At 70.7% G+C, this 55529-nt stretch carries 58 protein-coding genes and 4 tRNA genes (1 of these 62 running past the window's edge); 35 read left to right on the top strand and 27 right to left on the bottom strand.

Going from position 1 to position 55529, the window contains the following annotated elements; translation table 11 throughout:
- Both ACFVGS_RS21660 and ACFVGS_RS21655 read right to left on the bottom strand, forming a co-directional pair.
- Positions 1–596 carry the 5' portion of a sensor histidine kinase gene (locus ACFVGS_RS21660; RefSeq protein WP_385693375.1) on the bottom strand. The gene continues 691 nt to the left of window position 1, outside the view, so only the first 596 of its 1287 coding nucleotides appear in the window; its start codon is at positions 594–596; its stop codon lies beyond the left edge, outside the window.
- A gap of 249 nt (positions 597–845) precedes the next feature.
- Entirely contained in the window at positions 846–2015 is a 1170-nt protein-coding gene (locus ACFVGS_RS21655) for a sensor histidine kinase (RefSeq protein ID WP_385693374.1), read from the bottom strand.
- Between the two features lie 213 nt (positions 2016–2228).
- On the opposite strand from ACFVGS_RS21655, the gene ACFVGS_RS21650 reads away from it, so the two are divergent.
- From ACFVGS_RS21650 to ACFVGS_RS21590, 13 genes are all read left to right on the top strand, one after another.
- Entirely contained in the window at positions 2229–2645 is a 417-nt protein-coding gene (locus ACFVGS_RS21650) for an NADH-quinone oxidoreductase subunit A (protein WP_384412041.1), read from the top strand.
- Positions 2636–3214: an NADH-quinone oxidoreductase subunit B gene (locus tag ACFVGS_RS21645; RefSeq protein ID WP_384412039.1), complete on the top strand. Its 579-nt coding sequence runs from the start codon at positions 2636–2638 to the stop codon at positions 3212–3214. Before ACFVGS_RS21650 ends, ACFVGS_RS21645 begins: the two co-directional genes overlap by 10 nt.
- Positions 3211–4710: an NADH-quinone oxidoreductase subunit C gene (locus ACFVGS_RS21640; RefSeq protein ID WP_385693373.1), complete on the top strand. Its 1500-nt coding sequence runs from the start codon at positions 3211–3213 to the stop codon at positions 4708–4710. Before ACFVGS_RS21645 ends, ACFVGS_RS21640 begins: the two co-directional genes overlap by 4 nt.
- Positions 4707–5675, top strand: a complete 969-nt coding sequence (locus ACFVGS_RS21635) for an NADH-quinone oxidoreductase subunit H (RefSeq protein ID WP_384412035.1) — start codon at positions 4707–4709, stop codon at positions 5673–5675. The genes ACFVGS_RS21640 and ACFVGS_RS21635 overlap by 4 nt, the downstream gene beginning before the upstream one ends.
- Positions 5675–6328: a NuoI/complex I 23 kDa subunit family protein gene (locus tag ACFVGS_RS21630; protein WP_385693372.1), complete on the top strand. Its 654-nt coding sequence runs from the start codon at positions 5675–5677 to the stop codon at positions 6326–6328. The genes ACFVGS_RS21635 and ACFVGS_RS21630 overlap by 1 nt, the downstream gene beginning before the upstream one ends.
- Positions 6325–6876, top strand: coding sequence for an NADH-quinone oxidoreductase subunit J (locus ACFVGS_RS21625; protein WP_384412032.1), 552 nt, complete (start codon positions 6325–6327; stop codon positions 6874–6876). The genes ACFVGS_RS21630 and ACFVGS_RS21625 overlap by 4 nt, the downstream gene beginning before the upstream one ends.
- Positions 6876–7235 (top strand): NADH-quinone oxidoreductase subunit NuoK, encoded by a 360-nt coding sequence (gene nuoK, locus ACFVGS_RS21620; protein WP_384412030.1) that lies wholly within the window; start codon positions 6876–6878, stop codon positions 7233–7235. Before ACFVGS_RS21625 ends, nuoK begins: the two co-directional genes overlap by 1 nt.
- Positions 7232–9256, top strand: coding sequence for an NADH-quinone oxidoreductase subunit L (locus tag ACFVGS_RS21615; RefSeq protein ID WP_385693371.1), 2025 nt, complete (start codon positions 7232–7234; stop codon positions 9254–9256). Before nuoK ends, ACFVGS_RS21615 begins: the two co-directional genes overlap by 4 nt.
- Positions 9257–9283: 27 nt before the next feature.
- On the top strand, positions 9284–10837 hold the full coding sequence (locus ACFVGS_RS21610) for a NuoM family protein (protein WP_385693410.1): 1554 nt from the start codon (positions 9284–9286) through the stop codon (positions 10835–10837).
- On the top strand, positions 10834–12351 hold the full coding sequence (locus tag ACFVGS_RS21605) for an NADH-quinone oxidoreductase subunit N (RefSeq protein WP_384412028.1): 1518 nt from the start codon (positions 10834–10836) through the stop codon (positions 12349–12351). The genes ACFVGS_RS21610 and ACFVGS_RS21605 overlap by 4 nt, the downstream gene beginning before the upstream one ends.
- A gap of 60 nt (positions 12352–12411) precedes the next feature.
- The gene (gene mscL, locus ACFVGS_RS21600; protein ID WP_384412026.1) at positions 12412–12882 is read left to right on the top strand and encodes a large conductance mechanosensitive channel protein MscL; all 471 of its coding nucleotides are present in this window, start codon (positions 12412–12414) and stop codon (positions 12880–12882) included.
- A gap of 173 nt (positions 12883–13055) precedes the next feature.
- On the top strand, positions 13056–13919 hold the full coding sequence (gene htpX / locus ACFVGS_RS21595) for a zinc metalloprotease HtpX (RefSeq protein ID WP_384412024.1): 864 nt from the start codon (positions 13056–13058) through the stop codon (positions 13917–13919).
- Complete coding sequence (locus tag ACFVGS_RS21590) at positions 13916–14323, top strand: YccF domain-containing protein (RefSeq protein WP_384412022.1); 408 nt, start codon at positions 13916–13918, stop codon at positions 14321–14323. Before htpX ends, ACFVGS_RS21590 begins: the two co-directional genes overlap by 4 nt.
- 66 nt (positions 14324–14389) lie before the next feature.
- Here ACFVGS_RS21590 and ACFVGS_RS21585 read toward each other — a convergent pair whose 3' ends face one another.
- Positions 14390–15622, bottom strand: a complete 1233-nt coding sequence (locus ACFVGS_RS21585; protein ID WP_384412020.1) for an APC family permease — start codon at positions 15620–15622, stop codon at positions 14390–14392.
- A 57-nt stretch (positions 15623–15679) separates the two neighbouring features.
- Here ACFVGS_RS21585 and ACFVGS_RS21580 point away from each other — a divergent pair, with 57 nt between their 5' ends.
- Positions 15680–15949, top strand: a complete 270-nt coding sequence (locus tag ACFVGS_RS21580; RefSeq protein ID WP_384412019.1) for a GlsB/YeaQ/YmgE family stress response membrane protein — start codon at positions 15680–15682, stop codon at positions 15947–15949.
- 36 nt (positions 15950–15985) lie between these two features.
- Here ACFVGS_RS21580 and ACFVGS_RS21575 read toward each other — a convergent pair whose 3' ends face one another.
- The 3 genes from ACFVGS_RS21575 to ACFVGS_RS21565 all read right to left on the bottom strand — a co-directional run bounded on the left by ACFVGS_RS21575 (position 15986) and on the right by ACFVGS_RS21565 (position 17720).
- Complete coding sequence (locus ACFVGS_RS21575; RefSeq protein WP_385693370.1) at positions 15986–16666, bottom strand: alpha-ketoglutarate-dependent dioxygenase AlkB family protein; 681 nt, start codon at positions 16664–16666, stop codon at positions 15986–15988.
- Positions 16659–17162 carry a methylated-DNA--[protein]-cysteine S-methyltransferase gene (locus ACFVGS_RS21570; RefSeq protein WP_384412015.1) on the bottom strand — a complete coding sequence of 168 codons (504 nt, stop codon included), beginning with the start codon at positions 17160–17162 and terminating at the stop codon, positions 16659–16661. The genes ACFVGS_RS21575 and ACFVGS_RS21570 overlap by 8 nt, the downstream gene beginning before the upstream one ends.
- 66 nt (positions 17163–17228) lie before the next feature.
- Positions 17229–17720 (bottom strand): YajQ family cyclic di-GMP-binding protein, encoded by a 492-nt coding sequence (locus ACFVGS_RS21565; RefSeq protein WP_384412013.1) that lies wholly within the window; start codon positions 17718–17720, stop codon positions 17229–17231.
- Positions 17721–17889: 169 nt separating this feature from the next.
- Between ACFVGS_RS21565 and ACFVGS_RS21560 the strand changes: the two genes are divergently transcribed.
- The 3 genes from ACFVGS_RS21560 (at position 17890) to ACFVGS_RS21550 (ending at position 19425) form a co-directional block, all read left to right on the top strand.
- Positions 17890–17971 (top strand) — tRNA-Tyr (locus tag ACFVGS_RS21560).
- Positions 17972–18364: 393 nt separating this feature from the next.
- Positions 18365–18538 (top strand): hypothetical protein, encoded by a 174-nt coding sequence (locus ACFVGS_RS21555; RefSeq protein WP_385693369.1) that lies wholly within the window; start codon positions 18365–18367, stop codon positions 18536–18538.
- Between the two features lie 179 nt (positions 18539–18717).
- A complete protein-coding gene (locus ACFVGS_RS21550) occupies positions 18718–19425 on the top strand; it encodes a hypothetical protein (protein WP_384412009.1) in 708 nt (235 codons plus the stop codon).
- A gap of 9 nt (positions 19426–19434) precedes the next feature.
- On the opposite strand, the gene ACFVGS_RS21545 is transcribed toward ACFVGS_RS21550, so the two are convergent.
- Both ACFVGS_RS21545 and ACFVGS_RS21540 read right to left on the bottom strand, forming a co-directional pair.
- Positions 19435–20091, bottom strand: a complete 657-nt coding sequence (locus ACFVGS_RS21545) for an NAD(P)H-binding protein (protein WP_385693368.1) — start codon at positions 20089–20091, stop codon at positions 19435–19437.
- Positions 20092–20093: 2 nt separating this feature from the next.
- On the bottom strand, positions 20094–21374 hold the full coding sequence (locus ACFVGS_RS21540) for an amidohydrolase family protein (protein WP_384412005.1): 1281 nt from the start codon (positions 21372–21374) through the stop codon (positions 20094–20096).
- 196 nt (positions 21375–21570) lie between these two features.
- On the opposite strand from ACFVGS_RS21540, the gene ACFVGS_RS21535 reads away from it, so the two are divergent.
- The 6 genes from ACFVGS_RS21535 (at position 21571) to ACFVGS_RS21510 (ending at position 24135) form a co-directional block, all read left to right on the top strand.
- Positions 21571–21643, top strand: a tRNA-Thr gene (locus ACFVGS_RS21535).
- A gap of 43 nt (positions 21644–21686) precedes the next feature.
- Positions 21687–21759 (top strand) — tRNA-Met (locus ACFVGS_RS21530).
- Positions 21760–21848: 89 nt separating this feature from the next.
- The gene (gene rpmG, locus ACFVGS_RS21525; RefSeq protein ID WP_003956487.1) at positions 21849–22013 is read left to right on the top strand and encodes a 50S ribosomal protein L33; all 165 of its coding nucleotides are present in this window, start codon (positions 21849–21851) and stop codon (positions 22011–22013) included.
- A gap of 117 nt (positions 22014–22130) precedes the next feature.
- Entirely contained in the window at positions 22131–22583 is a 453-nt protein-coding gene (locus ACFVGS_RS21520; RefSeq protein ID WP_128980841.1) for a MaoC family dehydratase N-terminal domain-containing protein, read from the top strand.
- Between the two features lie 2 nt (positions 22584–22585).
- The gene (locus ACFVGS_RS21515; protein WP_384412001.1) at positions 22586–23014 is read left to right on the top strand and encodes a MaoC family dehydratase; all 429 of its coding nucleotides are present in this window, start codon (positions 22586–22588) and stop codon (positions 23012–23014) included.
- Between the two features lie 65 nt (positions 23015–23079).
- Entirely contained in the window at positions 23080–24135 is a 1056-nt protein-coding gene (locus tag ACFVGS_RS21510; RefSeq protein ID WP_385693367.1) for a UDP-N-acetylmuramate dehydrogenase, read from the top strand.
- A gap of 41 nt (positions 24136–24176) precedes the next feature.
- Here ACFVGS_RS21510 and ACFVGS_RS21505 read toward each other — a convergent pair whose 3' ends face one another.
- The gene (locus ACFVGS_RS21505; RefSeq protein WP_384411997.1) at positions 24177–24809 is read right to left on the bottom strand and encodes an NAD(P)-dependent oxidoreductase; all 633 of its coding nucleotides are present in this window, start codon (positions 24807–24809) and stop codon (positions 24177–24179) included.
- 91 nt (positions 24810–24900) lie between these two features.
- On the opposite strand from ACFVGS_RS21505, the gene ACFVGS_RS21500 reads away from it, so the two are divergent.
- Positions 24901–25542 carry a TetR/AcrR family transcriptional regulator gene (locus ACFVGS_RS21500; protein ID WP_384411995.1) on the top strand — a complete coding sequence of 214 codons (642 nt, stop codon included), beginning with the start codon at positions 24901–24903 and terminating at the stop codon, positions 25540–25542.
- Positions 25543–25573: 31 nt separating this feature from the next.
- Here ACFVGS_RS21500 and ACFVGS_RS21495 read toward each other — a convergent pair whose 3' ends face one another.
- Both ACFVGS_RS21495 and ACFVGS_RS21490 read right to left on the bottom strand, forming a co-directional pair.
- On the bottom strand, positions 25574–26608 hold the full coding sequence (locus ACFVGS_RS21495) for an adenosine deaminase (protein WP_384411993.1): 1035 nt from the start codon (positions 26606–26608) through the stop codon (positions 25574–25576).
- 133 nt (positions 26609–26741) lie between these two features.
- Positions 26742–27968, bottom strand: a complete 1227-nt coding sequence (locus tag ACFVGS_RS21490) for a pyridoxal phosphate-dependent aminotransferase (protein ID WP_384411991.1) — start codon at positions 27966–27968, stop codon at positions 26742–26744.
- Between the two features lie 238 nt (positions 27969–28206).
- Here ACFVGS_RS21490 and ACFVGS_RS21485 point away from each other — a divergent pair.
- The 10 genes from ACFVGS_RS21485 to ACFVGS_RS21440 all read left to right on the top strand — a co-directional run bounded on the left by ACFVGS_RS21485 (position 28207) and on the right by ACFVGS_RS21440 (position 41421).
- Positions 28207–28279: transfer RNA gene (locus tag ACFVGS_RS21485), tRNA-Trp, on the top strand.
- A gap of 105 nt (positions 28280–28384) precedes the next feature.
- Positions 28385–28672 carry a preprotein translocase subunit SecE gene (secE, locus tag ACFVGS_RS21480; RefSeq protein WP_382532579.1) on the top strand — a complete coding sequence of 96 codons (288 nt, stop codon included), beginning with the start codon at positions 28385–28387 and terminating at the stop codon, positions 28670–28672.
- 44 nt (positions 28673–28716) lie between these two features.
- Positions 28717–29604: a transcription termination/antitermination protein NusG gene (nusG, locus tag ACFVGS_RS21475; protein ID WP_385693366.1), complete on the top strand. Its 888-nt coding sequence runs from the start codon at positions 28717–28719 to the stop codon at positions 29602–29604.
- Between the two features lie 159 nt (positions 29605–29763).
- The gene (rplK, locus tag ACFVGS_RS21470; RefSeq protein WP_128980827.1) at positions 29764–30198 is read left to right on the top strand and encodes a 50S ribosomal protein L11; all 435 of its coding nucleotides are present in this window, start codon (positions 29764–29766) and stop codon (positions 30196–30198) included.
- 81 nt (positions 30199–30279) lie between these two features.
- The gene (gene rplA / locus ACFVGS_RS21465; protein ID WP_384411987.1) at positions 30280–31008 is read left to right on the top strand and encodes a 50S ribosomal protein L1; all 729 of its coding nucleotides are present in this window, start codon (positions 30280–30282) and stop codon (positions 31006–31008) included.
- Between the two features lie 167 nt (positions 31009–31175).
- On the top strand, positions 31176–32102 hold the full coding sequence (locus ACFVGS_RS21460; RefSeq protein WP_385693365.1) for a hypothetical protein: 927 nt from the start codon (positions 31176–31178) through the stop codon (positions 32100–32102).
- A 257-nt stretch (positions 32103–32359) separates the two neighbouring features.
- Positions 32360–32890: a 50S ribosomal protein L10 gene (gene rplJ, locus ACFVGS_RS21455; protein ID WP_384411984.1), complete on the top strand. Its 531-nt coding sequence runs from the start codon at positions 32360–32362 to the stop codon at positions 32888–32890.
- Positions 32891–33009: 119 nt separating this feature from the next.
- Positions 33010–33396, top strand: a complete 387-nt coding sequence (gene rplL, locus ACFVGS_RS21450) for a 50S ribosomal protein L7/L12 (protein ID WP_385693364.1) — start codon at positions 33010–33012, stop codon at positions 33394–33396.
- A 542-nt stretch (positions 33397–33938) separates the two neighbouring features.
- Positions 33939–37421, top strand: coding sequence for a DNA-directed RNA polymerase subunit beta (rpoB, locus tag ACFVGS_RS21445; protein ID WP_384411979.1), 3483 nt, complete (start codon positions 33939–33941; stop codon positions 37419–37421).
- Positions 37422–37521: 100 nt separating this feature from the next.
- Positions 37522–41421 (top strand): DNA-directed RNA polymerase subunit beta', encoded by a 3900-nt coding sequence (locus ACFVGS_RS21440; RefSeq protein WP_384411977.1) that lies wholly within the window; start codon positions 37522–37524, stop codon positions 41419–41421.
- 57 nt (positions 41422–41478) lie between these two features.
- Here ACFVGS_RS21440 and ACFVGS_RS21435 read toward each other — a convergent pair whose 3' ends face one another.
- From ACFVGS_RS21435 to ACFVGS_RS21370, 14 genes are all read right to left on the bottom strand, one after another.
- On the bottom strand, positions 41479–41742 hold the full coding sequence (locus ACFVGS_RS21435) for a hypothetical protein (RefSeq protein ID WP_384411975.1): 264 nt from the start codon (positions 41740–41742) through the stop codon (positions 41479–41481).
- The gene (locus ACFVGS_RS21430; protein ID WP_384411973.1) at positions 41729–41962 is read right to left on the bottom strand and encodes a hypothetical protein; all 234 of its coding nucleotides are present in this window, start codon (positions 41960–41962) and stop codon (positions 41729–41731) included. The genes ACFVGS_RS21435 and ACFVGS_RS21430 overlap by 14 nt, the downstream gene beginning before the upstream one ends.
- 68 nt (positions 41963–42030) lie before the next feature.
- Complete coding sequence (locus tag ACFVGS_RS21425; RefSeq protein WP_384411971.1) at positions 42031–42942, bottom strand: peptidoglycan-binding protein; 912 nt, start codon at positions 42940–42942, stop codon at positions 42031–42033.
- An 87-nt stretch (positions 42943–43029) separates the two neighbouring features.
- Entirely contained in the window at positions 43030–43425 is a 396-nt protein-coding gene (locus ACFVGS_RS21420) for an ATP-binding protein (protein ID WP_384411969.1), read from the bottom strand.
- Between the two features lie 11 nt (positions 43426–43436).
- Positions 43437–44009 carry a hypothetical protein gene (locus tag ACFVGS_RS21415; RefSeq protein WP_384411967.1) on the bottom strand — a complete coding sequence of 191 codons (573 nt, stop codon included), beginning with the start codon at positions 44007–44009 and terminating at the stop codon, positions 43437–43439.
- Positions 44009–45139: a hypothetical protein gene (locus ACFVGS_RS21410; RefSeq protein WP_384411965.1), complete on the bottom strand. Its 1131-nt coding sequence runs from the start codon at positions 45137–45139 to the stop codon at positions 44009–44011. The genes ACFVGS_RS21415 and ACFVGS_RS21410 overlap by 1 nt, the downstream gene beginning before the upstream one ends.
- A gap of 12 nt (positions 45140–45151) precedes the next feature.
- A complete protein-coding gene (locus tag ACFVGS_RS21405) occupies positions 45152–46288 on the bottom strand; it encodes a hypothetical protein (protein WP_385693363.1) in 1137 nt (378 codons plus the stop codon).
- Positions 46289–46319: 31 nt separating this feature from the next.
- Positions 46320–47504 (bottom strand): hypothetical protein, encoded by a 1185-nt coding sequence (locus ACFVGS_RS21400; protein WP_384411961.1) that lies wholly within the window; start codon positions 47502–47504, stop codon positions 46320–46322.
- Between the two features lie 43 nt (positions 47505–47547).
- Positions 47548–48750 (bottom strand): hypothetical protein, encoded by a 1203-nt coding sequence (locus ACFVGS_RS21395; protein WP_384411959.1) that lies wholly within the window; start codon positions 48748–48750, stop codon positions 47548–47550.
- 47 nt (positions 48751–48797) lie between these two features.
- A complete protein-coding gene (locus tag ACFVGS_RS21390) occupies positions 48798–49724 on the bottom strand; it encodes a phage distal tail protein (protein ID WP_384411957.1) in 927 nt (308 codons plus the stop codon).
- Positions 49725–49800: 76 nt separating this feature from the next.
- Positions 49801–51057: a tape-measure protein gene (locus ACFVGS_RS21385; protein ID WP_384411955.1), complete on the bottom strand. Its 1257-nt coding sequence runs from the start codon at positions 51055–51057 to the stop codon at positions 49801–49803.
- Positions 51054–52256 (bottom strand): phage tail protein, encoded by a 1203-nt coding sequence (locus tag ACFVGS_RS21380; RefSeq protein ID WP_385693362.1) that lies wholly within the window; start codon positions 52254–52256, stop codon positions 51054–51056. Before ACFVGS_RS21380 ends, ACFVGS_RS21385 begins: the two co-directional genes overlap by 4 nt.
- Before the next feature lie 28 nt (positions 52257–52284).
- Entirely contained in the window at positions 52285–53148 is an 864-nt protein-coding gene (locus ACFVGS_RS21375; protein WP_384411951.1) for a hypothetical protein, read from the bottom strand.
- A gap of 99 nt (positions 53149–53247) precedes the next feature.
- The gene (locus ACFVGS_RS21370) at positions 53248–53460 is read right to left on the bottom strand and encodes a hypothetical protein (protein ID WP_384411949.1); all 213 of its coding nucleotides are present in this window, start codon (positions 53458–53460) and stop codon (positions 53248–53250) included.
- Between the two features lie 310 nt (positions 53461–53770).
- Between ACFVGS_RS21370 and ACFVGS_RS21365 the strand changes: the two genes are divergently transcribed.
- Entirely contained in the window at positions 53771–54580 is an 810-nt protein-coding gene (locus ACFVGS_RS21365; RefSeq protein ID WP_385693361.1) for a hypothetical protein, read from the top strand.
- Between the two features lie 50 nt (positions 54581–54630).
- On the opposite strand, the gene ACFVGS_RS21360 is transcribed toward ACFVGS_RS21365, so the two are convergent.
- Together ACFVGS_RS21360 and ACFVGS_RS21355 are read right to left on the bottom strand one after the other, a co-directional pair.
- Positions 54631–54936, bottom strand: coding sequence for a hypothetical protein (locus tag ACFVGS_RS21360; protein WP_385693360.1), 306 nt, complete (start codon positions 54934–54936; stop codon positions 54631–54633).
- Between the two features lie 113 nt (positions 54937–55049).
- Positions 55050–55340, bottom strand: a complete 291-nt coding sequence (locus ACFVGS_RS21355) for a hypothetical protein (RefSeq protein WP_384421317.1) — start codon at positions 55338–55340, stop codon at positions 55050–55052.
- Positions 55341–55529: the final 189 nt, after the last annotated feature.

Below are 55529 nucleotides of genomic sequence, written 5' to 3'. Positions count from 1 at the left end.
CCGCGCAGCACCCACGGCCCGAGGAGCACGAACAGCAGACCCACGCCGCAGGTCACCCCGATCTCGAAGGGCGAGTCCAGGTAGACGCTGTGCGTCTCGTCGCCGTAGACCTGCAGGCCGTCCTGGCCCGCGTACATCGGGAGCACCCACTGCCACAGCGGATACGTGAACAGGCCCCAGCCCCACGCCCACAGCACCACCGCCACGGAGAAGGAGAACACCGCCCACGGGAAGTGCAGCAGCGCGTAGAGCAGATGCCGCCACGACGCCCCGCTCTTCAGCGTCGCGCCCATCCACGACAGCGCCCCGCCCGTACGGCCCCGGGCCGGCTCCGGCGCCCGCACCTCCAGGCCCAGCATCCCGCGCGCCCTCGCCCGCTCCACGGCGCCGAAGCCCCGGCACACGGCGAGCGCCCCGGCGAGCACCGGGATCCCGAGGAACGTGACGAGCAGCCCGGCACCGGCCGAGACCAGGGTGACGGCGAGGCAGAAGGCGACGACGCTCAGCGGGAAGCCGGTCAGGACGTAGCCCAGCTCGCGCCAGGTGCGTCCCTCGAAGGGCGCGCGGAGGCCGGCGGGCAGGCGGTGGGAGGCCATCGGAGATCCGTTTCTCAGGCGGGGGTGGTCGTTCGGTCTGTCGCCTTCCACCCTTCCGGGAGGGAAGGGCCCGGCACCATGAGGCGGGTCGGCGTCTGCGGCCGGGGGTTTTCCCTACCGCCCGGCGCTGCGGGCCCCGTCGCGTCGCGCGCCAGGGCAGCTCGGCGGTGAGGGTGGCGGGCGGCCCGCCGGCCGGGTGGCCGTCGGGGGAGCGGCAGGCGGCCGGGCGGGGGAGCGGCCAGGTTTTCGCTAGCGCGCGGCGCCGCGGGACCCGTCGCGGTTCCGCCAGGGCAGTTCGGCGGTGACGGTGGTCGGGCCGCCGGCGGGGGAGTCGACGGCGAGGACGCCGTCGACGGCGCCGAGGCGTTCGGCCAGGCCCGCGAGGCCGCTGCCCGTCGCCGGGTCGGCGCCGCCCACGCCGTCGTCGCGGACCTGCAGCATCAGCCGCTCCTTCGCCCGCCAGACCTCCACCGAGGCCGACCGCCCCCGCGAGTGCTTGGAGACGTTCTGCAGCAGCTCCGAGACCGTGAAGTACGCGATGCCCTCGATCGCCTCCGCCGGCCGCTCCGTCAGGTCGACCGAGACCTTCACCGGCACCGTGCAGCGTGCGGCGACCGCCGACAGGGCGGCGTCCAGGCCCCGGTCGGTGAGGACCGCCGGGTGGATGCCGCGCGCCAGGTCGCGCAGCTCCTGGAGGGCCAGCTTCACCTCGCCGTGCGCCTCGTCGACCATCGCCGCCGCGGCCTCCGGGTCGTCGAGCAGCTTCTCCTTCGCGAGCCCGAGACCCATGGCGAGGGCCACGAGCCGGGCCTGGGCGCCGTCGTGCAGGTCGCGCTCGATGCGGCGCAGGTCGGCGGCGGCGGTGTCCACGACCACGCCCCGGTCCGACTCCAGCTCGGCGATCCGCCGCTCCAGCTCGTCCGAGGGCGACAGCAGCCCGCGCACCATGGCCCGGTCGGCGTTGGCGAGACCGCGTGCCACGAACGGCAGCACCGGCCACAGCACGATCAGCGACACCAGCGTCAGGGCGAAGGTGAGCACGCCCCACGGCAGCCGGACGAACCCGTACAGCTGGCTGCGCCACGCCACCGGGTCCTTCAGCTGCGCCCACAGCCAGGGCAGGAAGCCGTCCCGGTGCGGCAGCCGGCTCGGCGCGTCCACGTGCACCCCGAGCAGCGCCCGCGCCCGGGCCCGCTCCGAGCGGCCCATCCCGCGCGCCCCGGCCAGCCCGAGCGCGAGCAGCGGCAGACCGACGACGGTCACCGCCAGGCCCACCCCGAGCGCGATCGTCACCACCGCGTACACGAAACCGGCGAGCGCGCACGGCAGGTTCGCGAGGAGGTGCGCGACCTCCTTCCAGGTGTGCCGGCCGTAGGCGAGGCGTGCGGGCGGCGGCGGGCTGTCGGTGTGGCTGCTCATGGATCAAGGCTGCCGGTCGCGGGCCCCGACACGCCATGGGGGAGGTGGCCGGAGCGCAGGGGGGATAACCCCACCCGCGACTGCTTACGCCGCCTTTAGCAGGGCCTAGACTCGCGTCCGTACACAGGAATGAGACACCGAGACCGAGGGGCGGACGTGCGCGAACCGACCGTTGTCGCGGCGGGTCACGCGACCGGTCACGTGACTGATCACATGACTGATCACGTGGCTGATCACGCGAGCCGCATCGAGACGTACGCGGCGGACTACTTCGAGACGTATTCCGTCGTCGGACTGCTCGCCGTCCTCGGCGTGCTCTTCGTCGCCGTCGCCTTCGGCGCCGGCCGGCTGCTGCGGCCCGTGGTCCCGACGCCCGAGAAGCTCCTCACGTACGAGTGCGGTGTCGACCCGGTCGGAGAGGGCTGGGCGCACACGCAGGTCCGCTACTACGTGTACGCCTTCCTCTACGTGATCTTCGCCGTCGACTCGATCTTCCTCTTCCCCTGGGCGACGGTCTTCGCCGCGCCCGGATACGGGGCGACGACGCTGGTCGAGATGTTCGTGTTCCTCGGCTTCCTGGCCGTGGGACTGCTCTACGCGTACAAGAAGGGCGTCCTGGCATGGATGTGACACCCCTGCCCGCCCCCACGCTCGGCCCGCTGGCCCGGCTGGCACCCGAGCCGATGAAGGTGGTCCTGAACTGGGGCCGCCGCTACAGCCTGTGGGTCTTCAACTTCGGCCTCGCCTGCTGCGCGATCGAGTTCATCGCCGCGTCGATGGCCCGGCACGACTTCATCCGGCTCGGCGTGATCCCCTTCGCGCCGGGCCCGCGCCAGGCCGACCTCATGATCGTCTCCGGCACGGTGACGGACAAGATGGCGCCGGCGGTCAGGCGCCTGTACGAGCAGATGCCGGAACCCAAGTACGTCATCTCCTTCGGCGCCTGCTCGAACTGCGGCGGCCCGTACTGGGACTCGTACTCGGTGACGAAGGGCGTGGACCAGATCATCCCGGTCGACGTCTACGTGCCGGGCTGCCCGCCGCGCCCGGAAGCCCTGCTCCAGGGCATCCTCAAGCTCCAGGAGAAGATCGCCAAGGAGAGCCTCGGCGAGCGGTACGGCGCGGGCGCGCCGTCGGTCGCCCAGCTGACCAGCGGCCTCGTCGAGCCGCCGAAGCCGGCGGGAGGCGAGGCGCGGTGAACGAGTACGACACGAACGCGTACGACGCCCTGCCCGACTCCGTGACCGAGGTCTTCGGCGAGGAGGCGACGGCGGAGCGGGCGTACGACCTGCTGACGGTCGACGTCCCGACGGCGTCGTGGATCGCGGCGCTGGAGATCGCGCGGGACAAGCTGGGCCTGACGTACTTCGACTGGCTGAGCGCGGTCGACGAGCCCGGCACCGGCTTCCGCGTGTCCGCGCACGTCGCCTCGGTCGACCGGGGCAACGTCCGCCGCCTCCTCGTCCGCACGACCGTCCCGCACTCCGCCCCCTCCCTCCCCTCGGCGGTGGAGGTGTACGCGGGCGCGGCGTGGCACGAGCGCGAGACGTACGAGATGTTCGGCGTGACCTTCACGGACCACCCGCACCTGGTCCACCTCCTCCTCCCGGAGAACTTCGAGGGCCACCCGCTGCGCAAGGACTTCGTCCTCGCCGCACGCGTCGCCAAGGCGTGGCCCGGCGCCAAGGAGCCGGGCGAGTCGCACGACCCGAACGCCCCGAAGCGCCGCCAGATGCTTCCCCCCGGCGTCCCGGACCCCAACGACTGGGGCCCCCTCAAGGGCCAGCTCCCGCCCGCCCCGGCCCGGCCGGCCCGCGGCGCGGCCGCGGCCGGCGACCGCCCGGCCCGCCGCACCCGCACGGCCATCGAAGGCGCCCCGCCCCGCCGTACCCGCACGGCAGGCGAGGGCTCGGCCAGTCAGCAGCCCGAACCCGTCGAGACCGGCCCCGAGCCGACCCCGACGGTCCCGCGCCGCGCCCGGAGCGCGAGCGCGGGTTCGGCAAGCCAGCGCGCCGAGGCCGAGACCGCCGCCGCGCCCGTCGAGACCGGCCCCGAGCCGACCCCGACGGCCGCGCGCCGCGCCCGGAGCGCGAGCGCGGGTTCGGCAAGCCGGCGCGCCGAGGCCGAGGCCGAGACCGCCAGCACGCCCGAGCCTCCGGCGGCGCCCGCCGAGGACGGCGCCCAGCCGGGACCGGCCGCGGCCCCGGCAGGCCCGCGCCGCAGCCGCAGCGCGAGCGGCGGCTCCGCCAGCCAGCGCGCGGGCGCCGACGCGACTGCCGAGCGCCCCGCGCCGCCGCCCCGTACCCGCAGCTCCGACGCCCCCTGGCACCACGCCCGCCCAGCCTTCGACGAGGAGCGCCCCGCCGAGGACGAGGCCGCGCCCACCCCGGCCTCCGAGGCCGAGGTCCCGGCCAAGGCCCCGACGGCCGAGACCGGGGGCACGGCCCCCGGAACTCAGGCTGCCCCGGCCCCCGACGCCGAAGGCGCGCCTTCGGCGCCCGCCGCTCCTGCAGAGGGCGAAACCGACGCCGAGGCACGCCCCGCGCGGGGCGAAGCCCCCGCGAAGGCCCCGGCCGCCGGTGCCGCGCCCGCCGAGGGCGAAGCCGCTCCCGACGCCCCGCCCGCCAAGGGCGCATCCGCCACCGACCCCGACCCCACCCCCAACCCCGACCCCGACGGAGGCGAATCCGCGTGAACGACGTACTCGACGTCGCCCTCCGGCTGCTCGTCGTCTTCGGTGTGTTCCTCGTGCTCCCGCTCGTCGTCGGGCAGACCGAGCACAAGGTCATGGCCCACATGCAGGGCCGGCTCGGGCCCATGTACGCCGGTGGTTTCCACGGGTGGGCGCAGCTGGTCGCGGACGGGGTGAAGTTCGCGCAGAAGGAGGACGTCGTCCCGAAAGACGCCGACCGGCGGGTGTTCCAGCTCGCGCCGGCCGTCGCCCTCCTCCCGTACCTCCTCGTCCTGATCGCCATCCCCATCGGCCCCAGCGAGGGCGCCGTCGGGCGGGTCGTCGACGCGGGCATCTTCTTCGTGCTCGCGGTGATGGGCGTCGGCGTGCTCGGCAGCCTGATGGCCGGCTGGGCCTCCGCCAACAAGTTCAGCCTCCTCGGCGCGCTCCGCACCGCCGCCCAGCTCCTCGCGTACGAGCTGCCGATGCTGCTCGCCGCCGCGTCCGTCGCGATGGCGGCCGGCACCGTCTCCCTGCCCGGCATCCTGAACGCCTTCGAGTGGTGGTGGGTGCCCTGGCAGATCGTCGGCGCGCTGGTCTTCTTCACGGCCGGTCTCGCCGAGCTCCAGCGGCCGCCGTTCGACATGCCCGTCGCCGACTCGGAGATCATCTTCGGCGCGTACACCGAGTACACCGGCCTCCGCTTCGCGCTGTTCCTGCTGGCCGAGTACGCCGGCATCGTCGTCCTCTGCGGTCTCACCACCGTCCTCTTCCTCGGCGGCTGGCACGGCCCCGGCGGCGCCGACGGCCTCGGCTGGGTCTGGACCCTGCTCAAGACCGCCGTCCTGGCCTTCGTCGTGATCTGGCTCCGGGTGTCCTACCCCCGCCTGCGCGAGGACCAGCTGCAGAAGCTGGCCTGGACGACGCTCGTCCCGCTCGCCCTCGCGCAGATCGCGCTCACCGGCATCGTGAAGGTGGCGATCCAGTAATGCCCATCCCCGGTTCCGGCCTCGCCAAGGGGCTCGCCGTCACCCTGCGCACGATGACGCGCAAGTCCGTCACCGCGCAGTACCCGGACGTGCAGCCCGCGCTGCCGCCCCGCACGCGGGGCGTCATTGGGCTGTTCGAGGAGAACTGCACGGTGTGCATGCTGTGCGCCCGTGAGTGCCCCGACTGGTGCATCTACATCGACTCCCACAAGGAGACGGTCCCGGCCGCCGTGCCCGGCGGGCGCGAGCGCAGCCGTAACGTGCTCGACCGTTTCGCCATCGACTTCTCGCTCTGCATGTACTGCGGGATCTGCATCGAGGTGTGCCCGTTCGACGCGCTGTTCTGGTCGCCCGAGTTCGAGTACGCGGAGACCGACATCCACGAGCTGACGCACGAGCGCGACAAGCTCCGCGAGTGGATGTGGACGGTGCCGGAGCCGCCCGCGCTCGACCCGCGCGCGGAGGAGCCGAAGGAGATCGCCGCCGCGCGCAAGGCGGCGGAGAAGGCCCAGGCCGCCGCCGAGGCGGAAGCCGAAGCCCAGGCCGCCGCGCAGGCGGAAGCCGGAGCCCAGCCCGGCCCGCAGCCTGAAGCCCCGGCCGACCCGCAGGCCCCGCAGGCCCCGCAGGCCCCGCAGCAGGAGGGGCCGCAGTGATCCTGGCAGCGCAGACCAGCCACGGCTTCCTCTCGCCCACCGGCGTCGAGATCGCCTTCCTCCTCGTCGGCCTCGTCACCCTCGGCGCGGCCCTCGTCACCGTCACCACCCGCCAGCTCGTCCACGCCGCCCTGTGGCTGGTCGTGACGCTCGGCGGCCTCGCCGTCGAGTACCTGCTCCTGACCGCCGAGTTCATCGCCTGGGTACAGGTGCTGATCTACGTCGGTTCCGTCGTCGTCCTCCTCCTCTTCGGACTCATGCTCACCAAGGCCCCCATCGGCCGCTCCCCGGACGCCGACTCCGGCAACCGGCCCGTCGCCGTCGCCGTGGCGCTCGCCGCCGCGGCGGCCCTCGTTTGGGTGGTCCTGGACGCGTTCCGCACGACGTGGATCGACCTCGACGGGCCCGCCCAGGGCTCCACCCAGGTGTCCGGCGAGATCCTCTTCCGGCACTGGGTGCTGCCCTTCGAAGCGCTGTCCGTGCTGCTGCTCGCCGCCCTCGTGGGCGCCATCGTCCTGTCCCGGAAGAAGAACGGAGAGGAGGGCTGATGCACCTCGCCTACCCGGCCGTCCTCGCCGCGCTGCTCTTCTCCGTCGGCCTGTACGGAGTCCTCGCCCGCCGCAACGCGATCCTGGTCCTGATGTCCGTCGAGCTCATGCTCAACGCCGTCAACCTCAACCTGGTCGCCTTCGACGTCTGGCTCCGCGACACCCTGCACGCGGGCCAGGCCCTCACCCTCTTCACCATCGCCATCGCCGCCGCGGAGATCGGCATCGGTCTCGCGATCGTCCTGATGGTCTACCGCAACCGCGGCACCTCGGACGTCGACCGCCTCCGCGACACCAGGGAAGCGGTCTCCGCCGACGAGACGCCGTCCGCCGACGAGAAGGCCGAGGCCACCGCGTGACCACCACGACCCTCGCCGTCCTCGTCCCCCTCCTTCCCCTCCTCGGCTCCGCCGCCGGCCTGTTCCTCGGCCGCACCGCGCCCGGCTTCGTCCGCCCGCTCGCCGTGCTGCCGACGCTCGCCGCCGCCGTGCTCGCCGTGCTCGTCGCCGCCCGCCAGGGCGGGGACAAGGCCGTCGACGCGGCCACCCAGCTCACCCCGACCGGCTCGGTCCCGATCGACCTCGCCCTGCACATCGACGGCTTCGCCGCCGTCGTCGCCGTCCTGGTCGGCGTCGTCGCCACCTGCGTGCAGATCTACTCGACCGGCTATCTCCGCGACGACCCGCGCTACCCCTCGTACGCGGCGCTGGTCTCCCTCTTCACCGCCGCGATGCTGCTGGTCGTCTACTCCGGCGACCTGATGGTCCTCCTGGTCGGCTGGGAGATCATGGGCATCTGCTCGTACTTCCTCGTCGGGCACTACTGGGAGACGCCGGAGGCCCGCTCGGCCTCCCTCAAGGCCTTCCTCGTCACCAAGCTCGGTGACGTGCCCTTCCTGATCGGCCTGTTCGCGCTGGCCGCCGACGCGGGCACCTTCCGGATCACCGGCGTGCTCGGCGCCGTCGCGAGCGGCGCACTCGACCACCCGACCCTCGTGGCGCTGCTGCTCCTCGCGGGCGTCGCCGGAAAGTCCGCGCAGTTCCCGCTTCACACCTGGCTTCCCGACGCGATGGCCGGCCCCACGCCGGTCTCCGCGCTGATCCACGCGGCCACCATGGTCGCCGCCGGCATCTACTTCGTGGCCCGGCTCCTCCCCGTCTTCGCCGCCTCCGCCGCCGCGCTGACCGTGCTCGCCGTCATGGCCGCCGTCACGATGGTCGGCTCGGCGCTCGCCGCGCTCGCCCAGGACGACATCAAGCGGGTCCTCGCCTACTCGACGATCGGCCAGCTCGGCTACATGTCGGGCGCCCTCGCCGTCGGCGACCGCGGGGCCGCCGTCTTCCACCTCCTGTCCCACGGCGCCTTCAAGGCGCTGCTCTTCCTCGCCGCCGGCGCCGTCATCCACGCCGCCGGCACCAACTCGCTGACGGCGATGTCCCGCATGGGCGGACTCACCAGGCGCATCCCGGACGCCTACTGGACGATGACCGTCGGCCTGCTCGCGCTGGCCGCGATCCCGCCCTTCGCCGGCTTCTTCTCCAAGGAGGCCGTCCTCGTCGCCGCCGAGCACACCGCCACCGGCGACCACACGGTCGCCCCGGCCGGCGCCGGCTGGATCGTCCTCGTCTCCGGACTCCTCACCGCGCTGCTCACCGCCGCGTACGCGACGCGCCTGTGGCTGCTCGCCTTCCGCGGCCGCGGCGCCGAAGCCCCGAGCCACGGGCGCCAGCCGATCGCCATGACCACCGTCCTGTGGGTGCTCGCCGTCCCCTCCCTCGGATTCGGCCTCACGGCCGCCTACCTCGACGACTGGTTCGACGGGAACGCGCTGACCCCGACCGTCACCACCGCCGTCCTCGGCACCGGACTCGCCGTCGTCGGCGCCGCCGTCACCTACGCCGTACGCCGCACGCTCCTCGCGCGCACCGCACCGCCCCCGGCCGCCCCCGTCGGCGCCACGCCCGTCCCCGCCGCCGGACCCGCCGCGGCACCCACGGTCGCCCACCCCGACGCCGACGCGGGCCGGGTCGAGGCCGAGGCCCTGGACCTGCCGCACCCCGCGACCGACCCGGCCGACCCCGGCCGCGCCCTGCTCGGTCCGCTGCACCGGCCCGCCGCCGACGGCTTCCGCCTCGACGCCGTCTACCACGCCGCCTTCGTCCGCCCCGTGCTCGCCGCCGCCTCCCTGGTCCGCTTCCTGGACCGCGAGGTCGTCGACACCTACGTACGCGGCGCGGGCGACGGCGCCAGGGGCCTCGGCTGGCTCGTCCGCCGCGCCCAGACCGGCAACGTGCAGACCTACCTCAGCGCGCTGCTCGCCGGCTCCGTCGTCCTGGCGATCGTCGCCGTCGTCCTCGCCAACGTCGCCGCCGGAGCGTGAGCCGTGATCGATATCAGCGAATCCGTGATGCAGTTCCTTCTCGCATTGATCGTCGCCGGCCCGCTCCTCGGCGCCGCGGCCGCCCTCCTGCCGGCCCCGCCCGGACTGAAGGGGAAGTCACCGGACCAGGCCGTGCTCCGCCACGGCGTCTTCGTCACCGGCGTGATCCTGCTCGCCGCGATCGTCCTCACCCTCGGCTTCGACCACGACCAGCCGTCGAAGATGCAGGCGACCACGGACATCAGCTGGATCCACGCCCTGGACGTGCGCATCCACCTCGGTGTCGACGGCATCTCGCTCCCCCTCCTGCTCCTGACCGCGCTGCTGACCTTCCTCTGCGCGCTGTACAGCTACTTCAAGCCCCCCACAGGCCCCGCGCCCAAGGCCTTCGTCGCCCTGCTCCTCGTCCTCGAGTCCGGCACCCTGGCGACCTTCGCCGTCCTCGACCTCGTCCTGTTCTTCCTGGCCTTCGAGATGGTCCTCATCCCGATGTACTTCCTCATCGCCCGCTGGGGCGGCGAGGGCAGGCAGCCCGCCGCCTGGAAGTTCATCCTCTACACGCTGCTCGGCTCCGTCGTCATGCTGCTCGGCCTGCTCCTCATCGGCGTGAAGGCGGGTACGTTCGACATGGTGGCACTCGCCACTGACAACGGCCGTGGACTGACCGCGTCGGTGCAGGTCATCGCCGTTCTGGCGATCGGTCTCGGGCTCGCGGTGAAGACCCCGATGTGGCCGCTGCACAGCTGGCTGCCGGACGCCCACACCGCCGCGCCGACCGTCGGCTCCGTGCTCCTCGCCGGCGTGCTCCTGAAGATGGGCACGTACGGGTTCGTCCGCATCGTGCTGCCGATCGCCCCCGACGGCATGCGGACCTTCGCCCCGTACCTCGCCGCCTTCGCCGTCGCCGGCATCGTCTACGGATCCCTCGCCTGCCTCGCCCTCGCGAAGCCCGGCAACAAGGGCGACCTCAAGCGCCTCATCGCCTACTCCTCCGTCGGCCACATGGGCTTCGTGCTGCTCGGCATCGCCACCATGACGCCCACCGGCGTCAACGGCGCCCTGTTCGCCAACATCGCCCACGGCCTCATCACCGGCCTCCTCTTCTTCCTGGTCGGGGCCCTCAAGGACCGCTACGGCACCGCCGACCTCGACACCCTCGCCGGCGCGACCGGCGCCGCCCTCTACGGCCGCGCCCCGCGCCTCGGCGCCCTGCTCGCCTTCGCCGCCGTCGCCTCGCTGGGCCTGCCCGGGCTCGCCGGGTTCTGGGGCGAGATGCTCGCCCTGTTCGGCGCCTTCGACCCGGCCGCGGGCCTCAGCCGGCCCGCCTTCCTCACCTTCATGGCGATCGGCGCGTTCGGCACCCTCCTCACCGCCGCCTACCTCCTCGTCGTCGTCCGGCGCGTCTGCATGGGCGGCCCCCGCCCGGCCGGCGAGACCGCCCTCACCGACGTCCAGGGCTACGAGCTCGCCGCCTGGACCCCGCTCGTCGCCCTCACCGTCCTCGCCGGACTGTGGCCCGCGGTCCTCCTCGGCCTCACCGACCCGGCCGTCCAGCAGCTCCTCGCGGGAGGCACCAAGTGAGCCCAGTGACCGTCACGGCCGCGGCGCCGAGCCTCGTCCAGTCCGTCGACTGGCTGGCGATCGCGCCGCCCACCCTCACCGCCCTGGTCGCGCTCGTCGTCCTCGTCGCCGACCTGTTCGTCCCGGAGACCCGCAAGCAGCTCCTCGGCTGGACCTCCGTCGTCGGGCTCGTCGCCGCGCTCGCCCTGCTCGCGCCGCTGCGCGCGGGCGACCGCTCGACCTTCTGCCTCACCGCCGACACCCAGCTGCGCGCCTGCAGCTACACCGCCGACCAGTTCACCCTGGTGATCCAGTTCCTGGTGCTCGGCGGCGCGCTCGTCACCGCGCTGCTCTCGATCGCCGACACCCGCGACAGGCTCCCGGCCGGCGAGTACTGGTTCCTGCTGCTGTCCTCCGCGGCCGGCGCCGCGCTGCTGCCCGCCTCCCGCGACCTGGCGACCCTCGTCGTCGCCCTCGAAGTGGCCTCGCTGCCCGCGTTCGCCCTCGTCGGCCTGCGCCGCGGCGACCGGATGTCCAGCGAGTCCGCGCTCAAGTTCTTCCTGTCCTCCGTCACCGCCACCGCCGTGACCCTGCTCGGCGTCAGCTTCGTCTACGCGGCGACGGGCACCCTCCACCTCACCGAGGTCGCCCAGCGCCTCGGCGACGTGCCGGGACAGCTGCAGACGCTCGCCCAGACCGGTGTCGTCCTCACCCTGGTCGGCTTCGCCTTCAAGACGGCCGCCGTGCCCTTCCACTTCTGGGTGCCGGACACCTACGTCGGCGCCCCCCTGCCTGTCGCCGCCTACCTCTCGGTGGTCGGCAAGGCCGTCGGCTTCACCGGCCTCATCCTGGTGACCGTCGTCGCCTTCCCGTCGTACGCGGACGTGTGGGGCCCGGCGCTCGCCGTGCTCGCCGCGCTCACCATGACCGTCGGCAACGTCGCCGCCCTGCGCCAGGTCTCCACGCGCGCGTGGAGCGCGGTACGGCTGCTCGCCTGGTCGTCCGTGGCCCAGGCCGGCTACCTCCTGGTGCCGGTCGCCGCCGCCGCGTACTCCAGCGACGACCAGATCGGCGCGACCGTCGCGTACGCCCTCATGTACGCCGTCGTGAACCTCGGCGCCTTCGCGGTCGTCGCCGTCGTCGCCCGTACGCACCCGGAGAACCGGATCGCGGACTACCGGGGCCTGTACGCGGCGAGCCCCGCCGCCGCCCTCGCGCTCGGCTTCTTCCTCCTGAACCTGGCCGGACTGCCCCCGGGTATCATCGGCCTCTTCGCGAAGGTGACCGTCTTCTCGGCGGCCGTCGACGCGGGCCTCGGCTGGCTCGCCGTGATCATGGGCATCAACGTCGTGATCGGCCTCTACTACTACCTGCGGTGGACGGCTCTGCTGTTCCGCGGGCCGGAGGGCGAGACCGTACGGCACCGGGCGCCGGCCCCGGTCACGCTGGCCGTCGCGCTGACCGCCCTCGCGGGCGTCGTGCTGTCGGGCTACCCGCAGTTCGCGCTCCGCTTCGCGGCGAACAGCCTCTTCTGAGGCCACGAGCAGAACCCCCGCATCCCCCCACAGGCAGAACCCTCCAAGGAGCAGGACCCCGTGCTGAACGGTTTCAAGGACTTCATACTTCGCGGCAACGTCGTCTCGATGGCCATCGGTCTGGCCGTCGGCTCGGCGTTCACGGCCGTCGTGACCGGTTTCAGCAAGGCGTTCATCACCCCGCTCATCGGTCTCGCCACCGGCTCGGTCGGCGACTTCAGCGAGGCGAAGTTCACCGTCGGGAAGACCGAGTTCCCCTACGGCCTGGCGATCGCCGCCGCCATAGCCTTCGTCATCACCGCCGCCGTGCTCTACTTCCTGATCGTCGTCCCCATGACGAAGATCCAGGAGCGGTTCGCCAAGGAGGAGGCGAAGGACCCGAAGGCGGAGAAGCGCGACTGCCCCCGCTGCTTCGCCGAGATCCCGGCCATCGCGTCCCGCTGCGCCCACTGCACCAGCGAGGTCGAGCCGGTCGCCGAGGCCCTCCTGAAGGCGGGCCTGGACTCGATCAGCATCCCCGCCGCCCGCTAGGGCCTCCCGGGCGGACCGGAGCCCGGCCGCCGCCTCACCCGTACGGCGTACGGCGTGGCCCGGCGCAGCCCCGGCGCGGCCGGGGAACCCGTACCTCCCGCGTGGCGTTGACCAGGAAGGGAGGGTCCACTGGACAGAAGGGTTCCCCTGCCGCACCACTTGGAGGGCGTACCGTGCACCGCCGGCACAACGGGCTGAGGACCGCCGTACTCCTCGGAGGGCTCTCCGCCCTCATCATCGTCATCGGCAGCTTCTTCGGGCGTACGGGCCTGATCGTCGCGCTCGTCGTGGCGCTCGGCACCAACGCGTACGCGTACTGGAACAGCGACAAGCTGGCGCTGCGCGCCATGCGTGCCCGCCCGGTGAGCGAGTTCGAGGCCCCGGCCCTCTACCGGATGGTGCGTGAGCTCTCCACGCAGGCCCGCCAGCCCATGCCGAGGCTCTACATCTCGCCCACCCAGGCGCCCAACGCCTTCGCGACCGGCCGCAACCCGCGCAACGCGGCCGTGTGCTGCACCGAGGGCATCCTCGCGATCCTCGACGAGCGCGAGCTGCGCGGAGTGATCGGCCACGAGCTGAGCCACGTCTACAACCGGGACATCCTCATCTCGTCGGTCGCCGGAGCCCTCGCCTCCGTGATCCTCTTCCTGGTGAACTTCGCCTGGCTGATCCCGATCGGCCGCTCCGACGACGACGAGGGCCCCGGGCTCCTCGGGATGCTGCTGATCGTGATCCTGGGCCCGATCGCCGCCTCCGTCATCCAGCTGGCCATCTCGCGCTCCCGCGAGTACGAGGCGGACGCCTCCGGCGCCCAGCTCACCGGCGACCCGCTGGCCCTGGCCAGTGCCCTGCGCAAGCTGGAGGCGGGCACCAAGCAGCTCCCGCTGCCCCCCGAGCCCAGGATCGAGACCGCAAGCCACATGATGATCGCGAACCCCTTCCGTCCGGGACAGGGGCTGTCCAAGATGTTCTCCACCCATCCGCCGATGGCGGAGCGCATCGCCCGGCTCGAACAGATGGCAGGTCACCGCCCGTGAAGACGATCCTGAACGTCATATGGCTGATCCTGTGCGGATTCTGGATGTTCCTCGGCTACGTACTGGCCGGCGTCCTGCTCTGCATCACGATCATCGGCATCCCCTTCGGACTGGCCGCGTTCCGCATCGGCCTCTACGCCCTGTGGCCCTTCGGCCACACGGTCGTCGACCGCCGTGACGCCGGCGCCCCGTCCTGCGTCGGCAACGTGCTGTGGCTGATCCTGGCCGGCTGGTGGCTGGCGCTCGGCCACATCACCACCGGTATCGCCCTCTGCATCACGATCATCGGCATCCCGCTGGGCATCGCCAACTTCAAGCTGATCCCCGTCTCGCTGCTGCCGCTGGGCAAGGAGATCGTCCCCACGGACCAGGCGTACGGGACGTGGGGCTACCAGGGCCGCTAGGCCTTGTACGGGCCACGCCGCACGGGCCACGCGCCGTACGGGCAAGGTCAGGTCTGAGGCGCAGGGTCAGGTCCGCGGGGGCTCGTGGCGTCCGCGGCTGACCGCGTGGGCCACCACTCCGACCGCGAGCACGCCCAGACCCGCCAGGACGGCGGCCGGCGGCAGGGAGAACGCGAGCGCCGCGCAGCCGGCCAGGCCGAGCACGGCCAGCGGCCGCTCGCGGCGCCCCAGGGTCCAGGCGGAGGCGTTGGCGATCCCGTAGTAGACCAGCACGGCGAACGACGAGAAGCCGATCGCGCCGCGCACGTCCGCCGTGGCCGCCACCACGGCCACCACCGCGCCCACCGCGAGCTCCGCGTGGTGCGGCACCCCGAAGCGCGGATGGACGGCGGCGAGCGTGGCCGGCAGGTGGCCGTCCCTGGCCATGGCGAGGGTCGTCCGTGACACGCCGAGGATCAGCGAGAGCAACGAGCCCAGAGCGGCGACCGCCGCGCCCACGGTGACCACGGGCACCAGCCAGTCCGCCCCGGCCGCCCGTGCCGCGTCCGCGAGCGGGGCGGGGGAGGCGGCCAGGCCCTCCGGTCCGAGGACGCCGAGCACGGTCACGGCGACGGCCGCGTAGACGGCGAGCGCGATGCCGAGGGCGAGCGGCACGGCCCGCGGGATGGTCCGCTCCGGGTCGCGGACCTCCTCGCCGAGCGTCGCGATCCGCGCGTACCCGGCGAAGGCGAAGAACAGCAGCCCGGCTGCCTGGAGCACGCCGCCCGCGGGAATGTCCCCGTCGAGCGCGAGCCGCCCGGCCTCCCCGGCCCCGGCGGCGGCCACGACGACCGCCGCGAGGACGGCGAGCACGACCGCGACGATCACCCGGGTGAGCAGCGCGGACTTCTGCACGCCGGTGTAGTTGACGGCGGTCAGGGCGACGACGGCGGCGACGGCCACCGCGTGGGCGTGCCCGGGCCAGACATAGGCGCCGACGGTGAGCGCCATCGCCGCGCAGGAGGCGGTCTTGCCGACGACGAAGGCCCAGCCCGCGAGATGGCCCCAGAACGCCCCGAGCCGTTCGCGGCCGTACACGTAGGTGCCGCCGGAGGCCGGGTAGAGGGCGGCGAGCCGGGCCGAGGCCATGGCGTTGCAGTAGGCGACGACGGCGGCGACGCCGAGCGCCGGCAGCAGTCCGGGGCCGGCCGCGCGTGCCGCGGGCCCGAGCGCCGCGAAGATCCCGGCGCCGACCATCGAGCCGAGCCCGATCACGACGGCGTCGAAGACTCCGAGAGTGCGGCGCAGTTCCTGTGTCATGCTCCGCACACTAGAGGGTGCGGCAACCGCTCGGGACCGCCGGGCGTCCTCCTGGGCATGAGCATCGTCAGCTGGATAGTTCTCGGACTGATCGCCGGGGTCGTCGCCAAGGTCCTGCTGCCGGGCCGCGACCCGGGCGGCCTGATCGGCACGACGGTCATCGGCGTCGTCGGCGCCTTCCTCGGCGGGTGGCTGTCGGCCCGCTTCCTGGACCGGCCCGTCGCCCAGGACTTCTACGACGGGGCGACCTGGCTGTCGGCGATCGGCGGCTCGCTGGTGCTGCTGATCGGCTACCGGATCCTCTTCGGCCACTCGCGCGAGCGCTAGGACCCGGATGAGGAGACCCGTATCCGGGGGCCCGACCTAGAGCCCCGTCTCCCTCAGCGTGATGTTGAGCCGCCCGGCGAGCCCCAGGGCGGGCTCGGCGCTGCCCGCGTACACCTTGGGGACGCCGTGGTACGCGAGGCGGGACGGCCCGCCGAAGACGAGCAGGTCGCCGGAGGCCAACTCCAGGTCGGTCCAGGGCCGTCCGCGGTCCTCGGTGTTGCCGAGCCGGAACACGCAGGTGTCGCCGAGGCTCAACGACACGACAGGAGCGGGCGAGCGCTCCTCCCTGTCCTGGTGCATGCCCATCTTCGCGCCGTCGGCGTAGAAGTTCACGAGCGCGGTGTCCGGCGCGAAACCGCCGTGCGGACCGCCGTCCGTCCCGGCCGCCCCGTCCGCACCGGCCGCCCCGTCGTGCGTCCCGTACGCGTCGGCCAGCGCCGCGCGCCCCAGTTCGACGAGCCAGTCCGGCAGTTCGAGGAGGTTCTCCTCGGGGCCGAGATAGCGGTACGGCACCCAGCGCCGCCCGAGGCAGAGCGAGCGCACGGACATCACCCTGCCGCCGGGCAGGACCGTGTGCTCGTACGCGGCGGGCCCCCGCCCGAACTCGCGGCAGGCGGCGACCAGTTCCCGCTGTCGCTCGAACGGCAGCCAGCCGGGCACGTGCACCGCGCCCGGCGCCGGTTCGCTCCGCTCGCGCGGGAACAGTCCGTCAGCCACCGCTCTCCAGGCGCAGCAGCCGCTCCTTGCGGTCCAGCCCGGCCGCGTAGCCGCGCAGGCTGCCGTCGGCCCCGATCACCCGGTGGCAGGGCCGCACCACGAGCAGCGGATTGCGCCCGATCGCGGTCCCCACGGCCCGCACGCCGGCGCCGGCCGAGCCGACCCGGCGGGCGATGTCCCCGTACGAGACGGTCGCGCCGTACGGGATCTCCTCCAGGGCCTTCCAGACGGCGCGCTGGAATTCGGTCCCGGACTCCTCGTACGGGATGTCGAAGCCCTCGCGCCGCCCGGCGAAGTACGCGTCCAGCTGCCCCGCGACCTCCTCGAACGCCGCCGGGTCACCTGTCCATCCGTCCTCGACGCGGACGCCGCCCTTCTGGCCCTCCAGCGACAGCGACCGCAGCACGAGGGAACCCCCGTCGGCGACCCGCCCCACCAGGAGCATCGTGCCGAGGGGGCCGTCGACGTGGGCGTAGAGCGTGCTGTTCGTCGTCATGCGTCCAGTGTGCGAGCCCCACACGCAGCGGGGCTGGCGGTTTTCGGACATGACACTCGGACAGTCCTACCGGTAGTTCACGAACTGCAGGGCGAAGTCGAAGTCCTTGTCCTTGAGCAGCGCGATGACGGCCTGCAGGTCGTCCCGGCTCTTCGAGCTGACCCGCAGCTCGTCGCCCTGCACCTGCGCCTTGACGCCCTTGGGGCCCTCGTCGCGGATGACCTTGGCGACCTTCTTGGCGTTCTCCTGGGAGATGCCCTCCTGGATGGAGGCGAAGAGCTTGTACTCCTTGCCGGACAGCTGCGGGTCGCCCTCCACGTCCAGCGACTTCAGCGAGATGCCCCGCTTGATCAGCTTGGACTGGAAGATGTCGAGGATCGCCTTGACCCGCTCCTCGCCGTTCGCCTGCATCAGGATCTTCTCGCCCGACCAGGAGATCGAGGCGTTGGTGCCCTTGAAGTCGTAGCGCTGCGTGATCTCCTTCGCGGCCTGGTTGAGGGCGTTGTCGACCTCCTGCCGCTCGACCTTGGAGACGATGTCGAAACTGGAGTCGGCCATGAGGTGAGGCTCCTTGCTCGGATGCATTGGGTACGGCACAAAGCGTAGCCACCGGGACGGCCGCGAACCCGAGATCAATCCGGTGGCGAAGCACCCCCGGGGATCAGGTATCGTTTACGTCGTTGCCAGGGAGCACCGCCGAAAAGCGGCTCCGAGGCAGCGATCCCATGGCGGTGTGCCCGAGTGGCCAATGGGAGCGGACTGTAAATCCGTCGGCTTAGCCTACCCAGGTTCGAATCCTGGCGCCGCCACGCGATGAGAACGGCCCCTGAACTGCGGAAACGCAGGGCAGGGGTCGTTCTGCTGTGTCAGTGAGACAGGGCGCAACTGTCTCGCTCTGCGCCGCTCGATCACCCTCTCTACCAGCGTGTCTGGACGACACGTGGACGGGATTACGTGGTGACCGGGCAGTCTCACGCGCCCGAGCCCAGACCTCCCCGTACCCGCTGCCTTGTCTTCCGGGCCGCCGACCGACTTCACCACCGTGTGCACACCCCAGGTGCGGCAACTGGCACCGGCTGCCGCAATCGTTGCCTGCACGCGGCAGTGACCATGAACGCTTCCTAAGCCAGGATGAGGTCCATGGGTGAAGGAGGGGGACGAGAGTGGAGCTTCTCGGGAAGGCGTTGTTCGTGATGGTGCCCTTGGCTCTTGGTGTGGCGCTGCTCGTCGACTTCAAGGGCTTCCGGCGGTACATGATCTCCAGGCCCGGGGAGAGCGACGAGGACATCAAGCGCTACCAGCCGATCGCGATCATCGTCGGCGCTGGGTTCGTTTGTCTCCCGCTGACCGCGGTGGGCTTCTGGATGATCTACTGATCAACCCCGCTGCCCGCTCAGCCTCCGGAACCGGGCGGTCACCTTCCCCTGAACTGCGGAAACGCAGGGCAGGGGCCGTTTGTTCGTTCATGGGGTCCGCCGAGGGGCGCGGTTCTCGTTCGGTCCAGTCGTGGGCGTGGGTGCGCGCCGGTGACCTGTGGCCGGTCCACCATGAGCGGGTGAGCGGGCTGGGCGGCGACGGAAGCGAAGATCCGCTGGGCGAGATCCAGACCAGGGTCGGGAAGCGGCGCCTGGACGACGTCGCCAAGATCCTCGCCGGCGCCCTGGTCGCGGTCGCCGGGGTCATGACCGCGCTGGGGCTGACGAGCGACATCGTGTTCGTCGCGCTCAACAACGAGTCGTGGCCCATCTACGTCGCCGCGCTCTGCGCCATCCTCGCCATCGTGTGCAGCATCGTGGCCCTGCTCATGCACCCGACGCGGCGGGGCAACGTGTGGGAGACGGTCACGCTCGTCATCGGCGTGATCTTCTACATGGTCGCGCTGAGCGTGGCGGTCGTGGGCGCCTCCAAGGCGGCGGGCGGGAACGGGCGGCCGACCATCACCAACGTCACGCTCGCGGGGCCGAGAACCGCCGGGCGCCTCAGCTTCGACGTCCACGGGGACGGCGTGGACACGTGGGCGACCATCGAGGTCTCCGCGGACGCCGTGGACATCCACCGGGATCCCGTCGAAGGCGAGGGCTTCTACTACAGCAGCCTCAGACCCGACGACAGGGGCGACATCGCGCAGCACGTCAGCGTGCCCTTCTCGGTCCCCGAGTCCGCGTGGGGCATCCAGATCATCGCCGCCACCGCCGGCGGCGAAGGCGAGTGCGACGTCCGGTCGACGCGCGGACCCACCTGCGTGGAGATCCAACTGCCCTGACGTCCGGCGTCAGTTGCCTGCGATGTCGCGGACCGCGACCGCGACCGGGGTCGAGCCCGAGATCAGTTCCAGGGTCAGACCGGCCGTGGCCGGCGTGTCGAGGAGTTCGGCGAGGACCGCCGCCACGTCGTCGCGGGGGATGGGGCCGCGGCCCGTGGAGGCCGCCAGGCGGACCATGCCGGTGCCCGCGTCGTCGGTGAGCATGCCGGGGCGCAGGATCGTCCAGTCGAGCCCCTCGCGGGCGCGGACGTCGTCGTCCGCCGCGCCCTTGGCGCGCAGGTACGCGTCGAAGACGGCGTCGCCCTCGTGACCCGACCGGGCGCCCATGGACGAGACGACGAGGAAGCGCCGTACGCCCGCCCGTTCCGCCGCGTCGGCGAGCAGGACCGCCGCGTCGCGGTCCACGGTCTCCTTGCGCTGGGCGCCGCTGCCCGGGCCCGCGCCGGCCGCGAAGACGGCCGCGTCGGCGCCCTCCAGGGCCGCGGCGACCTCGTCGACGGAGGCCGACTCCAGGTCCAGGACCACCGCCTCGGCGCCGGCCGCCCGCAGGTCCGCCTCCTGTTCGGGGCGGCGGATGATCCCCACCGGTTGGTGCCCGCCCGCGGCCAGCAGCCGCTCGAGCCGCAGGGCGATCTGTCCGTGTCCACCAGCGATGACTACGCGCATACTCACGACCGTACGGCGCCCGGCCCCGCCGGGCCTCCCGAGTCCGGCCGCTCGGGCCGCGTCTGCCGGGGCAGGTCGAGGGCCGCCGCCGAGTCGCAGTACTCCCGCACCGCGCTCGTCCGGGCCACCACCCGGCCGCGGTGCACCACGATCCGGCTGTACGCGAGGGACAGCACGCCCGCGAGCCGTTCGCCCCGCACCGCGAGCAGCTCCGCCGGGAAGCCGGCCTCCACCCGTACCTCCGGCAGGCCCATCGCGGCCCGCGCGTCCGTGCTCACCGCCCCGTACGCCTCCGGCGCCGGGAGCCCGCCCAGTGAGGCCGTCAGGTAGGCGGCCTCCAGCGGGTCGCCGCGGCCCACAGGGTTGGACACGTCACGCAGCGCCCCGCCGCCCGCGGCGACCCGCACCCCGGCGGCCCGGAGCAGCCGCACGGGCGCCGTGCCGCGCAGCTCGGTCGCGCCGCAGCCGCCCTGCGGCAGGCACACCACGGTCACCCCGGCGGCCGCCAGCTGGTCCGCCGCCCGGCGGGCCTGGTCGGCGGGGAGGCGGGCGAGCCCGGCGCAGGGGCCGATCGTCACCCCGGGGCGCAGCCCGCCGGCCATCGCCGCGAGCCGGGCCAGGCGCGCCGGGTCGTCGCCGTCGGTGTGCAGGTCCACCGGGCAGCCGTGTTCGGCCGCGACCTCCAGGAGCGCCTCCACGTAGCCGGTGGGATCCGGGTCGAGGTCGGGGCAGCCGCCGACCACGCCGGCGCCCATCTTCACCGCGTCCCGCAGCATCGCGAGCCCGTCGGCGCCCGCCGCGCCGGTCAGCAGCCGGGGCGTCGCCACGGTCGTCAGCTCGGCCAGGCCGCGCAGCGAACGCCGGGCCTGCAGCACGGCCTCCAGCGGGCCGAGGCCGTGCATGTCCCCGATCCGGACGTGGGCGCGCAGCGCGGTCGCGCCGTGCCCGAGCTGGAGCAGGGCGGCCTCGGTCGCCCGGCGCTGGACCTCGTCCGGGGCGTACGAGACGGGGCCGGGGGAGTCGGCGGTGAGCGCGGTGTCGATGTGCGCGTGGGGCTCGGCGGGCGCGGGCAGCAACAGGTAGCCGGCCAGGTCGACGCGGGCGCCGACCGCGGTGAGGCTGCCGGCCGTGCCGACGGCCTCGATCCGGCCGCCGCCGAGCCGTACGTCGACGGTGCGGCCGTCGGTGAGCCGCGCGTTCGAGAGCAGCAGCGACACGGCGTCGGCGGTGGCCGCGGCCCGGTCGTCGGGCTGTGGCTGGGGCTGCTTGCTGTCGGCGGACATCGGGCTCCTCACGGCTCGCCAAGACCAAGATCACGCAGCGTGGGCCCCGAGCCTAGGGGCGCCCGCAGCAGCCTTCGAGGAGGAGCGCAATAGTCGTACTGGTGAGTGCACGAGTGGCCTAGGAGGGGCCTGCGGCGAGTGCCCGGGAAACGGATTTGGGTGTCGGGCCGGAGACCGTGTAATGTCTTCCTCGCTCGCCCCAATAGCTCAGTCGGCAGAGCGTCTCCATGGTAAGGAGAAGGTCTACGGTTCGATTCCGTATTGGGGCTCTGGTGAGAAGGGCCCGCCTTCGGGCGGGATCCGGATCATCAAAGCGGTGTAGCTCAGTCGGTAGAGCAAGCGGCTCATAATCGCTGTGTCACCGGTTCAAGTCCGGTCACCGCTACACACGGTAGCCGATTGTGGGGTCGGTCCTGCGATCGGCTACTCTTTCATGCGTTCATCCATCCCACCCGTCCGTCAAGGAGCACTCACGTGGCTGCCACCGACGTCCGCCCGAAGATCACGCTGGCCTGCGTGGAGTGCAAGGAGCGGAACTACATCACCAAGAAGAACCGGCGCAACAACCCGGACCGTCTTGAGATGAAGAAGCACTGCCCTCGCTGCAACTCGCACACCGCGCACCGCGAGACGCGCTAAACAGGCTCGTACACGAGGCCGTCCCCAGCCGGGGACGGCCTCGTGTCGTTTACCCGTGCATATCCGCACCCTTTTCAGCAGGACCAGCAAGCAGGACCAGCAGGAGGTACCGAGGCCATGGCGCTCGACCAGTCCTTCGTGGGCCGGACCTATCCGCCCACCGCGCCGTACGAGGTCGGCCGCGAGAAGATCCGCGAGTTCGCCGAGGCGATCGGGGACGCCAATCCCGCGTACACCGACCAGGAGGCCGCCAAGGCCCTCGGTCACCCCGACGTCGTCGCCCCGCCGACGTTCGTCTTCGCGATCACCTTCAAGGCCGCCGGCCAGGTCGTCGAGGACCCGCAGCTGGGCCTCGACTACAGCCGCGTCGTGCACGGCGACCAGAAGTTCGCCTACACCCGGCCGGTGCGCGCCGGTGACCGGCTCTCGGTCACCAGCACCATCGAGGCGATCAAGTCCCTCGCGGGCAACGACATCCTGGACATCCGCGGCGAGGTCCACGACGAGAGCGGCGAGCACGTCGTGACCGCCTGGACCAAGCTCGTCGCCCGCGCCCCCGAGGAGGCCTGACCGTGACCGCGAAGATCGCCTACGACGAGGTCGAGGTCGGCACCGAGCTGCCCGCGCAGACCTTCCCCGTGACCCGCGCCACGCTCGTGCGGTACGCCGGTGCCTCGGGTGACTTCAACCCGATCCACTGGAACGAGAAGTTCGCCAAGGAGGTCGGCCTGCCCGACGTCATCGCCCACGGCATGTTCACCATGGCCGAGGCGATCCGCGTCGTCACCGACTGGGCCGGCGACCCGGCCGCCGTCGTCGAGTACGGCGTCCGCTTCACCAAGCCGGTCGTCGTGCCCAACGACGACGAGGGTGCCGTGATCGAGGTCTCCGCGAAGGTGGCGGCGAAGCTCGACGACCAGCAGGTGCGGGTCGACCTCACCGCGACCAGCGCCGGGCAGAAGGTCCTCGGCATGAGCCGGGCCGTGGTCAGGCTCGCCTGAACCCGTCCGAGCGCCTGAGCGGCACGGGCCCCTTCCGTACGGGAGGGGCCCGTACCCTTGTGCCCGTGCAGCTTCTCCACGACGCCCCCCTCGCGCCCCTGACCACCTTCCGGCTCGGCGGCCCCGCCACGCGGCTCGTCACGGCCACCACCGACGACGAGGTGATCGCCGCGGTCCGCGAGGCCGACGCCTCCGGGGCCCCGCTGCTCGTCATCGGCGGCGGCTCCAACCTGGTCATCGGCGACAAGGGCTTCGACGGCACGGCCCTGCACATCGCCACCCGCGGCTTCTCGCTCGACGGGACCCGTCTGGAGCTCGCCGCGGGCGAGGTGTGGACGGACGCCGTCGCCCGGACCGTCGAGGCCGGGCTCGCCGGTATCGAGTGCCTGGCCGGGATCCCCGGCTCGGCGGGCGCCACGCCGATCCAGAACGTGGGCGCCTACGGGCAGGACGTCTCCGCCACCGTCACCGAGGTCGTCGCCTACGACCGCCGGGCCGAGGAGACGGTGACGCTCACCAACGCCGAGTGCGCCTTCTCGTACCGGCACAGCCTCTTCAAGGACCAGCCCGACCGCTACGTCGTGCTCCGCGTCCGCTTCGGGCTCGAGGACGCCGGCGGCCTTTCCGCGCCGATCGCGTACGCGGAGACGGCCCGGGCCCTCGGTGTCGAGGCGGGCGACCGGGTGCCGCTGGAGCGGGCGCGGGAGACGGTCCTGAAGCTGCGGGCCGGCAAGGGCATGGTCCTGGACCCGGAGGACCACGACACGTGGTCGGCCGGCTCCTTCTTCACCAACCCGATCCTCACCGCCGAGCAGTACGAGGCCTTCCTCGCGCGCGTGGCCGAGCGCCTCGGCGCCGACGCCGTGCCGCCCGCCTACCCGGCGGGGGAGGGCCTGACCAAGACCTCCGCCGCCTGGCTGATCGACAAGGCGGGCTTCACCAAGGGCTACGGCTCCGGGCCCGCCCGGATCTCGACCAAGCACACCCTCGCCCTCACCAACCGCGGCGAGGCGACCACCGAGGACCTGCTCGCCCTCGCCCGCGAGGTCGTCGCCGGCGTCCGGGACGCCTTCGGGGTCACGCTCGTCAACGAGCCGGTGACCGTCGGCGTCGAGATCTGAGGCCCGCGCCTCCGTACGCCACACCCTCGGTACGCCAACCTTCAGTACGCCACACCCACGCCCTGCTTCACCGTCGCCGGGTCGTCGACCATCGCCAGCATCGCGTGCGCCACGTCGGCGCGCCCGACCGTGCGGCCGCGTGACGGGTTGCCGCCGACCGCCTTCCGGTAGCGGCCGGTGAGGCGCCTGTTCGTCAGCTTCGGCGGGCGGACGGACGTCCAGTCGGTCGCGCTCGCCGCGAGCTCGGCCTCCATCTCCCGCAGGTCCGCGTAGACGTGCTTGTACAGGCCGTTGATGATCGGCAGCACCGCCCTGTCGAGCACCGTCTGCCCCGGCGGGACCGGGCCGACGGGGGCCGCGCTGACCACGAGGAGACGGCGGGTCCCGGCGCCCTCCATGGCGCGCAGCACCGAGCGGGTCAGGCGCGCGGCGACGCCCGCGTCCGCGCGGGTGCGGGCGCCGAGGCCGGAGAGGACCGCGTCCCGGCCCGCCACGGCCTCGCGCAGCGACTCCGGGTCGGAGAGGTCGGAGCGGAAGACGTCGAGACCGGCGCCCGTGACCGTGAACCGGGCCGGATCACGGACGACGGCGGTCACCTCGTGGCCCGCGGCCAGTCCCTGACGGACGATCTCCTGGCCGATGCCGCCGGTCGCACCGAAGACGGTGAGCTTCATGTCGCACCCTCCCTGGGTGGGTAAGTGTTCACTCACCTATAGAGTGAGTGTGCACTCACTCACCCGTCAAGCGATATCCAGGAGAGTTCTCGTGGAACAGAAGCCGACCCGCACCCGGATCCTCGACGCCGCCCACGAGCTCCTGCGCACGGCCGGGCTCGCCCGCACCACCACCAAGCAGATCGCCAGGGCGGCGGGCTGCTCCGAGGCCGCGCTCTACAAGTACTTCCCGAGCAAGGAGGAGCTGTTCGTCACTGTCCTGGACGAACGGCTGCCGCGGCTCGGTGACCTCCTCGGCACCCCCGGCGCCGGCACCGAGACCCCTGGCGCCGAGACCGCCGGCGCCGAGACCCCGGGCGCGGAAACCCCCGGAGTGGAGGAGAACCTCGTCCAGGTCGCCCGCAGGGCCGCCCTCTTCTACCAGGAGACCTTCGCGATGGCCGCCTCCCTCTACGCCGAGCCGCAGCTCAAGCGCCGCCACGACGACGCGCTGCGGCGCCTCGGCACCGGCCCGCACAAGCCCATCGAGGGCCTCGCCGACTACCTCCGCGCCGAACAGCGGCGCGGCAGGATCGCCGCCGACGCCGACCCGCAGGCCGCCGCCGCCCTCCTCCTCGGAGCCTGCGCCCAGCGCGCCTTCGCCTACGACATGACCCCGGACGGCCGCCCGCCGCAGGACCTCGACACGTTCGCCCGCTCGATCGCCCGCACCCTGATGCGCGGGCTCGGCTGACGGGCCCGGCGGCGCGCCACGGCCGCGCGGCTCAGCCGGCCGGCGCGGCCAGCCAGTCGTCGATCCCGGACAGCAGCTTCTGCCTGACGTCCTCCGGCGCCGCCGAGCCGCGCACCGACTGCCGGGCCAGCTCCGCCAGCTCCTCGTCCGTGAAGCCGTGGTGCCGGCGGGCCACCTCGTACTGGGCGGCCAGCCGCGAGCCGAAGAGCAGCGGGTCGTCCGCACCCAGGGCCATCGGCACCCCGGCGTCGAAGAGGGTGCGCAGCGGCACGTCCTCCGGCTTCTCGTACACGCCGAGCGCCACGTTGGACGAGGGGCACACCTCGCAGGTGATCTGGCGCTCCGCGAGCCTGCGCAGCAGCCGCGGGTCCTCGGCCGCCCGCACGCCGTGCCCGACCCGGGCCGCCCGCAGGTCGTCCAGGCAGTCCCGTACGGACGAGGGGCCGGTCAGCTCGCCGCCGTGCGGGGCCGCGAGCAGGCCGCCCTCGCGGGCGATGGCGAAGGCCCGGTCGAAGTCGCGGGCCATGCCGCGCCGCTCGTCGTTGGAGAGCCCGAAGCCGACCACGCCCCGGTCCGCGTACCGCACGGCGAGGCGGGCGAGGGTGCGCGCCTCCAGCGGGTGCTTCATGCGGTTCGCCGCGACCAGCACCCGCATCCCGAGCCCGGTCTCGCGCGAGGCCGTGTCCACCGCGTCGAGGATGATCTCCATGGCCGGGATCAGACCACCGAGCAGCGGCGCGTACGAGGTCGGGTCGACCTGGATCTCCAGCCAGCCGGAGCCGTCCGCCACGTCCTCCTGGGCCGCCTCGCGCACCAGGCGCCGGATGTCCTCGGGCTCGCGCAGGCAGGAGCGGGCGATGTCGTAGAGCCGCTGGAAGCGGAACCAGCCCCGCTCGTCCGTGGCCCGCAGCCTGGGCGGAGTGCCGCTGCTCAGCGCCTCGGGGAGGTGCACCCCGTACTTGTCGGCCAGTTCGAGGAGGGTCGTGGGCCGCATCGAGCCCGTGAAGTGCAGGTGCAGATGGGCCTTGGGCAGCAGACTGAGGTCGCGGTGAAGAAGGTGCTCCATTGGCCGATCCTGCCTTACCCGAATGGACGAATACAGTCCGTTTCCCCGATCGGGACCTTGCTAGAACGCAAGAACGGGCCCCCGGTTCCGGAGAACCAGGGGCCCGCGTGCAGGTGGGAAGGTTCCTACCCGGTCAGTCGCGCGCCTCGGCGAGCAGCTTCTGGATCCGGGACACGCCCTCGACCAGGTCCTCGTCGCCCAGCGCGTACGACAGCCGCAGGTAGCCCGGGGTGCCGAAGGCCTCGCCCGGGACGACCGCGACCTCGGCCTCGTCCAGGATCAGCGCGGCCAGCTCGACGGAGTCCTGCGGGCGCTTGCCGCGGATCTCCTTGCCCAGCAGCCCCTTCACCGACGGGTACACGTAGAACGCGCCCTCCGGCGTCGGGCAGAGCACGCCCTCGATCTCGTTGAGCATCCGCACGATGGTCTGGCGGCGGCGGTCGAAGGCCTTGCCCATCTCCCTGACCGCTTCCAGGTCGCCCGAGACGGCGGCGAGCGCGGCGACCTGCGCCACGTTGGAGACGTTGGAGGTGGCGTGCGACTGCAGGTTGGTCGCGGCCTTCACGACGTCCTTCGGGCCGATGATCCAGCCCACGCGCCAGCCCGTCATCGCGTACGTCTTGGCGACACCGTTCACGACGATGCACTTGTCGCGCAGCTCCGGCAGGACCGCCGGCAGGGAGGCGGCGGTGGCGCCGCCGTACACCAGGTGCTCGTAGATCTCGTCGGTGAGGACCCACAGGCCGTGCTCGACGGCCCAGCGGCCGATCGCCTCGGTCTCGGCCTCGCTGTAGACGGCGCCGGTCGGGTTCGACGGCGAGACGAAGAGGACGACCTTGGTCTTCTCCGTGCGCGCGGCCTCCAGCTGCTCCACCGACACCCGGTAGCCGGTGGTCTCGTCGGCGACGACCTCCACCGGGACACCGCCGGCGAGGCGGATCGACTCCGGGTAGGTCGTCCAGTACGGCGCGGGGACGATGACCTCGTCGCCCGGGTCGAGGATCGCGGCGAACGCCTCGTAGATGGCCTGCTTGCCGCCGTTGGTCACCAGGACCTGGGAGGCGTCGACCTCGTAGCCGGAGTCGCGCAGGGTCTTCGCGGCGATCGCGGCCTTGAGCTCGGGCAGACCGCCGGCCGGCGTGTAGCGGTGGTACTTGGGGTTCTTGCAGGCCTCGACGGCCGCCTCGACGATGTAGTCCGGCGTCGGGAAGTCGGGCTCACCCGCGCCGAAACCGATGACCGGTCGCCCGGCGGCCTTGAGGGCCTTGGCCTTGGCGTCGACGGCGAGGGTGGCGGACTCGGAGATCGCACCGATCCGGGCGGAGACCCGGCGCTCGGTGGGAGGGGTAGCAGCGCTCATGCGGCCCATCGTCCCAGACCCCGTCCGGGCCCGGCACACAGGTTTCACGGAGCGGACAGGACCGGTCATTCCCGGTCGTACACACGGCGTGGAGGCCCTGTGGAGGCCCTTTCCGAGGCCCCTGTGGCAGGTCGGAGCCGTTTCTGTTCGACGTAGGGGCCCAAGACCACGTACACTCACTGCTCGTTGGCCCCGCACCGACCACATCTCACGATGCGGTAGGTTGGGGAAGCCACAAAGGGTCGTAGCTCAATTGGTAGAGCACCGGTCTCCAAAACCGGCGGTTGGGGGTTCAAGTCCCTCCGGCCCTGCTACACACACCGCCAGGTTGTGTGCGCATGTACGTACTCCTTGCACCGCCGTGCGGCTCCATTCCGGGCGCGGCACGGCCACGACCCGGAATCAGGTGAGACATCGTGACGGATGCCGTAGGCTCCATCGACATGCCTGACGCCGAGGACGCAGCTCCCGAGTCGAAGAAGAAGGCCCGGAAGGGCGGCAAGCGCGGTAAGAAGGGCCCTCTGGGCCGCCTCGCGCTGTTCTACCGCCAGGTCATCGCGGAACTCCGCAAGGTCGTCTGGCCCACTCGCAGCCAGCTGACGACGTACACCACTGTGGTGATTGTCTTCGTTGTCATCATGATCGGCCTCGTGACCGTGATTGACTATGGCTTCCAGGAAGCAGTCAAGTACGTCTTCGGCTGACTTTTTGTTCCACCCCATCTGTAGCGCAGGAAGAAGCAGCCACCGTGTCTGACGCGAACCTGAACGACGCCTTCGAGTCCGAGTCCGTCGAGGACGAGCTGGACATCGTCGAGGCGGCCGACGAGGAGCAGGCGGACGCTGCTGACGCCGAACTCGGCGAGGTCGAGGAGACCGACGCCGAGGACGACGGCACCGAGGTCGCCGACGTCGAGGCCGCCGAGGAGGAGGCCGAGGAGTCGGAGGAGTCCGACGAGGCGGCCGAGGCCGGGCTCGCGGACGAGGAAGAGGCCGAGGAGGCCGAGCCCGCCGCTCCGGTCGACCCCATCGCCGCGCTCCGCGAGGAGCTGCGCACGCTGCCCGGCGAGTGGTACGTGATCCACACCTACGCGGGCTACGAGAAGCGCGTGAAGGCCAACCTGGAGCAGCGCGCCGTCTCGCTGAACGTCGAGGAGTTCATCTACCAGGCCGAGGTCCCCGAGGAAGAGATCGTCCAGATCAAGAACGGCGAGCGCAAGAACGTCCGGCAGAACAAGCTGCCCGGTTACGTGCTCGTCCGCATGGACCTGACGAACGAGTCCTGGGGTGTCGTCCGCAACACGCCCGGCGTCACCGGCTTCGTGGGCAACGCCTACGACCCGTACCCGCTGACCCTGGACGAGATCGTGAAGATGCTCGCCCCGGAGGCCGAGGAGAAGGCCGCCCGCGAGGCCGCCGAGGCCGAGGGCAAGCCGGCTCCGGCCCGCAAGGTCACCGTCGAGGTCCTGGACTTCGAGGTGGGCGACTCGGTCACCGTCACCGACGGTCCGTTCGCCACGCTCCAGGCCACGATCAACGAGATCAACGCCGACTCGAAGAAGGTCAAGGGCCTCGTCGAGATCTTCGGTCGCGAGACCCCGGTCGAGCTCAGCTTCGACCAGATCCAGAAGAACTGACGACTCAAGTTTCCGGACAGGTCAGAGGGGCTGCTGCAGCCGCTCTGACCTGCTCGGTTTTTGGACGCGCAGCTATACCCGTTATCGTTGTGCGGTATGCCTCCATCCGGATGACCGGATGGATCGGCTGAAAACTCTCACTAGGACCCGGAGAGAGCTATGCCTCCCAAGAAGAAGAAGGTCACGGGGCTTATCAAGCTCCAGATCAACGCCGGTGCGGCCAACCCGGCCCCGCCGGTCGGCCCCGCGCTGGGTCAGCACGGCGTCAACATCATGGAGTTCTGCAAGGCCTACAACGCCGCGACCGAGTCGCAGCGTGGCTGGGTGATCCCGGTGGAGATCACGGTCTACGAGGACCGTTCCTTCACCTTCATCACCAAGACCCCGCCGGCCGCCAAGATGATCCTCAAGGCCGCGGGCGTGGAGAAGGGCTCCGGCGAGCCGCACAAGACCAAGGTCGCCAAGATCACCGAGGCGCAGGTCCGCGAGATCGCCACCACCAAGATGCCCGACCTCAACGCCAACGACCTGGACGCCGCCGCGAAGATCATCGCCGGCACCGCCCGTTCCATGGGCATCACGGTCGAGGGCTGATCACCCCCCTCGTGACCTCAGTGGTAGGGCCAGGCGCTGGCCCGCACCACGACTCCACACCCTGAACACACAGGAGCAGAAGTGAAGCGCAGCAAGTCCCTCCGCGCTGCGGACGCCAAGGTCGACCGGGAGAAGCTCTACGCCCCGCTCGAGGCCGTCCGTCTCGCCAAGGAGACCTCCACCACCAAGTTCGACGGCACCGTCGAGGTGGCCTTCCGTCTGGGCGTCGACCCGCGCAAGGCCGACCAGATGGTCCGTGGCACCGTGAACCTTCCGCACGGCACCGGTAAGACCGCCCGGGTCCTGGTCTTCGCGACCGGTGACCGTGCCGAGGCCGCGATCGCCGCGGGCGCCGACATCGTCGGTTCCGACGAGCTCATCGACGAGATCTCCAAGGGCAACCGCCTGAACGAGTTCGACGCCGTCGTCGCCACCCCGGACCTCATGGGCAAGGTCGGCCGCCTCGGCCGCGTCCTCGGCCCGCGTGGTCTCATGCCGAACCCGAAGACCGGCACCGTCACCCCGGATGTCGCCAAGGCTGTCAACGACATCAAGGGCGGCAAGATCGAGTTCCGCGTCGACAAGCACTCGAACCTGCACTTCATCATCGGCAAGGTGTCCTTCGACGACGCCAAGCTGGTGGAGAACTACGGCGCGGCCCTGGAGGAGATCCTCCGTCTGAAGCCGTCCGCCGCCAAGGGCCGCTACATCAAGAAGGCCGCCATCACCACCACGATGGGCCCCGGCATCCCGGTCGACCCGAACCGCACCCGCAACCTCCTCGTCGAGGAGGACCCGGCCGCGGTCTGAGCCTGACCGGCTCAGGAGCCCCCTCACCGGGGCTCCGGCGTCCTTGAAGCCGCCCCTCGCGCCTCTCCGGAGGCGCGGGGGGCGGCTTTTATTGCACCGGCGTTGTCGGGGGCCTGGGTTACGGTGCCAGGGGGAACAAGAAGACGATCCGCAAGGGGTGGGGATTCATGAGCATGTCCGCGTGGAAGCGCGCAGGCGTCGCACTGACGGCCACGGCCGTCGTCACGGGCGTGGCCGGCTGTCAGGACGGCGACGCCAGGAGCGCGGCGGAGGCGCCCGCCAAGGCGGCCGCGCAGGGCCTGGAGGACGTGACGAAGGCGCTCACGGCCGCGTTCGAGAAGACGTCCGCCGCCAGGTCGGCCAAGGTCAGCATGACGATGAGCATGGAGGGCGTCGGTGCCCAGTCCGGCACCGTCACGATGACCGGCGTCCAGGGCTGGGACCCGGCGGCGCTGGACATCACCATGAAGGGCTCCCTGCTGGGCGGGGGCAAGCCCGGCGCCCCCGAGCAGGTCCGCATGGTCATGCGCGACAACGTCATGTACATGGACCTGGGCGCCGAGGCAGCCGCCAAGATGGACGGCAAGCGCTGGATGAAGATCGACATGAAGGCCGCCGCGGACGCCGGCGGCGACAAGAACCTGCGCAAGCAGATGACCGGCGGCCTGGAGAACATGAACCAGGACCCGGCCCAGCAGCTCGCCCTGCTCCTGGACTCCCCGAACCTGAAGCACGTCGGTGCCGAGAAGGTGAACGGCATGGAGACCCAGCACTACAAGGGCACCCTCACCTTCGAGCAGATGCTCAAGGCCAACAAGTCGTCGAAGCTCCTCTCCAAGGAGCAGTACGACGAGCTCGTGGCCAATGTGAGGAAGACCGGCCTCAAGGGCTACGACACCGAGGTCTGGGTCACCGAGGACGGCTACCCGGCCCGTATGGACGTCGGCATGACCATGGCCCAGGGCACGGTGCACATGCGGGCCGACTACACCGACTACGGGGCCGCCAGGGCCGCCGTCCGGGTGCCGCCGGCCGAGGACACCGTCGACCTGTTCGCGATGCTCCAGGAGGCCGGCAGGACCGCCGAGGGCTGATTTGCCCCTGGCCGTCCCCGTCGCGTACTCTTCCACAGAAGCCAAAGACCGCTGGTCGTCGCTGCGCCCGAAGGGCGTGGTGGCCGAAGGATTCGCTGAGAGATGCGAGCGACCCGCGCAGGTGACTGTGGAGAAGTTCCCGGATCGGATTCGTCCGATGAGGTAGAGCTGAGCCCCGTGCGCCTGCGCCCGGGGCGTTTTCGTTTGTTCAGCCCCTTCTGAGCGGTCCTCATCACCCGGAAGGAGGCTGACGCACTATGCCGACGCCCAACAAGGCTGCATCGGTGGCCGAGCTCAAGGACGCGTTCCAGAGCTCCAACGCCGCCGTGCTGACCGAGTACCGGGGTCTCACCGTCGCGCAGCTCAAGACGCTGCGCCGTTCGCTCGGTGAGAACGCCCAGTACGCCGTGGTGAAGAACACGCTGACCAAGATTGCGGCCAACGAGGCTGGGATCACCGCGCTCGACGACCACTTCGCTGGTCCGACGGCGGTCGCCTTCGTCACCGGTGACCCGGTGGAGTCGGCGAAGGCTCTGCGTGACTTCGCCAAGGAGAACCCGAACCTCATCATCAAGGCTGGTGTCCTTGACGGTAAGGCTCTCTCCGCCGACGACATCAAGAAGCTTGCGGACCTCGAGTCCCGCGAGGTTCTGCTCAGCAAGCTGGCCGGTGCCTTCAAGGGCAAGCAGTCCCAGGCTGCTCAGCTCTTCCAGGCGCTGCCGTCGAAGCTCGTCCGCACCGTGGACGCGCTTCGCGCCAAGCAGGCCGAGCAGGGCGGTGCCGAGTAATTCGGCTCGCGCAATGATCCGGGCCGCCCACGGGGCGGAGCGGGTCGCAGCGGGCCGACAGTACGCCCGCCTCACATGAACATCCGGCACCTGCCGAATTAGTGGAAGGATCGCCCATCATGGCGAAGCTCACCCAGGACGAGCTGCTTGCCCAGTTCGAGGAGATGACCCTCATCGAGCTCTCCGAGTTCGTGAAGGCCTTCGAGGAGAAGTTCGACGTCACCGCCGCCGCGGCCGTCGCCGTTGCCGCCCCGGGCGCCCCGGGTGCCGGTGCCGCCGAGACCGTCGAGGAGAAGGACGAGTTCGACGTCATCCTCACCGGCGCCGGCGACAAGAAGATCCAGGTCATCAAGGTCGTGCGTGAGCTGACCTCCCTGGGTCTGAAGGAGGCCAAGGACCTCGTCGACGGCACCCCGAAGCCGGTCCTCGAGAAGGTCAACAAGGAGGCCGCTGACAAGGCCAAGGAGGCGCTCGAGGGCGCCGGTGCCGCCGTCGAGGTCAAGTAACACCTCGTCGCGTCAGCGACTCTTCTGAGCGTGTAACGCTCGCAGCGTGAAAGGCGATCATCCATCTGGGTGGTCGCCTTTCGGCGTCCCCGGGGACGGCGTGGCGGCCGTCGTACGGGGCCCCGGAAGCGGAGTAAGGTGATCTTCGCCGTGCGCCGCGCAGGGGCGGGGGCCTTGACGAACCGCACGCAGCGCGCAATTCTCAGGACGCGTCGTCACAACGATCCGATTCCGAGGCATGGATCGACGACCGAACGGGCAGTATCGAGGTGCGCCGCACGGCGCGAGGTACCGCGGAGTTGAGAACAACGAGGGTCGCGAAGAACACGCCCTGGACATCAGTGGGCCAAGTGGCTACACTGACCCTTTGCGCTGCCTGTTAGCTGTCCCCTGCCCGTCACAAGGGGCATACCCTCGCAACCGCTTCGCTGGTCGACCCACTCTGACCTGGCCTTTCGGCCATATCGAGAATCGTCCTCCACGGGGCTCCGCAAGGGACCGGTACGCGCGCAGTGAGTCCGAGCCCTCGGAAGGACCCCCTCTTGGCCGCCTCGCGCAACGCCTCGACCAATACGAACAACGGCGCCAGCACCGCCCCGCTGCGCATCTCCTTTGCAAAGATCAAGGAGCCCCTCGAGGTTCCGAACCTCCTCGCGCTCCAGACCGAGAGCTTCGACTGGCTGCTCGGCAACGCCGCGTGGAAGGCTCGCGTCGAGGCCGCCCTTGAGTCGGGACAGGACGTCCCCACGAAGTCCGGTCTGGAGGAGATCTTCGAGGAGATCTCCCCGATCGAGGACTTCTCCGGGTCGATGTCGCTGACCTTCCGCGACCACCGCTTCGAGCCGCCGAAGAACTCGATCGACGAGTGCAAGGACCGTGACTTCACCTACGGTGCCCCGCTCTTCGTGACCGCCGAGTTCACGAACAACGAGACCGGCGAGATCAAGTCCCAGACGGTCTTCATGGGCGACTTCCCGCTCATGACGAACAAGGGCACCTTCGTCATCAACGGCACCGAGCGTGTCGTCGTGTCGCAGCTCGTCCGTTCGCCCGGCGTCTACTTCGACTCCTCCATCGACAAGACGTCCGACAAGGACATCTTCTCCGCCAAGATCATCCCGTCCCGGGGTGCCTGGCTGGAGATGGAGATCGACAAGCGCGACCTCGTCGGTGTGCGCATCGACCGCAAGCGCAAGCAGTCCGTGACCGTCCTCCTCAAGGCGCTCGGCTGGACCACCGAGCAGATCCTGCAGGAGTTCGGCGAGTACGAGTCCATGCGCGCCACCCTGGAGAAGGACCACACCCAGGGCCAGGACGACGCGCTGCTCGACATCTACCGCAAGCTCCGTCCGGGCGAGCCGCCGACGCGCGAGGCCGCCCAGACGCTGCTCGAGAACCTGTACTTCAACCCGAAGCGCTACGACCTCGCGAAGGTCGGCCGCTACAAGGTCAACAAGAAGCTCGGTGCCGACGAGCCGCTGGACGCGGGCGTCCTCACCACCGACGACATCATCGCCACGATCAAGTACCTGGTGAAGCTGCACGCCGGCGAGACCGAGACGGTCGGCGCCAACGGCAGCGAGGTCGTCATCGAGGCCGACGACATCGACCACTTCGGCAACCGTCGTCTGCGCAACGTCGGCGAGCTCATCCAGAACCAGGTCCGTACGGGTCTCGCCCGTATGGAGCGCGTCGTGCGCGAGCGCATGACCACCCAGGACGTCGAGGCGATCACGCCGCAGACCCTGATCAACATCCGGCCGGTCGTCGCCTCCATCAAGGAGTTCTTCGGCACCAGCCAGCTGTCGCAGTTCATGGACCAGAACAACCCGCTGTCGGGTCTGACGCACAAGCGTCGTCTCTCGGCGCTGGGTCCCGGTGGTCTGTCCCGTGAGCGGGCCGGCTTCGAGGTCCGAGACGTGCACCCGTCCCACTACGGACGCATGTGCCCGATCGAGACCCCCGAAGGCCCGAACATCGGTCTGATCGGTTCGCTCGCCTCGTACGGCCGGATCAACCCCTTCGGCTTCATCGAGACGCCGTACCGCAAGGTCGTCGACGGCAAGGTCACCGACGAGGTCGACTACGTCACCGCCGACGAGGAGGACCGCTTCGTCATCGCCCAGGCGAACGCGACCCTCGACGAGAACCTCCGCTTCACGGAGAACCGCGTCCTGGTCCGCAAGCGTGGCGGCGAGGTCGACTACGTCGAGCCGTCCGAGGTCGACTACATGGACGTCTCGCCGCGCCAGATGGTGTCGGTCGCGACCGCCATGATCCCCTTCCTCGAGCACGACGACGCCAACCGTGCCCTCATGGGCGCGAACATGATGCGCCAGGCCGTTCCGCTCATCAAGGCGGAGGCCCCGCTCGTCGGCACCGGCATGGAGTACCGCTGCGCCACCGACGCCGGCGACGTGCTCAAGGCCGAGAAGGACGGTGTCATCCAGGAGCTGTCCGCGGACTACATCACCGTGGCCAACGACGACGGCACCTACATCACGTACCGCCTGGCCAAGTTCTCCCGCTCGAACCAGGGCACCTCGGTCAACCAGAAGGTCGTCGTCTCCGAGGGCGACCGCGTGATCGAGGGCCAGGTCCTGGCCGACGGTCCCGCCACCGAAGAGGGCGAGATGGCCCTCGGCAAGAACCTGCTCGTGGCGTTCATGCCGTGGGAGGGTCACAACTACGAGGACGCGATCATCCTGTCGCAGCGCCTCGTGCAGGACGACGTCCTCTCCTCGATCCACATCGAGGAGCACGAGGTCGACGCCCGTGACACCAAGCTCGGCCCCGAGGAGATCACCCGGGACATCCCGAACGTCTCCGAGGAGGTCCTCGCCGACCTCGACGAGCGCGGCATCATCCGCATCGGTGCCGAGGTCGTCGCCGGCGACATCCTGGTCGGCAAGGTCACCCCGAAGGGTGAGACCGAGCTGACCCCGGAGGAGCGCCTGCTCCGCGCGATCTTCGGTGAGAAGGCCCGTGAGGTCCGTGACACCTCGCTGAAGGTCCCGCACGGCGAGACCGGCAAGGTCATCGGCGTCCGCGTCTTCGACCGCGAGGAGGGCGACGAGCTTCCCCCGGGCGTGAACCAGCTGGTCCGCGTCTACGTCGCCCAGAAGCGCAAGATCACCGACGGTGACAAGCTCGCCGGCCGCCACGGCAACAAGGGTGTCATCTCCAAGATCCTGCCCATCGAGGACATGCCGTTCCTCGAGGACGGAACTCCGGTCGACATCATCCTCAACCCGCTCGGTGTCCCGTCCCGAATGAACCCGGGACAGGTCCTGGAGATCCACCTCGGCTGGCTCGCCAGCCGCGGCTGGGACGTCTCCGGCCTCGCCGACGAGTGGGCGCAGCGCCTCCAGGCCATCGGTGCCGACAAGGTCGCCCCCGGCACCAACGTCGCCACCCCGGTCTTCGACGGTGCGCGTGAGGACGAGCTCGCGGGTCTGCTCCAGCACACCATCCCGAACCGCGACGGCGAGCGCATGGTGCTCCCGTCCGGCAAGGCGCGTCTGTTCGACGGCCGCTCCGGCGAGCCGTTCCCGGACCCGATCTCGGTCGGGTACATGTACATCCTCAAGCTGCACCACCTGGTCGACGACAAGCTGCACGCCCGCTCGACCGGCCCGTACTCGATGATCACCCAGCAGCCGCTGGGTGGTAAGGCCCAGTTCGGTGGTCAGCGCTTCGGTGAGATGGAGGTGTGGGCGCTCGAGGCATACGGCGCCGCCTACGCCCTCCAGGAGCTGCTGACGATCAAGTCCGACGACGTCACCGGCCGCGTGAAGGTCTACGAGGCCATCGTCAAGGGCGAGAACATCCCTGAGCCCGGCATCCCCGAGTCCTTCAAGGTGCTCATCAAGGAGATGCAGTCCCTGTGCCTCAACGTGGAGGTGCTGTCCTCGGACGGCATGTCCATCGAGATGCGCGACACCGACGAGGACGTCTTCCGCGCTGCGGAGGAGCTCGGTATCGACCTGTCCCGGCGCGAGCCGAGCAGCGTCGAAGAGGTCTGACGGGAGTCCGGTACGGGGGCTCAGCAATGAGCCCCCGGCCGGCCCCAGGACCCCCGTATCAGACCCACAGCCTTACAACCCTGAGAGGGATTGACGCATAGTGCTCGACGTCAACTTCTTCGACGAGCTCCGGATCGGTCTGGCCACCGCTGACGACATCCGTCAGTGGAGCCACGGCGAGGTCAAGAAGCCGGAGACCATCAACTACCGCACCCTGAAGCCCGAGAAGGACGGACTCTTCTGCGAGAAGATCTTCGGTCCGACCCGGGACTGGGAGTGCTACTGCGGCAAGTACAAGCGCGTCCGCTTCAAGGGCATCATCTGTGAGCGGTGTGGCGTCGAGGTCACCCGCGCCAAGGTGCGCCGTGAGCGGATGGGCCACATCGAGCTGGCCGCCCCCGTCACGCACATCTGGTACTTCAAGGGCGTTCCGTCGCGTCTGGGCTACCTGCTCGACCTCGCCCCGAAGGACCTGGAGAAGGTCATCTACTTCGCGGCGTACATGATCACGTACGTCGACGACGAGCGCCGTACGCGCGACCTGCCCTCGCTGGAGGCGCACGTCTCCGTCGAGCGCCAGCAGATCGAGAACCGCCGCGACTCCGACCTGGAGGCCCGCGCCAAGAAGCTCGAGTCCGACCTGGCCGAGCTCGAGGCCGAGGGCGCCAAGGCGGACGTGCGCCGCAAGGTGCGCGAGGGCGCCGAGCGCGAGATGAAGCAGCTCCGCGACCGCGCGCAGCGCGAGATCGACCGCCTCGACGAGGTGTGGAACCGCTTCAAGAACCTCAAGGTCCAGGACCTCGAGGGCGACGAGCTCCTCTACCGCGAGCTGCGTGACCGCTTCGGCACGTACTTCGACGGCTCGATGGGTGCCGCGGCGCTGCAGAAGCGCCTCGAGTCCTTCGACCTCGAGGAGGAGGCGGAGAAGCTCCGCGAGATCATCCGTACCGGCAAGGGCCAGAAGAAGACCCGTGCGCTCAAGCGCCTCAAGGTCGTCTCCGCGTTCCTGCAGACCGCGAACAGCCCCAAGGGCATGGTTCTCGACTGCGTGCCGGTCATCCCGCCGGACCTCCGTCCGATGGTGCAGCTCGACGGTGGCCGCTTCGCGACCTCCGACCTGAACGACCTGTACCGCCGTGTGATCAACCGCAACAACCGTCTGAAGCGTCTGCTCGACCTCGGTGCCCCCGAGATCATCGTGAACAACGAGAAGCGGATGCTCCAGGAGGCGGTCGACGCCCTCTTCGACAACGGCCGTCGTGGTCGCCCGGTCACGGGCCCCGGCAACCGTCCGCTGAAGTCCCTCAGCGACATGCTGAAGGGTAAGCAGGGTCGATTCCGTCAGAACCTGCTCGGCAAGCGTGTGGACTACTCCGCGCGTTCCGTCATCGTCGTCGGCCCGCAGCTCAAGCTGCACCAGTGCGGTCTGCCGAAGGCCATGGCGCTCGAGCTCTTCAAGCCGTTCGTGATGAAGCGCCTGGTCGACCTGAACCACGCGCAGAACATCAAGTCGGCCAAGCGGATGGTCGAGCGCGGCCGCACGGTCGTGTACGACGTCCTCGAAGAGGTCATCGCCGAGCACCCGGTTCTGCTGAACCGTGCGCCCACGCTGCACCGCCTCGGCATCCAGGCCTTCGAGCCGCAGCTGGTCGAGGGCAAGGCCATCCAGATCCACCCGCTCGTCTGCACCGCGTTCAACGCGGACTTCGACGGTGACCAGATGGCCGTCCACCTGCCGCTCTCCGCGGAGGCGCAGGCCGAGGCCCGCATCCTGATGCTGTCCTCGAACAACATCCTCAAGCCCGCCGACGGCCGTCCGGTGACGATGCCGACCCAGGACATGGTCCTCGGTCTGTTCTTCCTCACCACCGACGGCGAGCTGCGTGACGTCAAGGGCGAGGGCCGCGCGTTCGGCTCCACGGCCGAGGCGATCATGGCGTTCGACGCCGGCGAGCTGTCGCTGCAGTCGCAGATCGACATCCGCTTCCCGATCGGCACCGTTCCGCCGCGCGGCTGGGTCCCCCCGGTCGCCGAGGAGGGCGAGCCGGAGTGGCAGCAGGGTGACTCGTTCCGCCTGCGGACGACCCTGGGCCGCGCGCTCTTCAACGAGCTGCTGCCCGAGGACTACCCGTTCGTCGACTACTCGGTCGGCAAGAAGCAGCTCTCCGAGATCGTCAACGACCTCGCCGAGCGCTACCCCAAGGTCATCGTGGCGGCGACGCTCGACAACCTGAAGGCGGCCGGCTTCTACTGGGCGACCCGTTCCGGCGTCACCGTCGCCATCTCGGACGTCGTCGTCCCCGAGGCGAAGAAGGAGATCGTCGCCGGGTACGAGGCTCAGGACGAGAAGGTCCAGAAGCAGTACGAGCGCGGTCTGATCACCAAGGAAGAGCGCACGCAGGAGCTCATCGCGATCTGGACCAAGGCGACCAACGAGGTCGCCGAGGCGATGAACGCGAACTTCCCCAAGACGAACCCCATCTTCATGATGGTTGACTCGGGTGCCCGAGGAAACATGATGCAGATGCGGCAGATCGCCGGTATGCGTGGTCTGGTGTCGAACGCGAAGAACGAGACCATCCCGCGTCCCATCAAGGCCTCGTTCCGCGAGGGCCTCTCCGTGCTCGAGTACTTCATCTCGACCCACGGTGCCCGTAAGGGTCTGGCCGACACCGCCCTGCGTACCGCCGACTCGGGTTACCTGACCCGTCGTCTGGTGGACGTCTCGCAGGACGTGATCATCCGCGAGGAGGACTGTGGCACCGACCGCGGTCTGAAGCTGCGGATCGCGGCCAAGGACGAGGCCGGCGTGCTGCGCAAGGCCGAGGACGTCGAGACCAGCGTGTACGCGCGCTGCCTCGCCGAGGATGTCGTCGTCGACGGCAAGGTGCTGGCCCCGGCCGGTGTCGACCTCGGTGACGTGCTCATCGAGCAGCTCGTCAACGCGGGCGTCGAGGAGGTCAAGACCCGCTCGGTCCTGACCTGTGAGTCCGCCGTCGGCACCTGCGCCATGTGCTACGGCCGCTCGCTGGCCACCGGCAAGCTGGTCGACATCGGTGAGGCGGTCGGCATCATCGCCGCCCAGTCCATCGGTGAGCCCGGTACCCAGCTGACGATGCGTACCTTCCACACCGGTGGTGTGGCCGGTGACGACATCACCCAGGGTCTGCCGCGTGTCGTCGAGCTCTTCGAGGCCCGTCAGCCCAAGGGTGTCGCCCCGATCTCCGAGGCGGCCGGTCGCGTCCGCATCGAGGAGACCGAGAAGACCAAGAAGATCGTCGTCACCCCGGACGACGGCACCGACGAGACGGCCTACCCGATCTCGAAGCGTGCCCGTCTCCTGGTGGGCGAGGGCGACCACGTCGAGGTGGGCCAGAAGCTCACCGTGGGTGCCACCAACCCGCACGACGTGCTGCGCATCCTCGGCCAGCGCGCGGTCCAGGTCCACCTGGTCGGCGAGGTCCAGAAGGTCTACAACTCGCAGGGCGTGTCGATCCACGACAAGCACATCGAGATCATCATCCGGCAGATGCTGCGCCGTGTGACGATCATCGAGTCCGGTGACGCCGAGCTGCTGCCGGGCGAGCTCGTGGAGCGCTCGCGCTTCGAGCAGGAGAACCGTCGCGTGGTCCAGGAAGGCGGCCACCCGGCCTCCGGCCGTCCGCAGCTGATGGGTATCACCAAGGCCTCGCTGGCGACGGAGTCCTGGCTGTCGGCCGCCTCCTTCCAGGAGACGACCCGAGTCCTGACGGACGCGGCGATCAACGCCAAGTCCGACAGCCTCATCGGCCTCAAGGAGAACGTCATCATCGGTAAGCTCATCCCGGCCGGTACGGGTCTGTCCCGCTACCGCAACATCCGGGTCGAGCCGACCGAGGAGGCCAAGGCCGCGATGTACTCGGCCGTCGGCTACGACGACATCGACTACTCGCCGTTCGGCACCGGCTCCGGCCAGGCCGTTCCGCTGGAGGACTACGACTACGGTCCGTACAACCAGTAAGGCGTAGCAGCGCGAAAGAAGGGCGGCACCCCGCGAGGGGTGCCGCCCTTCGGCGTGCTACCGGGAGGCGAGCTCCCAGGCCGCGAGCAGCACTCCGGCGCCCGCCGTGAGCGCGGCCACCGAGGCCAGGGGCCAGCGGGCGCGCTCCAGGGCGTCGAGCCGGGACTCGTGGTCGGCGAGCTGCTTGTCGGTCTGGTCGCTGCGCTGGACGAGGAGCGCGAGGGAGCCGTCGACCCGGGCGAAGCCGGCCTCGAGGGTCCCGCGCAGCCGTTCCAGTTCGAGCGCCACCGCGACGGGATCGTTCGGGTCAGGCTCGGTCATCGGCCGCCTCCGGGGTGACCCGCAGCCAGGACGGCAGCAGTGCCTGGAAGGCCGGGAAGGCCATGACCCGGGCGAGGGCGCCGGCGACGGCGAGGGCCCCCGCGACCCAGGGGAGCGTCGCGGGGATGCCGGAGGCGTCGACGATCGCCGGCAGCACGACGGCGATGCCGACGGCGGTCTGCACGATCGTTCGGATCGTGCGCTTGGCGGCTTCGGACATGGGTGGTTCTCCTTGCGGTGAGCGTGGGGGAGCGGTGCGAGGGGGGATCACTTCACGTACGGCGCGGGCTACTTCACGTACGGGACCTTGAGCGCGTTCCAGGAGGCGGCACCCGGCCAGCCGTCGGCGTCGGAGCCGCGGAAGCCGAGCTTGCGCTGCCAGGCGGCGTACGACTGGCGGTCGGCCTCGGACCAGCGCGGGCCCGGGCCGACCTGGTAGCGGCCGCAGCCCTCGGCGACCAGCCGGCGGCCCATCGCGGTGACGATCGGGGAGCTCGGCGTGGTCCGGAAGAAGGCGGCCCCGGGGAAGGGCTGGTAGCGCGGCGCGGCCGGCCCGGCGGGCGCGGTCGGCTTCGCGGCCGGGGCCTTGCCGAGCCGCTTCTGCACCCGGTCGCGCATGCCCGGCATGCCGAAGCCGCGCGGGTCGTTCTTCCAGTCGGACCACTCGGAGTGGCCGATGACGGACCTGGCGCCCCAGCCGTGGGCACGGCAGAGGGCCGCCGACACCCGCTCGATGGCGTCGAGCTGCTCGGCGGGCCAGGGGTCGCTGCCGTTGCCGAGGTTGACGCACTCGAAGCCGTAGAAGCGGGAGTTGCCGTCGACGGCGCCGGCGCTGCCCTGGTGCTCGCGCGGCAGCGGCGGCCGTACCCCGTACGTCTCGCTGATCACGGCTTGGAGGACGGACGGGTCGCCACCGCCCGCGTGGTTGGCGCGTCCGGCCGAGACGAGGTGGACGGTGCCGTCCTTGGCGATGACACCGTGGCACAGCGGCCCGGGCAGTCCGGCGTAGCCGTCGTAGCAGAGGCCGACGGTGTGCTCGGTGCCGCTGGAGACGGTGTGGTGGATCATCACACCGACCACGGGCCCCCAGGCGCCGTGGCCGTTGCGGTTGTGGGTGCGCCAGCCGTCGTGCTCGACGACCTTGACGCCTTCGGCGCGGAGCGCGGCGACGAGCCGGTCCGCGGAGAGGGGGGCTGCCATGTGTGTCCTCCGGGCAGGGATTCCGGGCATGAGAAAACCCCGGCCGGTTCTGGTCGGCGCGGGGCGGGCGTTCGGGTGGGGGCCGTGTTACGGAGCGGGCGCCGGCTCGGGGGCCGGCTCCGGGGCCGGGGCCCAGGTGGCGCAGAGCGCGGCGTAGGCGGCCCGGCGGGTCTCGAAGTCGGCGAGGGCGGCGGCGACGGCCCGCTGGACGGCGGTCGGGTCGGGGACGGCGGGGACGCCGTTCTGGGCGGGGACGACGACCTGTCCGGAGCCGCGGAGGAGGGCGTCGCCCACGCCCTTCTCGTTCACCTCGGCGGTGATGTACACCGACGGGTACTGCCCGGTGACCGGGTCGCGCTCCAGGAGGTAGCCGTAGCTGTTGTCGTGGACGCGGACGTTGAGCGTGTGGCCGTTCTCGGTCACGGTGGCGCGGCCCGCGTAGTCGATGGCCACGCCCCAGGGCTGGCCGGGATCGATGTTCATGGGGTTGCTCCTCAGGTCTGCATGCCGTGGATGAGGACCGGCTGGGCGTAGACCGTGCCGGCGGTGGCCAGAGCCTGGACCTCGATGCTCATCGTCTGGCCGAACAGGGTCTTCATGTCGCCGGGCAGCAGTCCGGTGTGGTTGTAGGTGGTGCCCGCGGCGACCGTGGGACCGAACGGCTGGCCGTCGACCAGGACCCGCACCGAGCCTGAGCCGCCGGTCGACACCGCGGTGTTGATGGCGAGCCGCATCTTCGGCTGCCACACGGGGTTGGAGCACTTGGCGATGGTGGTGAAGGCGGTGCTGGTCGTGGAGGGCCACTTCGCCGTGTCGACGGGCAGCGGCGGCATGAGCTGCAGCCAGGGCCGGGCGAGACCGCCGGTCAGGATGTCGTCCGCGAAGATCTCGTGGCTGTAGCCGTCGAAGATGCGGAACAGCGGCTTGGTGACGGTCACGCTGCCGGTCTGTTCCGGCGGGCGGAACTCGCTGACGGGCGGACGGATGTGGACGGCCCTGGACAGGGCCTTGATCCGGCGTTCCATCTGGTTGAGCCGGTCGATGATGTCCTCGGGCAGCTGGGCCATCAGGCCTCCTCAAGGTAGAGCTCGGCGGTGTCGGGGCGGCCGCGCTCCGGAGGAGTGACCTTGACGCCGACGATCCGGTAGCGGGCGTCGAGGCCTTCGGAGAACCACTCGTCGGTGATCCGGATCCGGGAGTAGCGGCCGAGGAGCGCGGGCGGGACGATCCCGCCCAGGTGGATGCTGATCGAGGGGATCACGACGGCGCCGCGGGCCGCCTTGAGCTCCGCGGCGGCCAGCGCGCTGAGCGCGATGGTGTCGCTGATGTCGTTGTGGTCCGAGGACAGGTCGAGCAGCGGCCAGCGGTCGGCGAGCAGAGGGGCGTCGTACTGCTGCTCGCCGTACAGCGGGGCGGACGGTGCGGCGGCGTTGGAGTTCTGGGTGGCGCCGCGGGCCATGGCGGTGGTGCCGCCGCGAGTCGCGTCGTACGGGAAGGAGTACGACAGGATGGCGCCGGGCCGGTCGAAGACCAGGTCGGTGGCTCCGTGGGTGATCTTGGGCTCGCCGACGCGGAGCTGCCTGACCCTCGTGCCGTCGGACGGGTCGCGGTAGACCAGGATCTGGTACTCGAAACCGTTGTCCATGGCGGCGAGCTGGTCGAGCGCCTCCGAGTAGAGGACCTCGTCGCCCTTGCGCCAGGTGACCGTCCGCGTGACCTTGTCCGGCTCGCTGCCGGGCGTGATGCCGATGCGGCGCTTCTCGTCCGACGGGGGCATGCCGGGGTAGGACTGGTCGTCCAGCTCCGCCCACAGCCGGCGCACGATCTGCACCTGTGGGGTCGGGGTGTCGTACGTGATGTCCTCGCGGATCCGGCGCCGGCTCGCGTAGGAGTCGAAGGTCGCGGCCTGGACGCCGAGGGTCAGCACCCCGCGGCCGCTGGACTGCAGCGTGGTGGTCCAGACGATGCCGCCCCACCACAGGTCCCCGCCGCGCTCCAGGTAGACCGCGGTGCGGCCCTCGCGGACCTTCTTCACCCGGTCCGCGATCTCCTTGTTGGGGATCGGGATGGTGCCGGAGAGCGAGCCGGCCTTGCCGATGTAGTCGTCGAAGGAGACGTCCCGCAGGGGCAGGATGTCCAGGGTCTGGTCCGAGAGAAGGTCGGTGAAGATGGCCCGGTAGGGCGTGTCGATGGCCATGACGGGCCTCCTTTACAGGACGAACGTGGCGGTGACGCGGAGCGCCCGGTTGGCGGTCAGCTGGCCGTTCGGGGACCAGGTCCGCAGGTTGACCACGCCGCCCGTGGTGATGTCGGCCGCCCCGTCGGCGTAGCCGTCGGAGGCGACCGCTTCGAGGCCGAACGCGGGTCGCCAGCCGACGGGCAGGGTGCACATCGGTTCGTCGGCGATCTGGCCGGCGGTGCTTGCGGTGACGGTGGGGCCGGTGCGCGTCACGGTGACGGTGACGGTGCACAGCCCGCTCTTGGTCTTGCGGCCGGAGAACGCGATCACGGACCAGTTCGTCAGGGGCGTCACCCCGGTCGTGGTGCTTTCCACCTCGACCGGCGGCTGGTAGTTCACGAAGGTCGTGCCGTTCCAGCGCTGGAGGACGCCGGCGTTGTCCCGGTACTGGCCGGTGTAGCTGCCGGAGGTGAGCGTCCCGGAGGGGGCGATGCCACCGATGTCCTTGGGGTAGGCGATCCAGTTGGCGCCGTCCCAGCGCTGGAGCTGGCGCGCGTTGTTGTTGTCCTGGTACTGACCGGGGTACGAGCCCGGCACGGTGGCGTTGTTGTAGACCGGCAGGATGCCGCCGACGCCCACGAGCGTGGTGCGGAGGTCGGTGAGGGCGTCCGCCCACGGGATGCCGCCGGTGCCGGCGGAGGCCCCGGCGGGCACCCGCACGTGGAACAGCGTCAGCGACGTGGCCGGAGCCACGGGCGGCTCCGGTACGGCCTTCGGCTGTCCCTGGAGGACCTCGACGGTGGCCTCGCTGCGGGTCTGGCCGTCGGACTCCGCGTCGTACACGCGCAGCACCACCAGGTCGATGCGCGGGTTCAGCGGATCACCGTCGGCGAAGGTGAGGGGCATGTCCGCGTCCAGGCAGACGGGATACGCGCCCTGGGCGGCGGTGCCCTGGATGACCGCGCGGCCGCGGGACAGGTTCGCGGTCATGAGGCCGCTCGAGGTCAGGGAGAAGCCGCTCACCCGGTACGTGCCGTTCGGCGAGCCCGGCAGGACGCCGGAGCGTGAGGCCACCGGGTCGACCGGGGTGGTGGCGCCGATGTTGGTGAGACGGGTGGAAACCCGGGTCTGGCCGGTGGGCTGCAGCCAGCCGCTGCGCAGGGCCATGATGTCTCCTCTCAGAGGGGTGGGCGGCCGGTCAGAACTGCGGGTCGACGCGGATGAACGCGTTGTCGAACCCGGCCTTGACGCCGACGGTGTTGGGGACGACCCGGTAGTAGGCGGTGAACGTGTAGCTCAGGCCCGGAGTCAGGCCGGACAGACGGCGGGTGCTGGACGTGGAGACCAGGTTGTCGCTCGCGCAGATCGCCGCGTACTCGTCGTTGGGCTCCTGGATCGCGTTCGCGCCCTGGGTGAGCCTGAGCGCCATGTACGCGTAGTGGTCGGCCCGGGACTCCATCCGGGCGCCGAAGGTGACGAGGACGTTCTTCGACGGCGGAGCGGTGAAGGTGACGGAGAGCGGGCTCGTCGGTCCTCCGTCGAGCAGGTTGACGTACGTGCCCGAAGCGGTGTCGCCGTAGTTGGTCGTGTCGTTGAAGTACGGCCCCGGCACGACCGCCGGCTTCCACGCCGCGCCGTCCCAGCGCTGGAGGCCCGTGGAGCTGTCCCGGTACTGGCCGACGTAGCTGCCCGTCACGTTGCCGGCGCTGATCGGGACGATGCCGCCGATGGCCTCCGGGTAGGCCACCCACTTGCCGCCGTCCCAGCGCTGCAGCTGGTTGTTGGCGGTGTCCTGGTACTGGCCCGGGTAGCCGCCCGGCAGGATCTCGCCCTCCACCGGCAGGATGCCGCCGATGGAGACGACCGGGGTGCGCAGGTCCTTCAGGGCGGCGTTCCACTGGATGCCGCCGGTTCCGGCGCTGGCGTTCGCCGGGACGGTGATCTCGTACAGCGGGAGGGAGCGGGGCGGCGCGACCGGGCGGTCCGGGCTGCCCGGGGTGCCCTGCATGATCTCGACCTTCGCCTCCTGGCGGAGCTGGCCGTCGTACAGGTTGTCGTAGATCCGGATGACGACCAGGTCCTTGCGGGGCTGGTCGGTGCCCGCGGCGACGGTGAGCACCACCGGGGTGGTCAGGGACACGGGGTAGACGCCCTGGGAGATGTCGCCCTGGACGACGGCGCGGCCCTCGTGGACCGTCACCTGCATGAGGGCCGTGCCCTCGGTCCAGAAGCCGGACAGGCGGTACAGGCCGCCGTAGGAGCCCGGCAGGATGCCGGAGCGGACCTGGACGGGGTTGACGGGCGTCGTCGCACCGATCTGGTTGAGGCGGGTGTCCTCACGGGTCTGGCCGGTCTCGGCGACCCAGCTGCTGCGCAGGTTCATGGGGTGACTCCAATCGGGAAACTGGTCGGGGGGCCCTGGGGGCTCAGGACTTGATCCACTCGGCGGTCAGCACGCAGGCGTAGCCGGAGCCGCCGAGCGTCTTCACGGCGGCGGTGTGCGACTGGTAGCCGTGGAGCTGGACCGTGCTGCCGGCGGTGAGCCTGATCAGGCCCTGGCCGCCGACGGAGATGGCGCCGTTGCCGGCCGGGGTGAGCCAGGTGAAACGGGACTGGCCGACGCCGCCGACCACGATGCGGGCGCCGCGCATGCCGCTCTGGGAGTCGTTCTGCCAGGTGACGTGGCCGCCGAGGCGCCACCAGCCGGTGCGCGGGACGACGTAGGTGTTGGTGCCGTTCCAGCCGGTGGCGTCGTCGACCTCGACGGTCGGCAGGTTGATCGCGGTCCAGGTGTTGGACGGCACGCTCTGCTGCTGCCCGGACAGGTACTGGGTGACGCCGAGCAGGATCTTCGCCGTGCCCTCGCTGTACTGCCAGGCCGCGCCGTCCCAGCGCTGGAGGCCCGTGGAGCTGTCGCGGTACTGGCCGGTGTAGCCGCCGGAGGCCGTCCCGCTGGGAGCGATGCCTCCGAGCGCCTTCGGGTACGAGACCCAGGTGGTGCCGTCCCAGCGCTGCAGCACGCTGCCGGCGTCGCGGTACTGGCCGGCGTACGCGCCCTTGAAACCGCTGGTCGGCAGGATGCCGCCGAGCGCGACGACCGGCCAGTGCTGGGCCGTCACGTTGCTGTCCGGGCCGGTCCAGACGATGCCGCCGGTGCCGGCGGAGGTGCCCTTCTTCACCCGGATGGTGTAGAGCGGCAGGGCGCTGCCGTCCGGGCTCACCGGCGCGGCCGGAACGGCCGCGGGTTCGCCCTTGACCAGGCGGATCCTGGCCTCCGTGACGCCGGTCTTGTCGTACGCGTCGTCCAGGACGACCAGTTCGATCAGGTCGATCCGGTCGTACTGGGCGTTGCCGTCCTCGATGGTCAGGGTCTCGGGCGTGACCGCGGCCACCAGGTAGGCGCCCTGGTTGGTGTCCTTGCCCTGGATGATCGCGCGGCCGGTGCCGATGGTGCACTGCATCGGCGCCGCACCGGTGAGCACGAAGCCGCCCGGCAGGATGCCCGGGCGGGAGCGCAACGGGGTCTCCTCGGCGCTCTGGCCGCTGGGCGTGAGCAGGGCGGCGAGAGTGAGACGGGTGTCCTCACGGGTCTGGCCCGTGGACTGGAGCCAGGCGGCCCGTACGGTCATGGTTCTTACCTCTCGGTGGGAAGGAAGAGGGAACGGGGTTTACGGGGTCACCACTCGGCGCTGCGCCAGTGGACGGTCATCACGGCCTCCGGGGACGCCGAGTCGGGGCGGAAGGACAGCTCGTTGCGGCCGGGGTCGAGCGTGAACAGCTCCTCCGGGCCGGAGTCGACCATCGCGGTGTGCCGGCGGGAGGCGGTGTTGTTGAGCATCACCGTGCCGTTGACGGTGTCCACGGTCAGCTGGTCGCCGGCGGCCAGCTCGATCCCGTACCGCAGCCGGCGCCGGCTCCTGCGATCGGTGATGCTCGGCATGGAGCACGGGCCGCGGAAGACGATCACCGGGTGGGTGGGCGCCGAGCCGGTGTTCTCGGCGACGGCGTCGCCGGTGGACGTGGCCTGGCCCCAGGAGAGCGGCCAGGTCAGCGGCCAGGTCAGACCGGACTCGGGCTGCGGGGCGGCGGTGGAGACGGACTGCTCGTTGACGGCGTAGCGGCGCGGGTCGGAGGCGAGCCACTGGATGGACATCTTCGAGCTGCCCTGGGTGGCGAAGCCCTGGTCGGCCGGGACGACGCGCTGGGCGATCCGGGCGCGTACGGCGAGGAGTTCGCCGTGCAGCCGGACGGTGAGCCAGCGCTCCTCGTCGAGCAGGGCGAGCGCCTGGCGCAGCGCGCGCAGCGCCTCGGGGACGCCGTTGTACTCCGGCATCAGCACGACGGTGCCGCCGACCTTGCGCGGCTTGGCGTAGCGGGAGCCGGGCCAGGCGCCGTGCGAGGTGGGCCGTTCGGCGTCGGAGGAGTCGTACTCGGGCAGGTCCTCCCAGCCCTGGAGGCCGCTCCGGTCGACGGAGAACGGGGTTCCGGGGCCGATGAGAAGCCCGGCCCACTGGATCTGCCCGTCCTGGGTGATCAGCGAGCCGGGCGCGAGGTCTGCGGTGAAGCCGTTGCTTCCGGCGTATGCGGTTGTGGTCTCGGCCATGGGGGCCGTCACCTCACTTCTGAGGGGGTGTCGGGTGAGCGGGCGTCGGTGCGCGGGGCTCGGCGGTGGGCGGGCTTCAGCAGTGGGCGCGCGCGAGGAAGAGCAGGTCCTCGGCGGTCGACCGCGGGCCGGCGCCCGGTTCCTCGTGGAAGTCCCTGATGCGGTGCGGCTGCCGGGGGACCTCGGTGATCGCCGGGACCCTGCGGGTCTCCAGGACGGTGAGCGGGTCGATGCGCCAGCCTTCGGTGGAGCCGGGGAAGACGACACCGCCCTCGGCGAGCATCGGGATCTTGTCGATGTCGACGCCGAACTTCTTGCCGAGGATGTTGACGCTCAGCTTGTTGAGGCCGTCGATGATCCAGTTGGCGAAGGCGATGAGCCCGTTGATGGGGCCCTTGACGACGCCGAGCACGGCGCTCAGGGCGCCCTTGATCAGCTCGCCCATGCCGCGCAGGGCCTTGGCCACGGCGTCCTTCGCGTGCCGGAAGAAGCCGGGGATCTTGTCCGTGATGAAGGTCAGGATCGGCTTCACCGCGCTCTTGACGGCGCCCATGGTGCGGGAGGCGATCCCGCGCATGGCGTTGGCGGCGGAGCTGACGGCGCTGCCGATCTTCCTGATGCCGTCGATGGCGGCGCCGATGCCCCGCAACGCGGCCTTGAACAGGGCCAGATACGCCTTGAAGTAGGTGCCGACGGCCTTGCCGATGAGCTTGATGACCGGCTGGAGGAACTTCCAGACGGACTGGAAGCCCTTCAGCGCCGCCTGGAAGACCTGCTTCATGATCTTCTGGCCGGTCTTGGTCTGCATCGCGTACTCGATGAGCCAGGCGGCCACGGGGACGAGGATGCCGACGAGGAAGCCGATCGGGTTGGCGCGCATGGCGACGTTGATGCCGGTCATGGCGACGGATGCGACGGTCATGACGGTGCCGTACGTCTCCATGAGCTTGGTGATGACGTCGGCGACGGGCAGCATCGGCGCGAGGATCGACAGGATGCCGCCGATCGCGGGACCGAACTTCCCGGCTGCCGTACGCGCCTTGCCCGCGGCGGTGCCGAGCTTCTTGACTCCGGCGCCGGCCTTGGACCGCTGGATCTTGCGGACGGAGGTGGCGGTGCCGTTCGCGGTGGTGCCGAGGGTGCGGACGGTGGTGCCGGCGGTGCGGATGCCGGAGGCGAGCGCGTCCAGGCCGCCGCCGGCCCGCTGGACGTTCTGCTTGAATCCTTTGAGCGCGCTGCTCGCCTGGCTGAGACCCTGCCGGGCGGGCCGCAGCTTCGCGACGGCGCCCTTGAACGGGTTCCGGAGGGGCGCGATGGCGAGCGCGGCACTCATCCGCGTGCCTTCGCCAGGTACATCAGCGCGTCCGCCGTGGACTGCGGGTCACTGCCCCGGGCCGCGTGGTAGTGCTCGATGTGCAGCCCGGCGCCCTTGCCCTGGCCGCCCTGCATGTGCGCCGCCATGCGGGCGCGGCGGGCGGTCATGGCGAGCAGCCGGTCCAGCTTGGAGAGCGGCAGGACGGCCTCGGCCTCGCCGGCCTCGGCGAGGATCGCCGGGACACCGCCGGTGCGCGGCATGACGACACCACCGGTGGCGAGCATCGGGATGGTCGGGATGTTGACGCCGAAGGTCTTGCCGCCGACGATCGGCACCCAGCCGGGGACGCTGACCTTGACGCCGTTGACGGCACTGATCATCCGGTTGATCAGGCCGATGACGGCGTTGATCGGGCCGGACACGCCGCTCTTGATGCCCTCGAACGCCCGGGACGCGATGTCCTTGAGGCCGTTCCAGATGGAGGACATCTTGTCCTTGACGGCCCGGAAGGCGTTCGGGATCGCGGTCTTGATCCAGTTCACCACCGGGGTGATGACGGCCTTGATGCCCTTCCAGACGGCGCCGATGACCGTCTTGATCGCCTTCATGACCGTGGTGATGACCGTCTTCCAGATCTTCACGTAGGTCTTGATGACGGTGGCGACGGCCTTGACGACGGTGGAGATGGCCTTCTTGATGCCGTTCCAGACCGTCTTGATCAGCTGACCGGCCTTCTTCATGATCGGGCCGACGGCCTTCATGACCGAGCTGATCACGGTCTTGATGGCGTCGAAGGCCTTCTTCAGGATCTTCTGCATCGTCTTCGACTGCAGAGCCATGTCGACGATCTTCTCGATCAGCGGCATGAAGAGTTCGATGAGGCGGGCGAGGAAGTTGCCCTTCATCGACTTGTTGAGCTTGTCCTGGCCCTTGGCGGCCTTGCCGGCGCCGGACTCGTACTTGCCGAGCTTCTTGCCGGCGGTCTCGGCGGTCCTGCCGGCCTTGGACATGGCCTTCTCGGCGTTGTCCGAGGCCGTCTTGAGGTTCTTGAGCTGGGTGTTGGAGCCCTGGGCGTTGGTCTTGAGGGTCTTGAGCTGACCGGACGCGGACTTTCCGGCGTCGCCGACCTTCTTGACCGAGGTGCCGGCGCCGGAAGCCTGCGTCTTGAGGTTGCGCAGGGCGTCGCCGGCCTTCTTGGTGGAGCTGGCGAGAGACATGGTGGGTTACCTCCTTTCGTGGGGTGTGTCAGACGAGCACGCGGTTGACGGCCTGGACTTCCTCCTTGAGCTGCTGGAAGGAGGTCTTCAGCTCGTCGACGGTGCGGCCGAGGTTCCGGGTCTCCGTGCGGGTGGCCTGAAGGTCCTGCGGGATCTTGCCGGGCTTGAAGTCGTCCAAGGCCGTTTTGAGATTCCCGGCGTTGGTGGCCATCGTGGCCACGTCCTCGGGGGTGATCTTCTCCAGGGCCTTGGCGATCGCCTCGACGCCCTTGGCCGACCTCTTGAGTTCGCGGGCCGAAGGCATCCTGTTGAACTTGGTGCGGAAGGAGCCCGACTTCCGGTTGAAGGCCGTGATCTTCTCGAGGAGCTTCTCGAGCTCCTCGCGCGCCCTTCTGGTCGCGTTCTCGTTGGGGAGGTCGGTGATGGCGGCGCCGCCGTTGAAGACGCGGTCCTCTCGGCGGTTGATCTCGTCGATGTGCTGGCGCATGAAGCCGCCGTTGCCGTTCCCGGTCCAGACGGGGCGGTCGGGGTTGCCGAGCGTCTGCAGCTTCCGGGAGAGGTTGATCATCTGGGCCACCAGGAGGGCACCGATCGCGGGGACGATCAGGCCCGCGATGGCCGAGGCGAGGTACCAGCCCCACTTGGTGTCGTTGCCGCCCCTGCTCTCGTAGTACTTCTCGAGCGCGGCGCCGAAGCCGTCCAGTCCCATGGCCTCGAGGAACTCGGACTTCTTCGCCTTGGTGAGCTCGTCGTACATCGACTTGAACCGCTCGGCCCACTTCTCGGGCAGCTTGCTGCCCAGGTGGCTGTCGGTGACCAGGTTTCCGCTGTCCGCCTTGGTCAGCTGGGATTTGAGCTCGTCTATCTTCCTGACGATTTCTGCGTCTGACATAGGTTGCTCCGCTTCCGGCCGCTGAGGGCCATGCGCCGAAAAGCCCCTGCCGACGAGGAAGCTTCGGCAGGGGCTCGTGCGTTGTGGGCGGTCGGGCGGCTAGGCGTCGTCGTCCCGGCGGGAGCCGTGGCGCAGCGTCGCGAGGGCGTCGTTCCAGCCGGCCGCGTAGGCGGCCGCCTCGCGCTGGTTGACCTCGGCGTACAGCGTGCCGAGCAACGCTCTCTTGTCGAGCGCGGCGGGTCCGTTCAGGAGCTGGGCGAGGCGGTCCTGGAGCGGGATGTGCGGTCGCGATGCCTCGGCCTGCTGAGTCATGGACGCCTGCCTTCCGTTGCTTGCCCTTGCGTGCGTGGCGGCGCCGCGGAGTGAGGCGGGGGCACCACGTTTTCGAACTTGTGTGCGAACAGAGTGTGGAACATCTGTTCGAGGTTTGTCGAGCCGGAAACCTCTGACGGCGTGTCTTCTCGTCAGGTTCCCGTAGGGGTTGGTCCTCGAACGGGTCTCGTGTTCGACCGGGGTACTCTGGAGGACGCGTTCCCCGGACCTGACACAGTCTCGGGGGACAGGGAGGGGCGCGAGGGGCGCGCGGGGGAACCCCAGGGGGTTTGGAAGGCAGTGCTGACGCATGGACACCGAGCCGGGCGGTAACCGGCGGGAGCGAGTCATCGACTGGCTCGAGGCCCATCCGGATCTGCCCCATCTCTTCGCGCGGCTGGCCGAGCTCGTCCACGTCGACGGGTACGCCCCGGAAGACCTCGTGGTAGTGCCCCGGGCCGAGGTGGACCGCCGGGAGACCGCCGCCTTCACCGCCGGCTGGGCCGAAGCCGTCTCCGACGAACTGCCGCGCATCCGGCGCGAATACGAGAAGCGCGTCGCCGACGCCTACGCTCAGGGCCAGGGTGACGCGCGTGGAATCCGGCGACCGCAGCGCCGTACGGACGCGAACGCGAACCCTGACGGCGCCCGGGTCATCCCGCTGCCCTTCGCCCGGCTGCTCGAACCGCCGGCCGTGGTCGTGCAGGCCGAGGAGCGTGTGCGCCGGGAACGCGAGATGTTCGAGCAGCGCCCCGAGACGGAGCCGGTGCACGAGCCCGAGCCGGAGCCCGAGCCGACGCTCGCCCCCGCGCCCGAACCCGAGCCGGTGCACGAGCCGGAACCCGAGGCCGACGTCCTGCTGACCGCCCAGGAGAGCCGCGCCCGCCGCAACGCCCAGCCGGTCCGCAAGGTCGTCCGCGGCAAGGGCGGGCGGCCCATCGTGCCGCCGCTCGCCGGCGTGCCCGTACAACCCCTGTCCGACCGGCGAGGCCCCGAGACCGGCGAGGTGGACGCGCGCGCGGGCGCGCGCAAGCGCCGGCTCTCCGAACGGGCCAGGGCCCTGGAGGAGGAACTGGCCGCCGAGCGAGCACAGGAAGCGCCCCCGGAGCCCGCTCCCTGACGGGAACGGGCTCCGGGGGCCGTGGGGGTGTGGCATCGGCGGACGCGGCGTCAGCCGAAGAAGCGGGCGAGCGCGGCCGGCGAGATCGCCTCATCGGGCTTCCCACCGCCGTTCCCGTCCGTCCCCTCGCCGTTGTCCGCGTCCTCGTCCCCGGCACCCGGACGGGGAACCGGTGTCGGCGGGTCGGGCGTGTCGCCGTCCTCGTCGCTGTTGACCATCTGGAACATCCAGTTGGCGACGGCCAGGTGGTCCACCGTCGCGGCGAGCAGGTGGTCGGTGACCGACCATTCCGCCGCCTCCCCGTGGATCTGCCGCTGCACGGCACCGTCCCTGGGAAGGTTCTTCATCAGCACCATCAGCCGCCGGCTGGAGAGGTCCCCCCGGTACCAGTCGAGAAGATCGGTGCCGTAATAGCGGAGGAGATCCGCCTCAAGGGCCTCGGCGTGTTCGTCGACGAACTCGACGAGGCTCAGTCTTCCCCCAGGCCGAGCCCGGTCTCCTTGCCGTAGGCCTCGAGGATCGCGGCGACGTCCTGCATGGTGATGTCGTGCTCCTCGAAGCGGGAGAACTGCTCCTCACCCATCAGGAGTGCGAGCAGACCGTCCACGTCGTTGTCGTCGAGCTTCCGCAGCGCCTTCGCGGTCTTGCGGGAGAGCTCGGTCGGGAGCGTGAAGGACTCGCCGTCCAGTTCGAAGGACCAGGTGCGGCCGTGGGCCTCCAGTCGCTGGGCGCGAGCGGCGTTGACGTCGAAACGGGCCATGGTGTGCGTACTCCTTGTTCGCGTGTTTCGCGGGGCGCGTGGGTGAAGAGGAGAAGGGGGCGGGGGGGGGGGGGCGGGGGCCCGCCCCCCCCCCGGGGGGGGAAGGCACGGGGGGGGGCCCACACCCCAAAAAAAAGAGCGGGGGAGAGAGCGGAGGAATATAAAAAAAAAAAAAAAAGGAACAGAATA

It is taken from the genome of Streptomyces sp. NPDC127114 (assembly GCF_042677525.1).
GTDB lineage: Bacteria > Actinomycetota > Actinomycetes > Streptomycetales > Streptomycetaceae > Streptomyces.
This window is presented reverse-complemented; position numbering and strand designations above follow the sequence as displayed.

Bases quoted from the DNA above. Each gene is read 5' to 3' on its own strand.
- ACFVGS_RS21655 (WP_385693374.1), bottom strand. From the start codon at position 2,015: ATGAGCAGCCACACCGACAGCCCGCCGCCGCCCGCACGCCTCGCCTAC.
- ACFVGS_RS21650 (WP_384412041.1), top strand. From the start codon at position 2,229: ATGACTGATCACGTGGCTGATCACGCGAGCCGCATCGAGACGTACGCG.
- ACFVGS_RS21645 (WP_384412039.1), top strand. From the start codon at position 2,636: ATGGATGTGACACCCCTGCCCGCCCCCACGCTCGGCCCGCTGGCCCGG.
- ACFVGS_RS21630 (WP_385693372.1), top strand. From the start codon at position 5,675: ATGCCCATCCCCGGTTCCGGCCTCGCCAAGGGGCTCGCCGTCACCCTG.
- nuoK (WP_384412030.1), top strand. From the start codon at position 6,876: ATGCACCTCGCCTACCCGGCCGTCCTCGCCGCGCTGCTCTTCTCCGTC.
- ACFVGS_RS21610 (WP_385693410.1), top strand. From the start codon at position 9,284: ATGCAGTTCCTTCTCGCATTGATCGTCGCCGGCCCGCTCCTCGGCGCC.
- ACFVGS_RS21585 (WP_384412020.1), bottom strand. From the start codon at position 15,622: ATGACACAGGAACTGCGCCGCACTCTCGGAGTCTTCGACGCCGTCGTG.
- ACFVGS_RS21580 (WP_384412019.1), top strand. From the start codon at position 15,680: ATGAGCATCGTCAGCTGGATAGTTCTCGGACTGATCGCCGGGGTCGTC.
- ACFVGS_RS21570 (WP_384412015.1), bottom strand. From the start codon at position 17,162: ATGACGACGAACAGCACGCTCTACGCCCACGTCGACGGCCCCCTCGGC.
- ACFVGS_RS21565 (WP_384412013.1), bottom strand. From the start codon at position 17,720: ATGGCCGACTCCAGTTTCGACATCGTCTCCAAGGTCGAGCGGCAGGAG.
- ACFVGS_RS21545 (WP_385693368.1), bottom strand. From the start codon at position 20,091: ATGCGCGTAGTCATCGCTGGTGGACACGGACAGATCGCCCTGCGGCTC.
- ACFVGS_RS21540 (WP_384412005.1), bottom strand. From the start codon at position 21,374: ATGTCCGCCGACAGCAAGCAGCCCCAGCCACAGCCCGACGACCGGGCC.
- ACFVGS_RS21520 (WP_128980841.1), top strand. From the start codon at position 22,131: ATGGCGCTCGACCAGTCCTTCGTGGGCCGGACCTATCCGCCCACCGCG.
- ACFVGS_RS21505 (WP_384411997.1), bottom strand. From the start codon at position 24,809: ATGAAGCTCACCGTCTTCGGTGCGACCGGCGGCATCGGCCAGGAGATC.
- ACFVGS_RS21495 (WP_384411993.1), bottom strand. From the start codon at position 26,608: ATGGAGCACCTTCTTCACCGCGACCTCAGTCTGCTGCCCAAGGCCCAT.
- ACFVGS_RS21490 (WP_384411991.1), bottom strand. From the start codon at position 27,968: ATGAGCGCTGCTACCCCTCCCACCGAGCGCCGGGTCTCCGCCCGGATC.
- rplK (WP_128980827.1), top strand. From the start codon at position 29,764: ATGCCTCCCAAGAAGAAGAAGGTCACGGGGCTTATCAAGCTCCAGATC.
- ACFVGS_RS21460 (WP_385693365.1), top strand. From the start codon at position 31,176: ATGAGCATGTCCGCGTGGAAGCGCGCAGGCGTCGCACTGACGGCCACG.
- rplJ (WP_384411984.1), top strand. From the start codon at position 32,360: ATGCCGACGCCCAACAAGGCTGCATCGGTGGCCGAGCTCAAGGACGCG.
- rplL (WP_385693364.1), top strand. From the start codon at position 33,010: ATGGCGAAGCTCACCCAGGACGAGCTGCTTGCCCAGTTCGAGGAGATG.
- ACFVGS_RS21435 (WP_384411975.1), bottom strand. From the start codon at position 41,742: ATGACCGAGCCTGACCCGAACGATCCCGTCGCGGTGGCGCTCGAACTG.
- ACFVGS_RS21430 (WP_384411973.1), bottom strand. From the start codon at position 41,962: ATGTCCGAAGCCGCCAAGCGCACGATCCGAACGATCGTGCAGACCGCC.
- ACFVGS_RS21425 (WP_384411971.1), bottom strand. From the start codon at position 42,942: ATGGCAGCCCCCCTCTCCGCGGACCGGCTCGTCGCCGCGCTCCGCGCC.
- ACFVGS_RS21420 (WP_384411969.1), bottom strand. From the start codon at position 43,425: ATGAACATCGATCCCGGCCAGCCCTGGGGCGTGGCCATCGACTACGCG.
- ACFVGS_RS21415 (WP_384411967.1), bottom strand. From the start codon at position 44,009: ATGGCCCAGCTGCCCGAGGACATCATCGACCGGCTCAACCAGATGGAA.
- ACFVGS_RS21410 (WP_384411965.1), bottom strand. From the start codon at position 45,139: ATGGCCATCGACACGCCCTACCGGGCCATCTTCACCGACCTTCTCTCG.
- ACFVGS_RS21405 (WP_385693363.1), bottom strand. From the start codon at position 46,288: ATGGCCCTGCGCAGCGGCTGGCTGCAGCCCACCGGCCAGACCCGGGTT.
- ACFVGS_RS21400 (WP_384411961.1), bottom strand. From the start codon at position 47,504: ATGAACCTGCGCAGCAGCTGGGTCGCCGAGACCGGCCAGACCCGTGAG.
- ACFVGS_RS21395 (WP_384411959.1), bottom strand. From the start codon at position 48,750: ATGACCGTACGGGCCGCCTGGCTCCAGTCCACGGGCCAGACCCGTGAG.
- ACFVGS_RS21390 (WP_384411957.1), bottom strand. From the start codon at position 49,724: ATGGCCGAGACCACAACCGCATACGCCGGAAGCAACGGCTTCACCGCA.
- ACFVGS_RS21385 (WP_384411955.1), bottom strand. From the start codon at position 51,057: ATGAGTGCCGCGCTCGCCATCGCGCCCCTCCGGAACCCGTTCAAGGGC.
- ACFVGS_RS21380 (WP_385693362.1), bottom strand. From the start codon at position 52,256: ATGTCTCTCGCCAGCTCCACCAAGAAGGCCGGCGACGCCCTGCGCAAC.
- ACFVGS_RS21375 (WP_384411951.1), bottom strand. From the start codon at position 53,148: ATGTCAGACGCAGAAATCGTCAGGAAGATAGACGAGCTCAAATCCCAG.
- ACFVGS_RS21370 (WP_384411949.1), bottom strand. From the start codon at position 53,460: ATGACTCAGCAGGCCGAGGCATCGCGACCGCACATCCCGCTCCAGGAC.
- ACFVGS_RS21365 (WP_385693361.1), top strand. From the start codon at position 53,771: ATGGACACCGAGCCGGGCGGTAACCGGCGGGAGCGAGTCATCGACTGG.
- ACFVGS_RS21360 (WP_385693360.1), bottom strand. From the start codon at position 54,936: ATGGTGCTGATGAAGAACCTTCCCAGGGACGGTGCCGTGCAGCGGCAG.
- ACFVGS_RS21355 (WP_384421317.1), bottom strand. From the start codon at position 55,340: ATGGCCCGTTTCGACGTCAACGCCGCTCGCGCCCAGCGACTGGAGGCC.